The sequence below is a fragment of the Streptomyces sp. NPDC006335 genome, from assembly GCF_040612795.1.
Taxonomy (GTDB): Bacteria; Actinomycetota; Actinomycetes; order Streptomycetales; family Streptomycetaceae; genus Streptomyces.
Genome location: NZ_JBEXQX010000019.1, coordinates 55466 through 113136 on the forward strand (window position 1 = coordinate 55466; position 57671 = coordinate 113136).

Sequence of the window (57671 nt, forward strand, 5' to 3'; positions counted from 1 at the left end):
GGGATGCAGATGTCTACTGACCTGCAGGTTTCCCTCAGCGACTCAACGGACGCCCGCCGCTCGCCTCCGGTCGCTGGCTCTCTCGCCGTCGCGCAGGCCTGCGCTCGTCGCGGTTGGCCGGTGCACCCCTTGGCCGCGGGCCGCAAGACCCCCGCCGCGAACTGCCCCAACTGCCGTGAAGCAGCGCACGCCCCCGCTTCCTGCCCCTGCCTGGGCGAAGGACGCTGGTGCCACAGCTTCCACGCCGCCACTCTGAACCAGGAACGCATCGAGCAATGGTGGGGCCGGCACCCCGAGTTCGGCATCGGTGTCTCCTGTGGGCCGGCCGGCCTGGTCGTCATCGACATCGACGCCCACCCCAGCGAACCGCCCGCCCGCGACCGGATCCTGCCAGGCATCCGCATCGGCGACCAGGTCAACCTGACAGGCCTGGCCAATGGCTACCACACCCTCGCCGTTCTGGCCGCCCTCCGCGGCCAGCCCAGCCCCGCCGAGGACACCTCCACACTGCGCGTCAGCACCCCGTCCGGAGGGCTGCATGTGTGGTACCGGTCCACGGGCAACCGCCGCTGGAAGTCCTCCGCAGGGTCCAGCCCAGGCCGCGCTCTGGCCTGGCAGGTCGACGTCCGCGCGCACGGCAGCTACATCATCGCTCCCGGCACCACCACCCAGCACGGCACCTACACCCCGGTCGGCGATGTCCGCGAGCCGGCCGCCCTGCCCCAGTGGCTGGCTCAAGAGCTCGACCGCACCGGCCACTTGCCCGCCCCGACCATCCCCGCACCCCGCCCGGTCCCACCGCGTGCCCAGCAGGCCGTCCTTGCCGCCGGCGGCGGCCGCGGCCCGGCCGAGCGCACCCTCGCCGCGATCCTGGCCCCCGTCGAGGCCTGCGGTCAGGTCCCCGCGGGCGCCGGCTTCTCGGACACCCTCAACCGGGCCGCCTACACCCTCGGCGGTCTCATCGCGGCCGGCCGTCTCCCCCACCAAGAGGCTGAGCAGGCGCTCAAGGACACCGCAACCGCGGCCCGCCCCGGGCAGGACCTGCGCATCGAGCAGATCATTCGCAGCGGTCTTTCTGCCGGCCTGCAACGGCCCCTTCACGTTACGGGGAGGCGCCCGTGACCTCCCCCAGCAATGAGACGCTCTTCGAGTTCGACCCCGAGGCCGTCGCCGCCCAGATCCGCGCGCAAGGCCTCGCGCTGCCCCTCCCGGCACAGTCCGCAGCCGAACGCCCCGCCGCCGGCGGGGGAGCGACTCCCCACGGCCTCGTACCGGACACACTGACCGACCGCGGCAACGCCAAACTGTTCGTCAAGCTCTACGCCAACGACTACCGCTACGTCCCCAGGATCGGCTGGTTCAGGTGGGACACCACCCGCTGGCAATTCGACGAGGACGACACCGTGCTGTGGGCCGCAGGCGACCTCGCAGAGAACATCGCCGACCACGACCCCCGAGGCCGCTTCACCATGCAACGCCTCGACAAGCACCGCGACCGGGCCATGTCGACCGCCGGCATGAACGCCATGCTCACCCAGGCCCGCTCCGCCCCCGGCATGGTCCTCAAAGCCGACCGCCTGGACGCCGACCCCTACGCCCTGTGCACCCCCCGCGGCATCGTCGACCTGCGCACCGGACTCCTGCGCGCCCCCGACCCCAACAAGGACTTCCACTCCCGCTCCACCACCGTCGGCCCCCAGCAGACCCCCGTCCCACGCTGGCTGCGTTTCCTGCACGACACCTTCGGCGACGACACCGAAGGCCAGGAAATGATCGACTACCTGCACCTGCTGCTCGGCTACTCGATCACCGGCGACGTCGGCGCCCAGATCCTGCCCTTCCTGTGGGGCACCGGCAAGAACGGCAAGTCCGTCCTCCTCGACGTCATGATGAAACTTCTCGGCGACTACGCGGACGCGGCCCCGCCCGGCTTCCTCATGGCCAAGCCGTTCGAGGGCCACCCCACCGACCTCGCTGAACTCCACGGCCGGCGCGTGTACGTGTGCTCGGAGATCAAACCCGGCGACAAGTTCGACGAGGCCCGGGTCAAGCTGCTTACCGGCGGCGACCGCATCAAGGCCCGCCGCATGCGCCAGGACCCCTTCTCCTTCGAACCCACCCACAAACTCTGGCTGCTGGGCAACCACAAACCGGAAGTCGGCACCGGCGGCTTCGCGTTCTGGCGCCGCATGCGCCTGATCCCCTTCGAACGCGTCGTCCCCGACGACCGCAAGATCGACAACCTGGCCGACCTCCTCGTCATGGAAGAAGGCCCCGGCATCCTGGGCTGGCTCATCGACGGCGCCCGCCGCTACCTCAGCAGCGGCCGCGACCTCGCCGGCCCCGAACGCGTCCGCATCGCCACCACCGCCTACGCGGAAACCGAGGACCACACCGGCCGCTTCTACGACGAATGCTGCCGCCTCGCCCCCGATCTGCGCGCCGAACAGACCACGCTCTACGCCGCCTACACCACCTGGTGCCAGAATGAAGGCGCTCAGATCATCTCCTCCCGCGCGTTCGCCGCCCGCACCCGCGAACTGGTCGGACTCGCGTCCCCGAAGGAGATGAAGGTGTCCAACCAGCGCAAGTACTACCCCGGCATCGGACTGCTCACCGACGAGGAAAGGGAAGCCGGCACATGAGTTCCCTGATCGACGCGGACGAGATCAGCCACGAGACCGACATCGTCTGGCTCGAAGACATCGACGACCTCGACTACGTCCGCCAGAGCATCGACCGCCTCCCCACCCGCAAAGGCCGCCCCCCCTACCGGCGCCCCGGCCGCATGGTCGGCTACGCCATCCTCGGCCCCGACGCCAAAGCCTCCCGCGCCTCGGGTACCTTCCGCCGCCGCGTCTTCTGGCTCCAGCCCCACGACCGCGACAGCGAACCCGACGGCCTCTACGCCAACAGTGCCCCCGCCGAAGCCGTCGACCCCCGCACCCTCCAACCCCGCGTCAAGGGCTACAAGACCGAACGCTCCGAAGGCGGCCCACCCTCCGCCGCCATGCAGGAACTCGGCATACAACTCCCGCTGTGAGGCGCCGACTAGACCCACGGTGTCGGGCCGGTACGAGCCAAGGTGATGGGCCTGGCCCTGAAAAAGATCAGTACTGCTGGACTGGCACGGGCCCGGTGTATCGCGCAATCGTTGAGTGTATCGCCGCCCAGTGACAGAGGATCGCGGAGCGCCAGGTCGTTGTATGCGGTTCACAGCGCGTCGCTGACATGGCGATTCCACCCCCGCACCGCCACCGGAGCCGTCCTCACCAACATCCACCCCACCCCCGAAGGCCCTCGTACGCCACCCGCATGGACTTTGTCTACGGCGAGGACGTCACGATCGGCGACTGGCCCGTTTCCACGGAGAACCTGCCGCGGTACAAGGACTGACTCCGTACTCCGCGTGGCTGAGACGATGTCTCGGTGAACTCCTTCTCGTATGACCGCATCGGTGCTGGTCATGACCGGCTGGATCTCTCGGAGCCCAGGCGGGCCGAGCCTGGTGAGTGGCCGAAGTTCGAGGCCGCACTCGCTGTGGTCAACCGCGATGTGATGGCGACCCTGCCCGGTCAGGACGCGCTGATACTAATGGTTGCCCCGTCCTGGCAGCCGCTTTCTCCGAGCGGGATCGACCGGGGTCAGGTCTACGTGGCGATGCCGGACGGCCGTTGGCAGGGGAATGCGGTGAACGCGGTCAACCTGGAGGAAGGCGATCTGCCGGAGCCAGATGATGAGATGACGGCCCTGACGCTGGTCGCGGAAGCGGCGCAGGAGACCGTCATGGAGCTGCTCTGGCAGGTGTGGCCGGTTTGCCGGGAACACAAGATCGGAGTGCACGTTCGTCCCGCAGGGACCGCTGACGACTGCTGCGGGGGCAAGGGCGGACGCGTCGGAGCCAGTGGTGTGGTGGTGCCGGGACGGCACAGGCCACGACGTCTGCCTGGTGGACGAGTTGGCAGCCACCCTGCCGGGAAAGGAGCGTCGCGCACTGCGCCGCAGCGAGCGTAAGCGGGACAGTGGCCGATAGTGGTGCGGACAGCACGTACAGTTGTCGCGTCTTGTCGCCTACGCCCCGCTCCGGCTTTCCGCCCCGTACAGCCAAAGATTGCACCTGGCACCGCCCAGGCAACAGCGGCTTCCCGACTAAAGGTCTACTTGCGCCAGCGCCGCGTAGCGCGATCCCTCCGCATGGACGACTCGGCGCACAGAGGGGGTATCAAGCAGGCGCGCCGACCGTGACGGTCGAGCAGGACGCCGCGGCCGCACGAGATCGCATGCACCTTCGTCATCCGATAGTTCACCATGCCGCCGCTGGTTGCGGGCCGGGGGCTCCTCTCTTCACCGCACGAGGAGCCCCCACACCCTGATCGTCGACTCCCAGTCCGTCAAGGCGCCTCCACCGTCGGCCGCAACAGCCGCGGCTACGACGCAGCGAAGAAAATCAACGGCCGCAAACGACATATCACCGTGGACACGCTCGGCCTGCCCGTGATGATCACGGTGACGCCCGCCGACATCCAAGACCGCGACGCCGCCCGCGACGTGTTCTGGCGCCTTCGCCTCACCCAACCGCAGATCACCCAGGTCTGGGCCGACCGCGGCTACGCCGGCGACCACGTCGACTGGGCCCGCGAACGCCTCTGGCTCACCCTGCGCATCGTCTCCCGGCCCAAGGGCACCAAGGGCTTCGTCGTCCTGCCCCGCCGCTGGAAAGTCGAGCGCACCATCGGCTGGTGCATGAACGCCCGCCGCAACGCACGCGACTACGAACGCCTGCCCCAGCACTCCGAAGCCCACCTGAACCGGGCACTCATCACCATCATGACCAGGCGCCTCACGCGCAACAAGCCTGCTCCCCGTTGGGCGAAGAAGCCTATGCCGACAGCCTGAACCAGTCCTGCCCACCGGCGTCATCAGTCACCGGTGCCTCCCCCACCCATAGAGCCCCTCCTCAGACGATGTGGCGGTTGATGAACGCGTGCCAGACGGCAGGAGCGTGTTCCGGAGTACGGCGGTGTCCGCCCGCGAAGCCATGAAGTTCCTTGTCCGGGCTCGCGAAGGCGTCGAACAGCGGAGCTGCCCCGAACGTGGAAACACTTCGTCGTCCCACTGCAGATGGAAGAAGACTGGTGCGGTGATGGCAGAGGCATCGTTCAAGACGCGATCCGGAGCGTGAAGTCCAGGATTGATGATCGACTGCGTACCGAACTTCCCGAACACGGTGCACTTGAGCACTGGTCCGAGGGCGCGCGCCGCAGCAAGGCCGAAGCGGGTCCCCATGGACAACCCGAAGTAGGCCTGGCGAGTTCGGTCGGCAATACCCGCTTCGGTCAAAGCCTCGCACGTGGCGACCCAGTCGTCAGCCATGCGGTCCAGCACCTGACCGAGACCCTCTGCGGCCATCCGGCCCTGGTACTCCGCCGGCGTGAGAGGTGATGCCACCCGCTCACCGTGGAAGGGGCCATCGATCGCTGCGGCCGCGCAGCCAGCAGACGTGATCAGGTCGGCCATCGACAAGATTCGGTCGCTGTGTCGGTGCCCGCTTCCACCGTGCCCCAGCAACACCAAAGGGACTGGCTCTGACCGACCGCTCGGCGACCATACGGTGCCAGGAACTGTTGAGAGTGGCCGGTTAACCACGAACGAACGTTGCGTGGAGTGGCCAGAGATCTGCTGGCAGCCGGACCAGCCCACATGCTGACTCACGTCGCCATCAAAGCACGAGGAAGTCGAGAGTAACCGGGGGATCAAAAACACTCACTCACGCTGAAGCGCTATGAAGGACGAGGACTGCCTGGACCATCGCGGTGATGCGGCGCCACCCGCCAGAGTGGGCGCCGCCCGGGCCGCTGCCGCACTTTCGATCCTCGCCCGCGCCCTTGGCTAGGCGGTGCCACCACAGCCGCCCAGGGCCCGTTCCGGATTCCTTGGATTGGGCCCCGCCGGCAGGCGCATGGTGCTGCCCGCAACACGACTTGCGAGAATGCTTCCTGCACGCACGTTTCGATCAGGGGTGGGTTCGTTGGTCTGGTGGGCGGAGAGGTTCCTCTGGGACGGGGAGCGTCCTGAGTGGACATGGGTCCCATTAAAGTCCGTTGGGCCCATACGGTTCGGTCAGAGCAAGGAGGAAATCTCTGCCGCTCTGGGCGAGCCGATCACGGCATGGGACGCCAAGAAGTTCGCGCGATGGTATCCCTTCGAAAGGGTTGGCATCGACACCTACTACGACCAAGCGACCCAGACACTGGCTGCAGTAGCTGTCGACGCCTGCCGGGGCCCACAGGTCAGCCTCGACGGCACTCCTCTGGTTGGCCGGCTGCCCTCGGAACTCGAACTGTGGCTCGAAAAAACCGCGTCAACGCTTGAGGATCCGACTCTGCCAGAGTACGTCGATGGCCTGCGCTTCGGGCCGCGCGGGGAACCGTATCTCCTCAGTCTGGGACTGGTCCTGCGCTGCCAGCAGAACGGTGACCACGCCCGCTGCCGCCCAGTGTTCCTTGCGCCTCAGTGGGCCATGCAAGGCCAGGAATGGATCGAGGACTTGATCCCCGACACGGAGTGGCTGACGTATTGAGCGATGCCCAACCTCACACTGATGCGTAGTGAAGCACGAAGACGGCCTTCACCACGTCGGTGATTCAGTTGGTGCTGCAGCGGAGCTTCCGCAGGAGCCTCCAACATTTGAAGGTGGCCATGGCGCGTTCGCCCAGGCTGCGGATCTTGGCGTGATCGCGGTTGTGGCGCCGACACCAGCCGCGCAGGTTCTTGCCCCTGAATGGGACGCGGACAGCATGCCCTGCGCCCTGATACGCCTTGTCCGCCCAGCACTTGATGTGTCGTCGGGGCGAAAGCAGCCGGATTGCCGTGGGCCCGGGCCGCAGTCAGATCGTGCACGGCTCCAGGTAGCGCGTCCGAGACCCAGATCAGACGGCGGGCTGGATCCGCGAGGACCTGCACGTTCATCCCGTGGTGCTTCTTCTTCCCCGAGTAGTACGGCTGGTCGGCAGCGATGCGGTCGATCGGCAGCACGGTGCCGTCGAGGATTACGTACGCCTTCTTCCGCACGGACATCATGGCCTGTTCCAGCGTGGGCGCCAGAGCGGCCAGGAGGTCGACCGCCTCGCGTATGTACCGGTAGGCCGTGGCGATCCCGACGCGGAAGCCTGCGGCAAGACGGGCGTAGGTGTCGCCGCAGCGAAGGTGGGTCAGAACGAGCAGGGCCTGCCGGCCACAGGTCAGGCGACGCCACCGGGAGCCGATTCGACGGCGGTGACCTGCGAGGAGACCGGAGAGGTGCTGCAGGGTGCGGGTGGACAGGTCGATGCCGGATGGGTAGACAAGCACGCGCAAGCTCCTGGCGGACTGGTGATCTTGGTCGTGAACCCGTCTACCTGGGGCTTTCTTCATGCCCCCTGCTGGGATCGCCCGTCCAACCTCCCGTCAGGTTGAAAACTGCTCACTGTTTTCCCTACTCGGTCTGAAGGGCCGTCACCAGGCCCTGGTCGTGTACGCGCTGTCGAGTGGGTTAGCGCTCGGGGCGCATGGCAGGGGCCTGGACCATCTGGCCCGGGCTCCTGCACTCTTGAAGATCTGTTACTTCCATGCGCGCGTCACGACTGGGCCTTCCCTATGCCTTTTGAGGCGCAGAAAGCCGAAGGTGACGCAGGAGATGAACATCCATGACCAGTGCGCGGCGAACGCCGCTGGCGGCCAGGGCCGCACACCTCAGCCGGGGTGAAGGCGTCGACCGTCAGGGGTGCCGCTGGTGGTCATGTAGACCCGGACACGCCACGGCCTCGGGAATCAGCTATGACGGCCCCCATCGATTTCGACCTGAAAAAGGGAAAACCCGGCCCCGGGCCCGCCGTCGGTCTGCTGAGTGGTCGAGGCCTCGGCAGAGGGTGCGCGTGAGCTGGTCGGGGTCGGTGCAGGCAGGGTTGGCCATCGGCCCTCGCCGTAACAGGGAGCGGGCGCCTTCCACCGGGTTCAAGTCCGGGCTGTAGAAGGGAAGCTGGATGACCGCCAGCCAGTCGTGGCTGGCGGTGAACTTTGATCGGCCCTGCTGGGTGTCGGTGCAGCTACCTCTTCTTCATTTTCGTCACTTTCTTCGCGCTCTGTGCGTTGCCCTGACCTGTAGACGCCTTCTTCTTTCCTTGATCGGTCGATGCGCTCGCGGGCTTCGTCTTGACGTTGATTGTGTCCTGCCGAGGGGCGGCACTGCCTGGTGTCAGCGCCGCGTCGGTGACCGATTGCCCGCTCAGGTTTCCCGGTGACGGGCTGACGCTGTGTACAGGGGCGGAGATGGTGTGGCTGATGGACGGCTGTGGCGCAGGGGTGTCGCTGCCGTCTTCTGAGGTGCCGGGGGAAGAGGAGGTCACGGCTGGATTGCTGGTAGCAGGGGCCGCCTTGCTCTCGGCGTTCTGATGCGAGGAACCGTCGGCGACGGCGAGGGCGGCAGCCATGGCTGCGGCTAGTGCGGCAGTTGCCCCGGCCATCAGGACGCAGCTCCGGGGACGAGCAAGTGGGGAACCGGCCCGGGAAGCCGCTTCGGAAACGGGCCCCTCCGGGCCGGGCAGCAGCGTCCTGTGGGTGCTGGTGCTGCCACCTGCGGGGCGCCAGCTTGCAGCGGTGCCCGTGGTACTGGCTGCGGACCGGTGGGACGTCAGGTTCGTGCCGGTGGACAGATCTGCCAGTGTCCGGGCGCAGTCCTGTGCCGTCGGGCGTGCCTGCTCGTCGAGTGCGGTCATGTCGCTCAGCAGGGCGGCGAGTTCCGCGGGGAGGTAGTCCGGGAGGCTGGGCTGGCGGTGAAGCCGTGCTATCGCGGCTTCCAAGGGGCCACCGTCGTATTCGAGTCTGCCGGTGAGGCATTCAAGAAGCACCAGACCCAGGGCGTAGACGTCGGCAGGCCGTCCGACGGGCCGGCCCAGGACCTGTTCGGGCGACAGATAGGCCGCCGTGCCGATGAGGGTGCCGGTGGCGGTGCATGTGGTGGCGTCAAGCAGCCGGGATATACCGAAGTCGGTGAGATGGGGGTGATCGGATGCATCGAGGATGACATTGGATGGCTTGACGTCACGGTGGACGACTCCAGCGGCGTGCGCGTGGACCAGGGCATCGGCGAGGCCGGCGCCGAGCGCGGCGGTGGCTTCGGGAGACAGGTGGCTCCCGGCGATGCGCGCCTTGAGGGTGTGGCCTTCGATCAGTTGCATGACCAGATAGGCGTCACCGTCGTGCCGTCCCGCGTCGTAGGCGGTCACCAGCCCAGGATGCTGCAGGCGGGCCAGGATCATGGCCTCGCTCAGAAAGGCTTCCTCTGTGTCGAAGCCGGTGTTCGGCCGGAACATTTTCACTGCCACCGGCCGACGCAGCCGCAAGTCGAACCCGCGATGGACGTCCGCAGCACCCCCCGAACCGATGTGCGCGTCCAAACGGTATCGGCCCGCCAGTATCCGGGCGGAGTACCGGGAAGCCAGTGCGAAACCCGACTCACGGAACCCCATGCTCTCTCCCACTTCCGGCGTAGGCCCGCTGGTGGCGGGCTCCGCACGCAGGTACCCAAAAGGCACCGGACTACCCGTAGCCCCTCCCTTGCGGCGCCGACTCAGGCTGCTTAGTGGACACCTGGACAGATCACCCCGGCCCCCGCTGGCTCTGCCCGTCACAAGGGTCCGGCCGCCGGAGCACGCGTGGGTGTGCCCGGCATGCGACGAACTCGCCCGCGGGTTCAGCTGGGAGCCGTTCGGCGAGGTAGCGCGGATGCCGAAGACGGTGGTGACATGAGCGGGCTGCCCCGTGTCCTCTCTGTGGGCGGTGCGTTATCCGGTGCAGCGGTGAGGTGCCGCTGACACTGGTGGCAGTAGGGCAGACCGGAGCGCTGATCGCCCGCCACCAGATGCAGTTCACCGCCCGTCACGGCGAGCTGATGGGCGATGACAACGTCTGGCTCGCAGGCTGCGTCGCCGAGATCCGCGCCCTGCCGCAGTCCTCGTCGCCATGGACCAGGTCAGCGTCCACGAGGACGGGTAACTCCGCGCAGTTCGCGGGGCAGGCGCGACCGGCCGCCCCGAACCACGTTCCGTGGCTGACCCGGCGAGAAGCGGCGACTACGCCAAACACGCGGGTGGGCAAAGGAACGGCAAGAGGCTGGTGCGGTCCGGGAGGTGCGAACTGGATCGGCGAGGGTCGGCGATTGCTCCAGCGATGCAGCAGCACACTGCTGACGTGGTCAAGCGGCGGCTCGGGTGAACGCATCGAGCAGCTGACCCTAGTGGCTACAAGGTAAGTACAAGTGCGACAGGCGTCCGCGCACCCTTCGAGCGGTTCTCATTTCGCTGATCGCGCGAAGGGGCCAGCAAAGAGTACTGAGACCCGTCTGGGTTTCTCGGGATCAGTCGGGGCTCGATCAAGCAAGCGTTTTTGCGCAGGTCAGATCTCGTTCCTCCCTCCCGCTTTATGCGTCCTTTAGTTGAAAGTCGTTGATCGTTTAGGTAAATGATCCTTACGATCTTCACCTCGGGCATGATCCACATCATGGATGAAGTCCATCAATTCATAGGGGGGTTAATACATGTCGCAATCCCTACGGAGTCGACACAGACCTCTGGCGCTGGCCGTCGTCCTGTTCTCGGTGCTCGCGTGGCTCGGCCTGGGGAGCCTGACGCATGCGGGCGCTGCCACTTCTTCGAGTGGCGACTTCTTCCCCGTCGCTCCGGCCGCGAAGATCGTGGACACCCGTTCGTCCCTCGGTGTCAGCGCGGCCCTCGGGGCGGCGTCCACCACTTCCTTCCAGGTCCTCGGTCAGGGCGGTGTCCCCGCCTCCGGGGTGTCGGCCGTGTCGTTGGACATCACCGCGGCGAACGCCACCTCGTCCGGCAGCTACCTGGAGATGTGGCCGGACGGAACCACCCGGCCCTACCCCGCGTCTGTCATCAACTTCTCCAGCGGCGCCGACACGAGTAACTCGGCGATTGTCGCCGTCGGTTCGGACGGGAAGGTCGACGTTTACAACTCCAGTGGCACCGTCGACGTGATCGTCAGCGTCAACGGGTACTTCACCTCCGCTGCCGGCACCACCTCGCCCGGTGGATACGTCCCGGTGACTCCGGCGCGGATCGTCGACACTCGTGATGGAACCGGTGCGCCGCAGGCGACGATCGCCCCCGGCGGAACGCTTGACGTTCAGGTCGACGGCGTCGACGGCGTCACGGACGAGGTCTCGGTCTACGCCAACATCACCGTCCCGTCTCCCGGTGCCGCCGGCAGCCTTTACACCTACGCCACCGGCGCCTCGCCGGGCCAGCCAACGGTGAGCTACAAGAGCATCACAACCTCCCAGGGCACGGTCGTCCCCGTGGGCACGGGCGGTCAGATCACGCTGAAGAACGGGTCGTCAACGCAGTCCATCAACGTCGTCATTGACATCTACGGCTACTTCACCGAGGCCCCCTCCGGCGGCGGCAAGTTCACGGCCGTCCAGGACCGCCTCCTGGACACGCGCACCTCTACGGCCGTCGCGGCCCACAGCTCGGTCAGCGTCGCGGTCGGCGGGAATGACGGCATCCCGACCACCTTCGGTGCCGCAGTGCTCAACCTGACCACGACCAGCCAGCAGAACGGCGGCTTCCTGCAGGTCTGGGGCACCGGGCCGACCACCCCGCCGGGCCTGTCGGTCGACAACTTCCAGGCGAACACCACCACCGCAGATCAGATGATCGTCGCACCCGGAACCCAGGGCGCGGTCACCATCTACAACGACAGCGCCGGCACAATCCAGCTCATCGTCGACCTCCAGGGGTGGTTCTCCTCCGGCCAGATCACGGCCACACCGGACCCGACGGACACGGCCCCCGACCCGACGGCCAGCGACCCGGGCCCGAAGCCGAGCGGGGCCGTCGCCGTCTCCGCAGGCCCCACGGTCAGCGACGCCCCGACCCCGACGGTCAGTTCCGCCTCCGGCGCGGCGACCGTGTCGGGCAGGTTCACCAACGGTGCAGGGACGGGGGTGTCGAACCTGACGGTAACCCTGACAGCGTCCGACGCGCTGACCGACGATACCAGTGGTGAGACCACGCTGCCGGTCGCCGGCACCACACCCACCGCCTCGGACGGCAGCTGGTCATACACCCTGCCCGACCCCCTGCCGAGCAACCTGCAGACGCTTGCCGACGCCAACAACGGAGTGCTCAACCTGTCTGCCACCGTCAACGGCTACACCAGCGACGGCAAGTTGATGACGGCGACTGACAACATCAGCGCGGGCGTCGCCGAGGGATCGTCCACGACGCAGGCTTCTCAGGACGTGCAGACCGACAACACCCCGCACACCCAGGCCCTGAAGATCGACACCGACACCACGGCGTTGGACGCACCCGCCGATTCGGCCACGGCCTCAAGCCTCGCCCAGTCGATCACCGACTCCGCCGACCCGGACGCCGACACGGCCGCTCTCCCGACGTACCAGACCGCGACCGGCGACACGAGCGCCTACTCCGCCAACACCGCCGACGGCGTCAACTACAGCAGCGTCCTCCCCCTGGACAACGTGTGCACCTCCTCCGAAACCATCCTGAAGAAGCAGATCCAGTACACCACCGTTGGTGAGGCCCACGCCTACTGGGATGCCAAGGCGAGCTTCGACTACACCAACACCCTGTCCAGCCAGATCGGTATCGCCAGCAGCGTCAACGGCAAGAACTGGTCTATCACCGGCAGCGCGAGCGAGACCAAGAGCACTGGGCACTCCACAGGGTATGCAGGCAAGGGCCCGAACTTCGCCCGGCAGTGGCGCGTGCCCATCAACTACGCCTACGTCCGGACCAAGGTGACCTGCCTGCACAGCCCCACCACGTACGGATACGAGATCCGCCCCCTTGGCTACAAGATCCCCTCTGGTGGCTACGTCGGCGAGTACGGCAAGAACGTCAGCAGTTCCGACGGGTATTACAACTACCGCAGCTCGGCTGCCAACCGCCGGGGCACCGTGCAGCGCGGGACGTACTTTTCCCTTTCGTCAGGGCGTTCCGTGACCTACACCGTGGGGGCCACCGTGTTCGGCATCGGCATCTCCTCGCAGACGATGTACAACGGTACCCACACCCAGAAAATCGAGGCCGGAAATCAGATCGGAGAGCACGATATCTGGGGAGCGAAGGGGACGCTCTATGGCAAGCCAGGCACGTTTTACTCGTTTTAGCCGATCGATGCTGGTGGGTGTGATCACCACCATGCTCGGCTCTTGTGCGAGTCCGGCGAGCTCCTCGCCTGTAGCAGGGCACGCTCTCGCGGCGGCGGGTCCTCCCTCCGTCGGGATCCTGGGTGTTCCCAATGCCAAGATCGGAAGCGTCTGGAGATTCGCCTTCCCGTTGTTCGTCAACAACTCGAAGATGACGGTCCGGATCACCTCGGTACGACTGGACAACGTTACGTCCGGTGCGCGGGTCGAGGGATACCCGCTCTACTCCATGAAGGACACGAAAACTTATATCTTGGACAACCTGGAGGGAGATAAGGGATCCAAGGACATGACAAAAATACCAGACCACTCCGGTAAACCCATCGTGATACGCAGCCACCAGGACAGTGGTGACTACTACTTCATGGTCAAAATCAAGATTATCGGGCGCATCAAGAAGCACCTCAGCGGTTGCCGCGTGAACTACACACAAGGCAACCGCAAGTACAGCCAAAAGGTGCACTGTGAATACGCACTCGACATGAAGTAACCACCACAGGAGCTGTGGCGCGGCTGCCTCCGGGTGGGAGGCAGCCGCGCCACGGGTCCACGTGTGCGCTGGCAGACAAGCCTCATCGTCAAGGGCGTTTGCAACACAAGGCGCCCGGCAGCACGACTGTGGCCCTGACCGAAATTTGGGTCAGGGCCACATGCATACGCCTCCAAGCGCAGTGTCGTTGGTCGTGTCCCGCCAGGTGGTGCTCGTCGCGCACACCTATCCCGGCATCAACGCCCTACATGCACCCTGGGCTGGAACCGGCGATCGTCTTCCGCGGGAGCACCCCCGAGTAGGACGACAACGCGTACCGCGAGGAACTGCTCGACAGCGAGACCGTGGTGTCCCACCCCGCTGCTGAGGTACCACCGGGGCCGGCCCCTGCGCATGGCCACCGTGGACTCCACCAGCCAGGCTGCCTGTGACGTGGCCGACGGTCGGTACAACGGCCCCCATCACGAGTAGTCGCCACCCTCTTTGAGATCGGCGATGCCTGGCTGGTCTGGCAAGGCATCCCAAGGCATCCACGAGCAGCGGGGCTGGACCTGGATCGTGCCGGAGTCATGACTCGGCCTGCTGGGAGTCGATGATCACGCGGCGTCGCCCTCGGGGCCTCGAGGTGGCCGCGGTTCAGCCTCTGCACATCTCTGGCCTTGAGGTGCCAGGCGCCGTGGCAACATTGCAGAGCCCCGCACGACCGGTACGCCTGACCATAGTGGTTCGTCCCCTCATCTCCGTTTCAATGACTCAGTAGCGGTAATTCTCCATAAAGAGGGAAATATGGTGCGCACGTGAGTTGTGTTTCTCCAGCGGGCCGGCCTGGAGCAGGGGCTCGAAGACGAAGACAACATCGCAGCTTCCGACCAGATCGAGTGGATCGGCGGAGGCCCGAACGTCTGGGAGCGCTGAGCTCCCGGACCAGTCCATCGCGTGCTTGAGCTGCTTGTTCTCTGCGTGCAGCCGGACGAACTCCATTAGCGGGTGCTGGCGAAGCGCACGTTTGGTCCCCAGCCCGCCCTCACCGGCTCCATGCACCACTGGCACAGCGGGCCGCCGCCGGTGCCGTAGCGGTGGGTCTTGCGCTGGCAGCTGGTGCAGGGGCCGACCTTGTCACCGGAGCAGACCAGCGCCGACGGGTCCGGTTCCGTGATCGGGGGCGGGGGAGTGGTCATGGGGGCGGCCGTGGCCGGCTCGTGCGGCCGTGTTCGGCTTCTGCCTCGCGGCGTTCCAGCAGGGCGATCTTCGCGTCGATGCGGTTCAGCCACAGGGCATGCCACACCCGTATTCTGTGGAATCAGGTTTGTCAATCTTCTGCCGCGCGAGGAGGGGACGGCCCCTGCGGCGGGGCTTGAGTCGGCATTCACTCAGCTCACAGTGACGTCGGCTTGTCCACCGAGTACACCGTGACTGGATTCCCGAAGAGCTCGTCCTCACGCAGAGGGGCCAGCCGAGCCGTTCCGCCACGCACGCCGAGGCGGTGTTCCCGCGACGAATCAAGGAGATGGAGTAGGACTCGTCCAAGGTGCGAACGCCCAGTATTTACGCGTCAGGTTCTCGGGGGCAGAGCGCGGATGGAGGGTGTGGCGACCATGGTGAGGGTGGCGAGGAGGATGAGCGCGGCGGCCGCGTAGAGGGTGGCGTGGAGGCCGAGGAGGAGTACGGCGGGTCCGGCGGCGAACTGGGCGAGCGGGAGGCGAGGTAGGAGCCGAGGTCGGCGTAGGCGTAGACGCGGGCCAGGCGGTCCTCGGGGATCTGCTCGTTGAGGGTCGAGTACCAGGCGACGCCGGCCTGTTCAACGCCCACGCCCGCCACGAAGTTGGCCACGACCAGCAGCCAGCGAGGTGCCAGGGCTGTTGACCGCGCCCACCCCGACGGCGGCCAGAACGACGATCCACAACGCGAGGAAGAGCCGTCGTCGCCGGAAGGCGAGTCGGCCCAGCCGGTACAGAGAGGTTGCCACGGTGTACTCCCAGCGAGAGACGGCCGGCGGACCTTACCGTGGTACCAGTGACACTCATCCTCAAGGCCCACGGCGCAGCCTGAAGGCGAGGGCGGCCCGGTGGCGGAGCGGTCCTGTAGTTCGGGCGCTACCGGCCCAGAGCCGTCCCTCGGCACTGTCCTGACCCGCTGGCGAGGGTTGTCAGTCGACGGAGGCCATGAAGTTCAGCATCCTGCGGTTGATCTCCTCGGCGTGGTCGATCTGCGGCCCGTGGCCCGTGTCCGAGATGATCTCGGCTCGGGCGCCGGGGACCAGGCGCGGCACCCGCTGCGCCTGCCTTCGCGGGTGCACGAGGAGGCTTCGCCGGCCGAGTATCAGATACAGCGGGGTCCGGACGGTGGACAGTTCCTCCTCCGACAGGGGAAGCGGCGCCGGGCGGCGTATGCGGTAGGCGCGAACGGCCGTTCTGCTCATCGCGCGCAGTGCCGGCACGACGAGGGCCGGTTGTTCCAGCCAGGCCGCCAGCCGCGGGCGCAGCGCCTTGGGCGCGAAGGTCGCGAAGAGGCTGGCGAAGATCCAGACGAAGAAGCGAAGACCCACTTTCTCCAGGCCCCCCGGGTCGAGCAGGGTGACCGAGGCGAGGCGGCCGGGCTTGCGGTGCGCCTGGTTCAGGGCGAGCCACCCGCCGTAGGAGGAGCCGACGAGGTGGACACGGTCGAGCCCGAGCCCCGCGAGTGTCTCGTCCAGCCACTGCGCCGCGTGTTCGGGCTGGTGGATGGGCTCGCGCTGCACACTGCGCCCGGGATCACCGGGGGTGTCGAGGGCGTAGACCGGACGCTCGGCGCTGAGGGCGGGGGTGTTCGGGTACCACATGGCGGAGCAGGAGCCCGCCCCGTGCACCAGGACGACGGGGATGCGGGATCGGGCGGCCTCGTTCACGGGGCCGTAGCGGTAGACGTGCGTGGTGCCGAACGACGTCTCCACGTCCTCTTCCGACAGCGCGGGCGCCCCCAGTGCGTAGACCTCGTCGCAGGCCGTGAAGTAGCGCTCTCTCCAGGCGTCACTCACGTAACGGCCGACATCGGCCCGGGTGCGGGCAGCGGTCTCGGTCATGGTCACCTCCGGCGTCCCAGTTTCGTGATACGAACGTATCACGATGTTGGTACAGCTGTATCATCAAAAGGGGCCCGCCGAGGCCACAGCAGGAACGACGAGCGGAGAACCGTCCGATGCCCAAGCGCGTGGACCACGCAGAACGGCGCACCGAGATCGCCGAGGCGCTCATCCGGATCGCCGACCGACGGGGGCTGCACGCCGTGGGGATGCGTGATGTGGCAGCGGAGGCCGGCGTATCACTGCGCCTGGTGCAGTACTACTTCCAGACCAAGGAGAAGTTGCTGCTCTTCGGGCTCGAGCGGCTGGCGGAGAGATTCGGGCAGCGGGTCTCCGCCCGAGTACGGGCCGCCGGGGACAGCCCTGGTCCGCGCGCGATGGTCGAGGCCCTTCTGATGGCGGCGCTGCCGACGGACGACGAGAGCCGTACCTTCCACCACCTCTACACGTCCTACGCGGTTCTGGCCATGACCGACGGGGCGCTCGCGGACCAGCCCTTCATCAAGAATCCCGATGCCGCCGAAGACGCCCTGACCGGACTCCTCCGGCAGGCACAGGAAGCGGCCCTGCTCGAGCCCGGTGTGGACGCACGGTCCGAGGCGGCCGGCCTGCTCGCCATGTCCGCGGGACTCGGCACCGGCATCCTCGTCGGCCAGCGCAGCCCCCAGTCCGCGACCACCGTGCTGAACCACCACCTGAACCGGGTCTTCCGCAGCGGTGACGAGGTCTCGACATGAGTGACCGGAGCCCGGCAGCCGTGGAGTTGCGGACCGACCGGCTGCTGCTGAGCCGCCCGACCCCAGCCGATGTCGACGCGATCCTCGCCGTCCACCGCGACCCCGAGACCTGCGCCCACAACCCGTCCGACGCACTCGCCCGGTTCGGGGAGGCGGAGGCGCTCTACCGCCGCTGGGACGCCCAGTGGCAGCAGCACGGATACGGGTACTGGGTCGTCCGGCGCCACGGCTCCGCCGAGCAGCTCGGATTCTGCGGAATCAAGCCCATGGAACTGCACGGAGCCCCGGTCCTGAACCTCTTCTACCGCTTCGCCACCTCAGCTTGGGGACAAGGCTTCGCCGGTGAAGCCGCGGCCGTGGTGGTCACCTGGGCATCCCGCCACCTGCCCGACCTCCCGCTGATCGCCCGCGTGCGACCGGCCAACCTCGCTTCTCAGCGCGTGGCGATCCGCGCCGGTCTCAACCGGGCCCAGCATCTCGACACCGAGGGGTACGACGGCTTCGACTGGATCTACATTGCCCAACGGGCGAACACGGCCCCAAACGTGCGCGATCACAGGCCAGGACCCCGAGAATGAAACGAAGTCTCCCGAATTGATGGGCGGCCGCATACCCTGTCGAGCCGACCTCATCGCTAACTGGCCAAAGCACTCTCCACACCCGCACCCGAGCTGACTGACGACCAGCGCAGGCTCGTCGAGCCAGGCGGATCGATCCGTTCCAGCGAGGTCGAGGACGCCTGCCGCGAGCAACACATGACTCTTGCCCGCACCGGGCTCCGGTTGTTCCACCACTGAGGTCACCGAGGTCCCCGCATCAGCCAGCGGGGACCCCAAACCCGGCTAACCATGTCAACCAGAGCACTCTGTGAGAGCTCGGTTCCCGCAGGTGCGACCGTTTCACCGGTCTTCCGCGGTGTCCCTTCGCACCTCGATGATCGGCAGCAACTGTCGAGGAGTGGGGCCGGAGGGCGTGGGGATGTCCGCGAGACGATCCAGGAGCCGGTCCAGTGCGGCTTGGCCGTCGTTTACGGCGGCTTGCTCTTCGTCGGTCAACGGGATCGAGGCCCGCATGCGCTGGAGGTTGTCCTTCGCCTCCAGGAGTTGGGCCTTGCTGGAGTCTTTTGGGATGTAGAAGTCGCAGCGAGCGCAGGCCATGCGGTGCGGGCATTGTTCGAAGAAGGTGTACGTGCAGTAGCCGTGGCCCAGGTCGTAGTGCTGCCACGGTTGACCGGTTGTGGCCGTTCCGGAAGTGACGGCGTCGCGGTCGACAAGGACTTCGATGGTGCGTACGTTGCGCGCGAAGTACCCGGCGTCCTTGTAGGCCTTCGTCAACGTGTTAGGGCTGATCTTCGCGTAGTGCTGCGTGGACTCTGGCGAACGGTGCCCGAGCCAGGCCTGCAGCTCGAACAGGGTCATGGGCTCCTTGGCGTTGTACAGCTGGCTGGCGATGGTGGAGCGGGCCCGGTGGCTGGTGATGCTGCCGCGGACATCGGCTGCCGGGACGCTGGCCTTGTGGCAGAGCATGGGGATGATGGTGCTGTTGATGTACCCGCTTGAGACGGCGCGGGCCCGGTAGGAGAACAGGAAGTCGACCTGCTCTCTTGTGCGCTTGTCGACTCGCTTCGGCTGGAGGGGGCGGATCACCTCCCAGGCGTTGATGGCCTGCCCGAGCAGCGGATCAACCGGTTTGGTGAACGCCGTTCCGGTCTTGTGATCGGGTACATCCAGCAGGCAGACGGCGTCCTGGGCCAGGATCTGCGCGGAGTTGCCGGCGACGGGGGCGCCGTCGTGCTGCCAGCGGATGCATCCGAGGCGCAGGCGCGCGATCTCGTTGCTGCGCTGACCGGAGAACAGCCAGGTCAGTGTGATTGCTCGGACCAGTTCCACGGGGTAGATGAGGCCCGCTTTGCCCTGGGGGATGTCGGCGGCCTCAAGGTTGAGTCCTGCCCAGAGAAGCTTCGCCCAGATGTCGTCGGCGATCACGCGTGGGTTGGGGCCGATCATGGCGTTGATGCTGCGCGGCAGGGCAAGAGCGCGGAGAGGATCGAACTTGCGGGGCAGCCACTCCCAGTCGTGGATGTCCCGGAAGAAGACCCTCACGGCGCGCACGAGGCCGGCCTTCGATTCGGCTTGCAGCGGCTGCCCCAGGCGCTCTTGGAGGCTGCTGGTGCGCACGGCATAGTCGCCGATCTTCATGCGGTCGACGGCCGCGATCCAGGCCGCGCATGTCTGCCGGCTCCATGCGGCAGGATCAGCGGCTGGTCCGCGGCAATCCATCGTCCGGCCTTCAGTAGCGCGGCCCGGCTGTTGAAGCGGGACCGGTGCGTCATGGTCGTCGTAGCCGTCCACCGTTCCACCCACTCGGCCCATACCGGGGGGACCCCGGCGTGGCCGACCACCGCAGGCGTGGAGCGCAGAGTGGGCGGGTCGCAGAAGCCGAGGGCGGCAACGGCCCGTTGGACTGCGTACAGGACCTTCATGCCCTCGCCGGTCAGGAGATTCTCCTGCCGGACACGATCGAAGAGCGGGGTGGTGAGGTCGCTGGTGTGAGGGCTGCGGTTGAGGAGGAAGAGCTGGCTCATCACCGAGGGCGTGCCTTTGTCGTGCTCCTGGCCGTATCGGTAGCCCCAGCCGGTCAGCACGGTACGAACGTGTTTGATCTCCTCTTCGACCAGGCGGCGCCCGAAGATGCGGCAGGCGAGTGCGGGCCGGTCGAAGTGCCCCAGCTGGTTGAAGCCTGCGTAGCCTCCCAGGTGGTAGGCGTGTCCGCAGAGGAACGGCCGTACGGCTCCTTCGGCCCAGACGGGCACTTGCTTCTGAAAGGCCTTGTGGTTGCGGCCGAGGAGGTTCAGCCAGTCCTGTTCGGTCCAGTCCCAGTAGGTGCGGCCGGAGTCTGCACACCGCAGGAGCAGTACGGCGGTCGCGTCGTTCATGGCCCGCCGAAGGTGCATGGTGGGTGGTGTGTTGAAGCTGGCGTTGACGTCGTGCAGGGGACGCAGGAGACGCCCGATCGCAGTCCACTGCGGAGCGTCCGCGTTGTGATAGCGCAGTCTGCGCAGGTCCCGCAGGCCCAGCTCGCGGATGGCGCGCTGCTCTGCCTTGGACAGCACCGGCGAACGGTCGTAGCGGCGCAGGTCGATTTCGGAGCGCCAGGGCCCGACGGTGTTCTCGGGCAGGGGAGCGGTCGTCATGACGGAGTTCCTCCCGCCGGGCCCTGCGCCGTGTCCGCGTCGGCGAGCATCCGGACTCGCCAGGCGTGAATGTGCTCCATCCCGCTCTTCAACTTCTCGGCGAGGTCACGGCCCGAGAGGTGTATGTACTGCAGGGTCGTGTCGGTGTGGCGGTGCCCGGCGAACGACGCGATGGCATGCAACTCCCAGCCCATCCGCGCCAGATCGGTCAGGCACAGATGGCGGGTGGTGTGGGTGGAAAACCGCTCGACACCGGCCGCCAGCGCGAGACGGCGCACCACCTTCGACCACGTCCACAGGCTCAGCGGTTGAGCGTGGTTGCGTCGGGACTCCGACAGGAACAGCGGCCCTCGCGCCCTGCTGATCGTTGCGCGATGCGCGAGGTAGTCGGCCAGCAGCACACCCGTGGGCGCGGAATACGGCACCACGCGTTCCAGCCGGTTCTTCGTCGTCTCCGCACGCACCCGCACCGTCCGGTGCGCCGGATCCAGGTCATCGGTCCGCAGCGAGCACAGCTCCTCACGGCGCAGCGCCGCGTCGTAGGCGAGCGCCAGCATCACCCGGTTGCGCACCGGTTCGCACCGCGCGACGCCCAGGAGGTCCAGCCACTGCTGCTCGTCCGGGATCCACGGCAGCTTGGAGAACCGGGGCACCAGGCCCCGCTGCTGACTGGTTCTACGTCGGCCAGGTGTGTAGCGTCCGCGGCCCACGGGGTTCGACTCGCGCAGGCCTTCCTCCACCAGGAAGTCGTAGAACAGGCGTACCGGCACCAGACGCTGCTGGATCGTCGCGTTCGCCAGCCCTGTCCCCGACTCGATCGAGACGACGTTCGCGCCGCGCCGGTGAGGCCGGGAAGACAGCTCGCGTACGAACACCGCGACGTGCGTCCTGCCCACGGTCAGCGGATCCACGTCCTCCCGCTCGCACAGCGCCAGATATTCCGCCAGCCCACGGGCGTACGCGTCCAAGGTCCGCGGCGCGCGCCCGAGGTCCTCCCACGCCTGCAGCCAAGTGGCCGCGTGATCGTTTCGTGCCAGCACAGGCCACTTGGTCATGAGCGCAGATGTACTGCTCAAGCCGTTCTCCAGGTTCGTGGATGAAGCCGGGCAACATGATCAACCGGGCAGATTCCACGTAACTTCTAGGGTGCGCAGTCGGTCCAGGTCGGACGGCAGATCATCGAACACATTTTTGATTTTAGGCTCAGGATCAAGGTCGCGCCCTCGCGTGTTCGATTTTATGTTCGATAACGTGGTGGGGGAGGTGAGCACGATGAGGACGCGGGCGACGGCGGGCGGGCAGGGCGTGGTGATGCATGTGCGCCGTGCGGACCGGCTGCCGGAGGAGACCTTCCGGCAGGTCCTGGAGGAACTGTCCGGGCTGTCGCCGGTGGTGCAGGCATTGCCCCCGACCGCGGCCCTGGTGGACCTGCGCGGGGCGCTGCCGTACTACGGCGTCGATGCCCGCCGGCTGGGAGAGGTGCTGCGGGTACGGACGGTCTCCCGTCTGGGCACCGATGTCCGCGTCGGCATCGGGCCCTCCATCACGATCGCCGCGACCGCCTCCGAACAAGTCCCCCTGCCGGGCGGCGTCCTGGCGATCGCCCCCGAGGACGTCACCGGCTGGCTCGGACCGCTGCCGGTCGAGGCCCTGCACGGGATCGGCCCGCGGCAGGCGGCGGCGCTGCGGGACTACGGTGTGCACTGCGTGGGCCTGCTCGCCGCTATCCCGCCCGCGACCGTGCAGCGCCTGCTGGGCGGGAAGGCCGGCCGCCTGGCCGCCGACCGGGCCCGCGGCATCGACCCCCGCCCCGTCGTGCCCCGCGCCCTGCCCGCCACGGCGAGCGTGCACCACCGCTTCGATGAGCACACCCTGGACGGCGCCGCCGTGCGCGCTGCCCTGCTCGATCTTGTCGTCCGGCTCGGCACTCGACTGCGCGGCCGCAGCCAGGCCGCCCGCGCCCTGACACTGACGCTGAAGTTCGCCGGCGGCAGCAGCTGGGAGAAGACCCGCCGCCTGACCGCCCCGTCAGCCCACGAGGACGACCTGCGCCAGCTCGCCTACCAGCTGATGGACGCCGCCGGCCTGCAGCGCGGCCGCCTGACCGGAATCGCCCTGAAGGGCGAAGACCTCATCGACGCCGACCAGGTCGCGTGGCAGCTCTCCCTCGATGACACCCGCGAGAACCGCCTCGCTACAGAGAACGCCGTCGACCGCGTGCGCGACAAGTTCGGCCCCCGCCTGATCGGCCCGGCCGCCGTCTTCCGCCGCGCCTCATAACCCCCACCCCCGACCTGCTCCCGCTGGAGGTAGACCCGTGCTGCTCGACCCGCCAGGACCGCGCGGCAAGCCCCAGGGGATGCCGCACTGGCCCTACGTGAAGGCCGTCGACGACGCCCTCACCGCACGCGGCATCCCGCCGGGCACCGTACGAGCCAGCCACCACGGCCCCGAGCGCGGCCTGACCACCCACATGACGCTCGCCTGGGACGTCAGCCGCACCGGCGGCCGCGGCGGGATCCGGCTGGACTGGGAGGAACGCCAGGGCTGGTACTACGCCCTGACCGACCTGCATCCCTATGACGTCCTGCTCTATACCGTGATCACGGTGCTGCGCACCCCGATGGCGGCCCCCGAGACGGTGGCCGATGTTGCCGAGGAACTGATCCGCCACCGGCGGCTGCCCGACAAGGAGTTCTGGGCGGAGTGGGATGGCGCTCGGGAGGTACGGGCTGCCGCCATCGACTTCCGACGCGCCCGCCTCGGGCTGGGGCCCGCCGGACATCCCGGCCGCGACCGAGGCTCCGCTACAAGGGAGGGTGTGCAGCTGACCATCGACACCGAGGCCGACACCTATGAGCAGGCGGTTGCGGCGCTGCGGGCCGCGTACGGGCGCGGTCCGCAGGCCTGACTCTGGCGGCCCCAGCGGCCTCGCGGGACAGGACTGGATCAGTAGTTGCCGTTGGAGAGGATGTCGCCGTGCTTGTCGTAGACGGTAACCAGGCCGTTCTCCGATTCGTAGCACGACGCGAATGCGGCGGCGATCAGCGTGCCGTCGGACGCGTGCGCACCCGCGATGCCCCCGGTGTAGTCAGTGAAGACGTCGGCTGTGTCGAGGATGTTGTTGCGCTTGTCCGCGCCGGTGATCTTCGTAACGTGTTTGACGGCTTCCTTCTCTGTCGGGGTGCCCTTCTTGGCGACGCACTCCTTGAACACGTCGGCCTGGCTCCTGGCGGGCTGGTCCTTCTTCTGCCCTTCCCCGGTTGGCGAGTCCTTCGGTTTGGCCGAGGAGGTGTCGTCGGAGGTGACTACGTCTTTCTTGCTGCCGGAGTCGTCCGAGTTGGTTGCGACGACAGCGATGATGACGATGAGAACAGACAACAGCAAGACGCCGAGGCATCCGAAGCCGAGGACCTTGCGCCCCGTGTGCTTCCTCGGAGGCTGCGGCCCACCGCCGCCGGGCTGGTCGGGTCCTCCCCAGGTGGGCTGCTGCTGTGGATCTTGCGGATAGCTCATCATGCCCCCCTTCACCCAGACTGCACAAATAGGGCAAATTCAGTATATAAGGAGAGTGTAAAAGTGGATGTAGATGATCTGCACGAAAGAGTCACGGGGCGGGGACGCTGCGGCTCCATGGAACGCCGCCCCGGTCGTTCTTCGCGCCCCGCATGAAGCGGCTCTCCTCGCGCATGTGATTCAGGCGCACGAGAGCGATTGCTTCTGCCAGCACCTTGCCCGCCTTCCGTTTGACAGCGGCGAGCAAGGTGGTGAGTGACCGTCAGCGTGCGCGCACAGACGGTCCGGCGGAGCACCCGCGTCGACAGACCGGCCCCGGGCCGCGAGTCGTGATCAATGTGACTGCTTGAGTCCGCCCCGAGGTGCCCGCCAGCGTGGGAGAGGGGCAGGTCACGTCACGCGCCTGGCCGGGACATAGAGCATCGCCGGTGCTTCTCGGGGTGCCATCGTTGGGCCGAGTAGGAGCCCGCGGTGGCGCACCCTCATCTCGGCTGCGGAGAAAGTGCGTTGACGTTCCTCGGACGGTAGTCAATCATCGCTGCTCATGCTTCAAAGTGAGATTTGGGATGACCAGGCCGCTCAGAGCTATGACACCCCCGGGACCGGCATGTTCGCATCGGAGGTGCTGGGGCCGACGGTGGACCGCCTGGCGGAGCTCACCGAGGGCGGGCGGGCGCTGGAGTTCGCCATCGGGACCGGGCGGGTGGCACTGCTGCTCGCGGAGCGCGGAGTCCCGGTCAGTGGCATCGAGCTGTCGAAGCCGATGCTCGATCAGCTCCGCACCAAAGCGGACGATACGGTTATTTCGGTCGTCGTCGGCGACATGGCCACTGCGCGAGTCCCGGGCGAGTTCCAGCTTGTCTACCTCGTCTACAACGGCATCTCAGTCCTGCTCACGCAGGCCGAGCAGGTTGCCTGTTTTCGAAACGCCGCACGCCACCTCGCGCCGGGCGGGCGGTTCGTCATCGAGCTGTGGGTCCCCGAGCTTCGCAAGTTGCCGCCAAGTCAGCAGGGCGTGGTCTTTGGGTCGGCGCCGGGCTATATCGGGCTCGACACCTACGATGTCCTGCGCCAGCAGGTCGTCTCGCACCACTTTGGGTTCGACGCCGAGGGTGGCGCTGAGGCCCGGCTGTTTCGCAGCCCGCACCGATACGTCTGGCCGGCTGAACTCGACCTGATGGCCGAGCTGGCCGGAATGACGCTGGAGTCCAGGCATGCCGACTGGTCGGGAGAGGAATTCACCGCAGAGTCGCGCTCCCATGTCTCCGTCTACAGGACTGCCGGCCCGCTCTGACCGGGCAAGTCTCCGATGCCAGCGGCTCGTGGCTGTCAGGCCACCCGTGTGTCGAGCTGTACTCACTGGGTAGTGCGGGTGAGGTCTTTGATCCAGATCATTGAAGCGCGTAGGTGCAGGCCGGCGAGGTAGCTGCCGGGGGTCTTGTCATACCGGGTGGCGATGCCCCGCCAGGCCTTGAGCTTGTTGATCAGGCGCTCGACGGTGTTCCTCCCTTTGTAGAGGTCGGCATCGTGACCGAGGGGTCGGCCGCCTCTGGAGCCCTGCTTCTTACGGTTGGCGGCTTGGTCCCTCTTCTCCGGGATGACCGCCTTGATGCCGCGTTGCCGCAGGTGGGCCCGGTTTCCGCGCGACGAGTAGGCCTTGTCCCCGGCGACCGTGTCCGGCCGGGTGAGGGGGCGGCCGAGGGGCCCGCGGACCCTTATCTTCCCCAGCACGGGGATGAACTGCGGGCTGTCCGCGGCCTGCCCCGCGGTCAGGACGAACGCCAGCGGGCGACACCTGCGGTCGGCAGCGAGGTGGACCTTGCGGGTCTGCCCACCCCTGGAGCGACCCAGGAGGGCGGCCTTCAGTTGGAGCTTCCGCCGACGCCGGATCCGCCGTCGCTCCTTCTGCGCGGGATCACTCTCGACTGCCTGCCCGTTTTGTTCTTCGAGGCCGCCCCCTTTGGCTTGGCCTTCTCCTCCTGGGTGGCAACCTGCTCCAGCGCGGCGAGGACGTCCTCGTCCAGGTGCATCCCGGCAGCGTCGTGGTGAGCCCGCGCGGTGATGGAGTCGATGCTGACCAGCGACAGGTCCACCTCGCCCCGCTTCGCGGCTTCGGCGATCAGCCCCTCCAACAGGGCCTCGAACACTCCCGCGTCCCGCCACTGGCGGAAGCGGTTGGAGACGGTCGACCAGACACCGAACTCCTGCGGCATCTCTCGCCACTGCCCGCCTGTCTTGAACCGCCAGATCACGCCCTCGAACTGCTGCCGCAGCCGCTCGGGATACGGACCGTACTCACCGATCGGCAGGTACGGCCCAATGAACTCCCACTCTGCATCAGTCAGTTGCACTCGCGTCACGCAAGACGATCTACCGGATCACGCCTCGCAGCGAGGGCGTTTCCCGCAGATTGATCATGACTCGATATGCGCCCTAGGTGGAGCCGGACGTAGCGACAAAGATGATCGCTGCGAGCACCGCGCGGTCGTCACGACGGCGCCGCCCACCCGTTCGCATTGCGCCGGTACTCGGCGCAATGTCGCGCTCGCCATAGATAGGGCACGGCATGCCGTGCTGTTGGGACTCTCCCCTTGCTACCCGTGCAACGGCTGCCAGCGGAAGGCTGGCTTGGCGGAGGTCTTCAGATCAGTCGAGTGGATGAATGACACTGGTCCTTGGCGTACTCGTAGCCCTTGCCGATCTCCGACTGGGCGACCTCACGGTCCTCCAGCTCGCACACCTTCTTCACCCGCACCCGGCCCATGTCCTCCAGGTGGTACTGATGGAAGGCGATGCTGTGGTTCTCGATCGCGCTGACCACGTGAATAGGTACGTTGACCAGGCCGAACGAGATGGCACCGTTCCACACAGTTCGGGGCATGAGGGACCTCCGCGTGAGCCCCGAGCAGCACCAGCCTACGAGCACCACCACTGACCCGCATGCGCGCACGAGCCCTCCACCGCACGCTGGTGCCATGACCACCACGAAGCCCGTCATCATCTATCCGCCGGCAGAGGACGGCGGGCGACGCGTACGCGTCGACGACCGGTTCGTAGGGCTCGCGTACGGTCTGCTGGACGTCGTCGAGTTCCTGCGCCTCGCGGGCCTGGACGACGTGGACGATGTGTGGGTGCAGCAGTCCGCGCTGATCGAGTGGCGCGGCGACGGCGCGCAGGACTTGCCCCCGAAGCCGAACGAATTAGGGCCTGTTGGGAAAGTGGGTAGTGAGACTCCTGGCTACGGAGCTGGGTGAGCTTTCGTTGTCGGGTGCGCTCCTGCTGCCCTGAGGATCTCGGCAGTGTCGGGGTGGGGGCCATTGTCCGCCCAGTCCAGCGGGGACCAGCCTGCGCCATGGTCTTCGCGGAGGGTGGGATCGGCGCCATGCGCCAACAGTTCCCGGACCGTTGCGGTGTGTCCCCAGCAAGCAGCTGCGCACAGCGGTGTGCCCTCCGAGCCGGGGCCGCTGCTTTCAGTGTCAGGGGAAGCGCCGGCCTCCATGAGCAAGCGGGCCACCTCGGCCTCTCCCTGCACCGAAGCAAGGTACAGAGGAGTGGTGCCGTCAGTGTTCCTTCTCTCCGGACTTGCTCCACTGCGCAGCAGGGTCTTCGCGCTCCTGGCATCACCTGACAGGATTGCCTCGAAAAGGCGGTGGGAGAGCTTCTTCTGCTGCCGCTGCTTCATAGCCGGTGAGGCTAGCGATCATGGGTACGCGAGAACCACTCGTATCCAATCGTTGATCATTGCGACCAGCACAGTGGCCTCGTAGCGAACGGCGAGCTTGTGGTATCGCGTGGCCGCGGCCCGATGGCGCTTGAGGCGATTGATGCCGCACTCGACGGCATGCCGCTCGCGGTAGGGCACCTTCCCCGTTCTCCACGGCCCCCGGCACCTCTTTGTCGCGGGAGTGACCGACAACGGGAACTACCTTTTCTGGATCACCGAACCCGAGTCCGAGCCGGATGCGTGGCGCATCGCTATCAACGAAGCCCGCGGCCACGACTGGTACATCTTCGACGGCACCCTCACCGACCTCCTCACTGCACTGCTCAGCGGCGAACTCCACGTTCCCCTCTTTCCGGCAGATGTCCTGCACCGGGGCGCCACCTTCACGCCCTCCCGCCAAGACAACACAGTCCAGCCTGCGCCCCCCGCTGGCTGGTCGGTCGACACCAACACCATCCGTGAATGGGCCCGCGCCAACGGCTACGAGGTCCCCCCGACGAGGACTCCTGTGAGTACCATCGACGACCTCACCCGGCTCGGCCCGCCACCCGCGGCCCCACCCGCAGTGGACTGGACAGCCGCAGAGGGTGGTCTCGGCCGCACGCTTCCCCGGGACTACAAAGAGCTCGCCGCCGCGTACGGGCCGGGCAGTTTCTGCAACTTCCTGCACGTCTACCACCCGTCCGGCAGCCTCGCCGGGCCCCTGGCCTCAAGCGTCCAGGAACAACTCCAGCGCGACTGCGACCAGGGCACCTTCCCCGTTCCCCACGACCCCCGACACCTCCTCGTCGCGGGAGTCACCGACAACGGCAACTACCTCTTCTGGATCACCGAACCCGAATCCGATCCAGACCACTGGCGCATCGCCATCAACGGCACCCTCACCGACCTCCTCACCGCCTTCCTCAGCGGCGAACTCCACATCCCCAGGAGTTCCGCAGCAGATGGACGACGCAGGTCTGTACGGTCGTTCGCGGCCAGACCGCCTCCACCGCCTCGGGCAGGCCCTTGAGCCCGTCGCAGACCAGCACTGCCCTGACAGGCATCCCCCACTGCTCGAAGGCCGGCCTCGACGGGGGACACGAGGCGGGCCTTCGAGCAGTGGGGGATGGGACGCTTTCCGTCATCGGGCTTTCGCCCGGCTGCGGGCCAGTTCTCATACTGCTTGAGAATTCGGGCGTTCGCCTCAGGCGACAGCAGCGGCGCGGGTAGGCGCAGGGGGCTGGGGCGGGTTCAAGCACGGGTCCCTTGCAGCGATTCGTTCGCGCGGGGCGCTGTGACGTCGGTGTGCAGGAGACAGACATCGATGGTGTGCCCGTCCTGGACTGGTGCCACCGACCATCCCAGCCAGCTAGGGAAGACCAGTACGTTGCCGGGGCGGGGGAGCAGGTGATGGTGGCGCCCCCAGGGCAGGCCGGGAAGGAAAACCTTGTTGGCGCCCACCCGTGGATCGTGAAGGCTGATCTGTCCCGACTCAGGGTGTCGGGGGGTGCCTGAGGCGTTGAGGACGACGATGGCGTGCACGTTGCCGGGGCTGTAGCGCAGGCCGGCGTGGTAGCCGGGCTTCCATTGTTCGGTGATCCAGTGCCATGAGGGCTCTGGAGCGTTGTCCTGGGTGGGCACGAGGAGGGGGGCGGCTGTGGTGAGCGCCTGCGCGAGTTGCTGGGCACGCTGGTTGCGCGAAGTGGCGTGTGCACTGGTGATGTCGATCAGATGGGGGATGTCGTCGGTGGACAGGGATCCGGTGAAAACGGGGGTCTGCCAGAGATCGTGAATGGCGAAGGTCATGTGCCTCACCGCTCGAAGCCGATGTTGAAGGCGACGCAGATGCGTTCGCTGCCGCCGATGTAGGGGGTGACCCAGTGCTGGAGCCAGCTGGGAAAGGCGATGAGGGTGCCGCTGTGGGGGGTGAAGGATGTCAGGGGGGAGTAGCGGGGCTGAGCTGATGAGGCTGCGGGGCGTGGGTCGACGAGCTCGAGGTTGCCGGTGCCGGGTTCCATGGTTTCGGTGTGCACGTAGTAGACCCCGGACCACGCGGCGTCGTGATGGGCATGGATCTTGTGGTGGCCCCATTCGTGGTAGATGACAGCCCAGGCTTCAGCGATCATCTGGGCTGGCGCGCCGGTGGTGGTGAGGCCGGCTCCCGTGTGGCTGTTCATGGCTTCGCCGACGTCCAGGATCCAGCCGCGCAGCGGATCGATGAGGGGATCGTTCCAGCGCAGGACGTCCGATGTCGTTTTGGTCGCGTCGATGATGCCGACCTTGGTTCCGGCCGATGAGCGTTCCCGCTCGAGGAAGAGCTGGCGCAGGGCCTCGTTGTAGCCGTCGGGGGCGTCTACCTCGTGTACCAGGAAAGGAGTTGCCCAGAGGTTGGCGTGTTCTCCGGTGATCTTCATGCGGCTACGGCCTCCTGGAGCAGTCGGTCGGCGAGAGCCTGACCGTCTTCGGTCAGACAGGTCCGTGCCGCGTCGAGCAGGGGCAGGCATCCTTCGAGGTAAGTGTCCAGGTCCTCTAGGCGTCGCTGGCGCTGCTCGTCCGGCACGGGAAGGCCAGACCACAGCCGCCGGACGTTGAGGACGACGTGGACGGCTCCCAGGATTTCGTCGGGGTCCCGGCCCCCGGTGCCGGAGGGCAGGGTGAGGGTGTGTCCGCAGTCGTGGTGCTGCAGGGCGCGGAGTTCTTCCACGAGGTACAGCCAGTTGTGGGAGATCTCGTGCAGCACTTGCTCGGCGAGTTCGCAGGGTGAGGCGAAGGCATCGTCGCCGAGCAGGATGTGCTGAGGCCAGGCGTAGCAGCTGGCGCCGATGGCACCGTTGGCATCATCGAGACGGAGGAAGCGCACCGGCAGCTGCAGCAGTGGCTTCCATTCGGGAATGGTTTCGCTGATGGCTGCGAGAGCCTCGTCGATGCGGGCCCGGTGGTCTGCCGGCAAGGGGCTGCCCGGGATGGGCAATTCGAGTTCCCGTCGGCGGATGCTGAGCGCGGTCTGGGGCCGCAGAACGTCCTGGAGCTGTTCGGTGTTCGGCGCGCTGTCGGTCTGAGAGATCAGATTCCAGCGGACACAGGCCACCGCGGTGAGCAGGCGGCGCTCGGAGAAGGCGAGGTCGAGGAAGGGGAATCCGCAGAACTCTCGCTGGATGAAGGAGTCTACTGAAGCCAAGGTTCCTCCTTGAGGAACGCCGTCAGGTCACGGCTTTTGACGCGGTAGCGGCGAGGAGCTGGCAGGGCGGCGCGCAGTCGGTCGGCGGACTCGTCTTTACGCAGGCGCCGTGCCAGGTCGATCAGGTGCGCGAGTGAGCGGTGCCCGAACCAGGTCGCTGACAGCTGGTTCATGATCTGCGCCGCCTGCCGCCGGGTCACCAGTTGTTGGCTGCCCCAGATCGTCAGGAGTTCACGCAGGTCGACGAGTGCTTCGGTGACGGGCCTGTAACTGGGGGCGGGCCCGTGCAGCACAGCGACTTCGTCGTCTGGGGCCATGGTGTCCCGCAGGTGGGAGAAGACCTGGCCATATCCGAGCATGCCGAAGGAGTGCAGTTCGGCTGCGCGTAGAGCGCCCATGGAGCCCAGACCCCAGACGCGGCATCCGCGGTCCAGGGCGTAGAGGAGTTCCTTGTGTCCGACCGACAGCACATCGCCGAAACGTCCGTCGACCAGGGCAATGTTCAGACGTTCGTCAGGGTGCTCGTCCAGCAGGACCTGGATGGAACCGCGTTCGGCCGGTGGATGCCGGATCACCTGGCGGGCTGCGGCGAGCTCTGCTTCCATGCCGTGTCCAGTGGAGCCGACCATGAGATGCAGGTGCGTGGGAAGGCGGATGCTCATCGGGCACCTTCCAGGGTCCGGGAGATGCGGCGCAGCGAGCCGAGCCGGTTGCCGAGGCGGTGGCTGGCGTTGTTGAACAATTCGGCGTGCGGCACGGTCACGCGTACCACGCAGAAGGGCCGGGCCAGTTCCTCGTAGTGGTAGGCGGCGATGGAGGGGAAACCGGCGGCGCGGCAACGGCGCACGAGGGCTTCGAGGAGCACTTCGGGCTCGGCCGGCTCTTGGGTGGGAACGCTGGAAAAGGCGACCGTTCGGGCGCCGTCGGCGTAGCGTCCGACCAGTTCCTTGCGGTACCCGTCCAGGACTTCCGCCGGTGCGTCGCGAAAGAGGGCGTAGCTGTCCTCCAGGCTCTCCCGCGCCCCTTGGATGTAAGCGAGGCGGCTTTGCGCGGCTTCGGTAATCGCACGGCTGGCGGCGATGGCAGCGACGGGGTGAGCACCGTATCCGCCGTTGCAGAACAGAGGGGTGGGGAAATCGGGGTCTTCGATCAGACAAGTGAAGTAGGAGATGCCTGCCGCAGAGGGGACCCAGCGCAGCCAGGTCCGTAGGCCCGCACGATTGATCATCTCGATGAGAGAGCCAAGCTCTGGTGGCAGGGTCTCCGGCAACACCAGGAAGGACTCGTCCTGCACTGTCTGAAAGGAAGTGATGTCCCGTTCGAGGACTTCGCACAGGGCGTGCAGGAGAGCTTCCGGGTATGTGCTCCCCGAAGCAAGGCCCGTGGTGGTAGAGCCGAAGTAGCCGGTCAGCAGGTCCTCTGGGCAGGGAATGAAGACTAGCTCCGCAGGTACCGGCACCGGGCAGTCACGGACCAGGTCATGGGCGATCACCCAGGGCAGGAGGCGGTCCACGTCGAGAGGGGCGTTGATGTGCGGGCAGAAACTGCCGAGCGTGGGGCCGCCCTGACGTACCACGGAGCGTGCGGTCATCCATGAGATCTCGGCGCTGTGGGCCGTTCTCTCAGCGACGCCCTGCTCGATGCTCTCCATGAGGGCGCCGATGTACGCCTCGACGGGCCGTCGTCCCTTTCCCGCAGTCACCCGGAGAATGCCCCCGCGGGGGCGGGTCGCGCAGCTGACCGGAATGCCGATGCGATCGAGCCGGGTCACGTCGGCGACCCGGGTAACGCCCAGACGCTGGGCCACCTCCCAGGCCTTCGACGCCACGTCAGCCGAAGACCGTGCCCGGACGCTGCCGCTGAGGACGTGCACAACTACACCTCCTGGCCGATGAGTACGGCGCTCTGTGCCGGAACGGACGTCCAGGACGGCATGCGCACGCCGGGATGCAGGGGGATCCGTCGGAACATGCTGCTTGCGCGCAGCGCGGCCGGCTCAAGATCACGAAGCAGGAAGGCGGTCCCTGACCGGCGGCCTGTCTGGAGACAGGGGTAGGGGTATACGGCCTCAGGATCACCCACATAGATGTCCCGCTGATCGGGCAGAGCCTCGGCCACCAGTTCCGGCCCGCACCGTACGCCGTCGTAGGCGTCGAAGGAGAAGCGGGGGTGGCCGATGTCGAAGTCGTCGATGGCCACCACCGCGTGCTCCAGGACCGAGAGCTCCTGCTGGAGAGGCCACACGTCGTACCAGTGCGCGTCCAGGTAGACGAAGGGCCGACGCATGCCCGCGATCATGTCGGGCAGCAGGTCAGCGGAATTCCCTGTCAACACGGCAGCATTCGTGTGGGGGGCAAGGCGCGCTCGGGCGAAGGAAGCGTAGTTGCCTGAAACGTCGCAGGTGCGCAGCGGGAGATGCGGATACCGAGCCGCCATATAGGAGGCGGTGTCGCCGAGAAAGGAGCCGGTTTCCACGATGCCGTCACAGCCGTAAGAGCGGATCAGATAGTCGACCTGCAAGGCCGTGGTGATGTCGAAGCCGAACGGGCCGCCTCCGTCGCTCAGGCGGAAGGCGCCGGCCCGCTCAGTTGTGTAAAAGGTGGCGAGAATCCCGTCGGGATCTGTGAATGAGCCTTGCAAGCGGGTCTTTTTACCATTCCGGGACATGAAGCTCCCTGCCGTCATTCGAGATATCGGCACGCCAGGCTGCGCTCGGTGGAACGTTACCCAGCACTCGGTGACGGCAGAAGCCGCGAGGGTCGTTTGACCTGAACAAGATGCCAAATGCATCTAGATTGCACCCCGATTGCGCAAAGATTATGCAATGCGAATGGTGCAATAGCTATCAATTGGGACAAATAACATCCTTGTGGCAGTCGCTAAATAGCCAACCATCCGATGCGCCGTGTCCATGACCTGTGGCAATGGGTCAGGGTGGATGGCGGCCGCATCGCGGTTGGGGCTATTCGCAGCCCCTAACACGCCATCAGCTTGTAGACGGAGGACCACATGTCCCATTCGCAACCGAAGCTGACTCGTTTCACCACCTCGGAGGAACGAGAGAACATCGTTGGCATCGACCTCGACCCCGCCGACGTCGACCACTACATGGACGCCGTCCGCAAGGGCCTCGTCGAGGCCGCATCCGCCGCTGACGAGGCGGTTCAGGACAACTTCGGCCTGCGCGCCGAGGTGAGCATCCGCCTGAGCCGGCCCGTCGCGGACGGAGACGACGTGAAGGAAGTCGTCGGCCGGCATACCACCGAGGGCCGCTTGCGCGCCCGCAAGGTCTACATCGACCCGGAGAAGGCACCCAAGGTCGACTGACCGCACCCGGCGGGGCCCGAGCCACCTTGGGCCCCGCCCCTGCATATCGGACCACCCCCACGGAATCGGATGAAATGCGCCACCAGGCACTTCCGCGCTGGAACCTCGAGACCCTGCTCCCTGGCAACAGCCCACGCCACACCGAACTGAGCCGGTTGGTCAGCGGGATCGCCACCCTGGAGGCCCATTACAACCAGCACGGCATCAGCACCGGAGCAGCACTGCCGACCTCACCGGAGCAGATCACCCTCTTCGACACCACGATGGCGATGACCAGCGAGATCGTCGAACAACACCGCATTCTGTCCTTCTACTGGGCGGGCCGGTGCTGGGCTGACGGCACCGACCGGGAAAGCCGTACCCAGGCCGCAGCGCTCCGGGAAGCCACCAGTACCCTGCCCCCACTCCTCGCCCGCTTGCGCCAGTGGGCCACCCGCTTTGACCGGGCACGCCTCACCGCCGCCAGCTCCATCGCGGCATCCCACACCTACTGGCTGGAACGGGCGCAGAGCCTTGCACAACACCAGCTCTCCGAGGCCCAGGAATCCCTGCTCGCTGAGCTGGCCCCCACCTCCGCAGACTCCTGGCGTGCCTTACACGGGAACCTGATCAGTACCCTCACCGCCAGTGAGGGGGGAGGCGCAGAAGTACCCATCTCGGTTCTGCGCAGCCAGCTTGGCGACCACGATCCTGACCGCAGACGCGGTGCCCACGACGCTCTCCAGCAGGCATGGAGGTCGATTGCCGTCCCGGCCGCAGCATGCCTCAACGCAATCCGCGGCGGCACCCTTGTCCTCGCACGACACCGGGGCTGGGCAGACCCGCTGGACATCTCGCTGGATGCCAACGGCATCGATGCGAAGACTCTCGACCTCGTTCACGAGGCCGTCCATGCTTGCATCCTCTCCCTGCGCCGCTTCGCCGCAGCGAAGGCAGGAATACTCGGCTGCCAAGTGCTTCGCTACTGGGATATTCAGGCGCCTCTTCCCAGCGAACCCCGGATCTCCTGGGAAGAAGCGCTGGACCTCATTTCCCGGGCTGTGGCTCCCGTTTCTGGAGAATTCTCAGACCTGGTCAGAAGGGCAGATCGGGAATCTTGGATCGACGCCGAGCCGAGACCACACAAGCGGCAGACCGCGCTCACCATGCCAACGGGCCGAGGAACATCAAGAATTCTCGTGAATTTCAGTGGAACCATGGACGACGTGCTCAGCCTTGCACACGAGCTAGGCCATGCCTACCACTACCACCTGCTCAGGGATGCTGGCCCCTTGCAGCGCATCCCCTCGCTGGCAGTCGCCGAAACAGCAAGTCTCATGACGGAACATCTGCTCCTTGATGCCGCTGAATCCACCCCGCATGCCGTCTCCCTCATGAACGCCGAACTCATCGGGCACTTCCAAGTGATCGTTGATACTCACAGCCGCTATGTATTCGAGTCGGAATACATCAAGCAACGTACTCACGCTCCCCTCGCACCCGAGGAAATCAGCGCGCTCCTGCACCAGGCGCAACTGTCCACCTACGGTGACAGCGTCGTCGCGGAGACCCTCGACCGCTACGGGTGGATCTCGAAGCCGCACTACTACGCGGACACCCCGTACACGAACTGGCCGTACTACTTCGGCCTCCTGTTCGGTCTTGGTCTCACCTCGGTCGCCCACCGCACCGGAAACTGGTCTGCGGTCACGCGTCTACTGGCAGGGTCCACCCGCAACGCTCCGGACCGCCTCGCCGCTGAGTGCGGAATTGATCTCCGGTCCCAGGATTTCTGGATGGCTGCGGCCAACCAACTGCAGGAACGAGTCGCCCGGTTCGCAACGACCGCAAGCCTGGAGCAACAGGATCAGGAGATCAACCCCGGTGCCCCCCACGACCACTGAGGAATCGCTCCAGGCCGAGCCATCCGTCCGCCTGCGGACCGAACGAGACTTCCTCCGCCTCGCCACGGCCCGTTTCGTCTCCGTCATCGGCAACGGACTGGTCCGGGTCGCCCTGGCCTTCGGCATGCTCAGCCTGCCCCACGCTACTCCCGGCCGCCTGTCCCTGGTTCTGACGTGTCAAGCGTTGCCGCAGGTCGCCTTCATCCTGGTCGGCGGAGTCATCGCCGATCGGGTGCGACGCTCACGACTGATCCTGGCCTCCGAGTACACAGCCGGCTGCGCGTACGCGCTCATGGCCCTGCTGATCGTCACCCGGCATGCGCCGCTTCTCCTGCTCTGCCTGCTAGCCGTCATATCAGGTACAGCCTCAGCCCTTCTCTACCCCGCGCTGGAGGGACTTCTCCCTCTCCTCGTCCCGAGATCAGCCTTGCAAAGGGCCAACGGAGCTCTGAAGACGGGCACCAACATCGCCAATCTCCTGGGCCTCGGAGCCGCAGGAAGCATAGTGGCCCTCGCGGGCGCTGGCTGGGCCCTGGCAGTCAATGCCCTGTCCTTCCTGATCAGCGGATTACTCATGCAGCGCATAGACCTACCCCGGCGCCCGGCCCCCAGCAATTCCAGCTGGGCCGACTTCCGCTGCGGATGGCGTGAGTTCCGCTCTCGCCCATGGCTGTGGGCTCTCACCTGTCAATATGCGCTGGTCATGGCGGCAGTCAACGCCACGGCAGGAGTATTGGGCCCATTGGTCTTCCACACACACGACCACGGGGCCCGGGGGGCTCGGGACTGGTCTTTGCTTGTCGCCTCCCAAGCCGTAGGCAGCATCGCAGGAACGATTCTGGCCTCCCGTAGCCGATTCAAGCGGCCCATGCTCGTAGCCAATCTCGCCGCCCTACCCGCGTCACTCCCCATGGTGCTGCTCGCCGCCGCGGCACCCGATCCGTTCACCGCAGCGGCGATGTTCCTCCACGGCCTCTCCTTCAGTCTGTATGGCGTCGTGTGGGCCACCACGCTGCAACGACACGTGCCGGAAGCCACACTGTCGCGCGTGAGTTCCTTCGACTGGTTGGGCTCACTCTCTCTGGCAACGGCGGGGCTTCTGGCCGCCGGCCCTTATGCCGAACTCACCACTCCGCCGACCGCGCTGGTGTCCTGCGCGATCCTCGTGGTGGTCGCGACATCACTCTGTACAGCGGTACCGCAGGTACGGCGTTTCGCTGATCGGGCTAGGTAACGTCAGGGGCCGTCGATACAGGTCGCCCCTGCTGACACTGACGTCCAACTTGCGTGCGGTCGGCCACCTGCGTAGGAGATCTCGGCAAGTGCACTTCTGCTGCAAGCGGGACATCCGGCCGGGCCAACCCCTGTGGGGCAGCTGACCGGGGACGTCAACCTCCTGTGGGACGGCGCGGCTGAACAGGCTCAGGCGCTGCACAATGCGCTGACCGCCATGGGCTGCGCAAACCAGCGACCTCGAACGTTCCCAGGCGCCCTACCAAACGGCCAGCGTCAGTGCGGCTGCCCTCCCACATCCCTGCTTCGCCAGGCTGCGGCCTTTCCGTTGCATCTTGCTCATCCACCATTCCCTGCAGTCTCGAGTTGACGGACCGGCAGGTCAGGGTAGGCCTGAAGCCGTGTGGATAGGGTGTCCCGGTGATCGGGACGGAACGACTCTGCTGCGGCCTCATCGATGCGCGGATGTCGACGTGTTCGTCGAGCCGGATGCCGACGAGCGGGTGACCTATCTCGTCGGTGCCTGCTCGTACCAACAGGCGTGGGAATGGCTGGCCGCGGTAGAACAGCAGTGGGCCGAACTGCACTGCCTGGACGAAGACCTCCGTGGCTACAGGAAAGCCGACCCGCACAGCGCCCGGGACACGGCTCAGATCCTCCATCCGGGCAAACGCGTGCAGACGTGTCGGACACTGCGATTTCCCCATCTGACGGCAAGCGTCGCGGAATGACACTCCCAGATCTGTACCAGCGCCTGTTGAAGGACGTCCTGGATAGCGGCCGCTCCTACCGCCTGGTCCTCGCAGGAGGCTATGCGATCCAGGCCCACGGCCTGGTCAGCCGCGTCAGCAAGGACTTGGACCTCGCCACCGAGGCGCATGCGGACATGAACGAGATCACCAGCAGCATTGCAGCTGGCCTCCGCGGCAAGGGATGGACCGTCCGCACCGCCGAGATCGCCCCGCGTATGGCTCATTTGCGCATCACGGACACCAAGACCGGTGAGGACTGTGACCTGGACATCCTCAAAGAGATCTTTCACCAGCCTCCGGTGCACACAGCGGCCGGGCCGACCCTCTCCCGGGACGACGCCGTAGGACTCAAAGTGCGTGCCCTGCACGATCGCGGCCTCCCGCGCGATGCCATCGACGTCTTCGGCGCCCGCGACCTGTACACGGTCGCGGAACTAGAGCACCTGGGTGCCCGGCACAAAGAGGAATTCGACCGGGAAGAACTACGGCACCACCTTGAGGGCCTCGAGTTCACCTCTGATGAGGGGCACACAGCCGACGGCGTCCAGGAAGACGACCTTGCCGAGCTGCAAAACTGGGTCCGGTGCTGGCTCGACGACCTCGGGCAACGCCTGGCCGAGCCATACACCGAAGACCCAGACAGCGACTGAGCGACTAGAGATCTCCCTGTCGCCATTGCTCGTGCTCGGCAGTCAGGAGATCCTCATCCACGGTGCGCTGCCGGACCGTCTCTACCCAGGAGGCCGCCAGCGCTCCCAGCGTTGGCAGGTTGCCCTCTGTCACCCCGCCGTCGACGGCGAACAGTGCCATCAACTCAGCGGCAGCAGGATCCGCACGATCACAGGCCGCGCACAGGACAGCTTCCTTCAGACCTCGGACGTCTTGGCCGCGCCCGTTCTTCCACGTGCAGGGGAAGCGGACCACCATCTCCGTCGGGGCGGAGCAGCGGGGGCAGGGCGGTGTCTGATCAATATTGAGGAGGAACTCGTCCTCATGCTGAGGTTCAGCCGCTTTTACGTCGCTCACGACACGCCCTGCCACGCTTCTTGTCCGAAGCTGCCCTTGATGTCCGAGGCCACTGTTGCTGCGTTCACTGAGGAGGCGAGCTGGTAGATCGTGGTCTTTCTCGGGCCGCGGACGGTCAGGCGTACCGGGTTCTCCCCGGGATGAGCGCCGATGATGCGGGCCAGTTCCTTCACGGTTCGCTCGTTAATGCGGTGATAGGGCAGTGCCAGCTGTACCGGGGCGGCGCCAGAACGTTCGGCTGAAGACACGTCGAGGACCTGCAGCTCCTGGCCGAAGATGGAGATGGTGCCGTCGCGATCGTTGATGCGGCCTTGCACTGATACGACGCTGTCTTCCACCAGGGCGCCCACGACAAGCTGGTAGACGGCGGGGAAGAACAGCACTTCAATGGTGCCGTCACGGTCGGCGAGTTCCACGATCGCCCAGGGACTGCCCTGCTTGGTCATCTTTGGCTGGACGCTGGTGACAAGTCCGGCCAAGCGGACCGTTCCTTCGGTTCGGCCGGATGACACCAGGTCGACGATGGTGGTGTCGCGGTTCGCGGCGAGGATGTGGTCGGTGCCGTCCAGGGGGTGGGCCGAGACGTACATGCCCAGCATCTCCCGCTCGGTGGACAGGAGCTGCTTGCGCGGCCACTCCTCCTCGCCGATCTCGACCTGGATGCCGAGACCACCCTCTCCGCTGTCGTCTCCTCCCAGGCCGGCGAACAGGTCGTCCTGGCCGTAGGCGGCTGCCTTCTTCAGCGGCACGACGGCGTCGATGGCCATTTCATGTGCTGCCGAGAGCCCACGACGGGTGTGTCCCAGGGAGTCGAAGGCACCGGCCTTGATGAGCGATTCGATGGCCCGCTTGTTTAGTGCTGGCAGGTCGACCTTGTCGAGGAAGTCGGCGAAGGAGGTGAACTTTCCCTTGGACTTGCGGGCCGCGATGATCGCCTCGATGACGTTCTCGCCGACGTTGCGCACTGACAGCAGACCGAAGCGCACGGCGTCGCCGACGGCCGCGAACTCTGCTACTGACTCGTTCACATCGGGTGCCAGCACCGTGATGCCGAGCTTGCGGGCGTCGGCGAGATAGACGCCGGCCTTGTCTTTGTCGTCGCCGACGGAGGTCAGCAGGGCGGCCATGTACTCAGCCGGGTAGTTGGCTTTGAGGTAGGCGGTCCAGTAGGAGACCAGGCCGTAGCCGGCGGTGTGGGACTTGTTGAAGGCGTATCCGGAGAACGGGAGCATGACGTCCCAGATCGCCTTGATGGCCTCTTCCGAGTATCCGTTGGCCTGCATGCCATCGTGGAACTTCTGCCACTCGGCTGCCAGCACTTCGGGCTTCTTCTTGCCCATGGCGCGGCGCAGCATGTCGGCGCCGCCAAGGGTGTATCCGGCCAGCTCACGGGCGATGGCCATGATCTGCTCTTGGAAGATCAGCAGATGGTGGGTGGAGCCGAGAATCGGATCCAGGACTTCTTTGAGCTCGGGGTGGATCGGGGCGGGTTCCTGCTTGCCGTTTTGGCGCAGTGCGTAGTTGGTGTGCGCGTTGGCGGCCATCGGACCGGGCCGGTACAGGGCGAGTGCGGCCGCGATGTCTTCGAATCGGGTCGGTTCCATCAGCTTGAGCAGGGCGCGCATGCCGCCGCCGTCGAGCTGGAAGACACCGAAGGTGTCGCCCCGTCCGAGCAGTTCGAAGGTCTTCTTGTCGTCGAGGGGGATGACCTGGACGCTGTTGTCGCCGTTGCCCGGGTCGACCGTGGCAAGTTTGATCCCGCGGTTTTCGCGGATGTTCTGCAGCGCGTGGTCGATGACTCCCAGGTTGCGCAGACCCAGGAAGTCCATCTTGACCAGCCCCATGTTTTCGCAACTGGGGTAGTCGAAGCCGGTGATCTTGACGCCGTCCTTGGCGCGCATGTGCAGCGGGATGCGCTCGGTCAGCTTCGTCTTGGACAGGATGACCGCGGCCGCGTGCACGCCGGTGCCGCGGGTCAGGCCCTCGACACCCTTGGCGGTGTCGATGACCTTCTTCACGTCCGGCTCGTTCTCGTACATCGCCCGGATCTCGCCGGCCTCGTTGTAGCGAGGGTGCTGCGGGTCGAAGATGCCGTCCAGCGGGATCGACTTGCCCATGATGTCCGGCGGGAGCGCCTTGGTGATCCGCTCACCATGGGAGAAGGGGTAGCCGAGGATCCGTGAGGAGTCCTTGATCGCGTTCTTGGCTTTGATCTTGCCGAACGTGTTGACCATGGCGGTGTACTCGTCGCCGTACTTCTCAGTGACGTAGCGCACCATGGTGTCGCGCTGACGGTCGTCGAAGTCGAGGTCGACATCCGGCGGGTTGATGCGCTCAGGGTTGAGGAACCGCTCGAAGAGCAGGCCGTGCTCCAGGGGGCACAGCTCGGTGATACGGGTTGCGTACGCGACGATGGACCCGGTGGCCGAGCCACGGCCGGGACCGACCGGGACCCCGTTGTCGCGGGCGTACTTGCAGATGTCCGCGACCACGAGGAAGTACGAGGAGAAGCCCATAGGGCCGATGACCGACATCTCGGTCTCGAAGCGCTCCATGACCTCGGCCGGGATCGGGTCGCCGTACCGCATGGCCAGGCCCTTGAGGCATTCCTTGCGCAGCCAAGACTCCTGGGTCTCGCCCTCCGGGACGTCGGGGAACTGCGGCATCTCGTCGACGTTTTCGAAGACGCTGTCGTAGGACTCGATGCGCTCGGCGATCAGCAGCGTGTTGTCGCAGGCTTCGGGAATCTCCGAGAACAGCTCGCGCATCTCAGCCGCGGTCTTGAGGTAGTAGCCGCTGCCCTGGAAGCGGAACCGCTTCTCGTCGGCTTTGTTCTTTCCGACGCCGATGCACAGCAGGTTGTCGTGTGCGTCGGCCTGGTCCTCGTGGATGTAGTGAGCGTCGTTGGTGGCCAGGAGCGGGATGTTCAGGTCCTTGGCCAGCCGCATCAGACCGTCGCGGACTTCTCGCTCGATGGCCAGCCCATGGTCCATCAGCTCCAGGAAGTAGTTCTCCTTGCCGAAGATGTCCTGGTAGGCAGCGGCGACCTCACGGGCCTCGTCGTACTGGTTCAGCCGCAGGCGGGTCTGGATCGCACCGGAAGGGCAGCCCGTGGTGGCGATGATGCCCTCGGCGTGCTCGCTGATCAGCTCCATGTCCATGCGCGGCTTGCCCGCGGGGAACTGGCCCGTGTAGGAAGCCTCGGTAGACAGGTAGAAGAGATTCCTCAGGCCCTGAACGTTCTGCGCCCACATGGTCATGTGCGTGAAGCGGCCGCCGCCGGAGACGTCCTTTGAGCCCTCGCCGTCGTCCGACATGGCGCGTTGCCCGCCGGGACCCCAGAATTCCTGCTTCCGGTTGCGGCGTGAGGAGGGGGCGACGTACGCCTCGATCCCGATGATCGGCTTCACGCTGCCGAAGCTCTTGGACACCTGATGGAACTCGTACGCTCCGAACATGTTGCCGTGGTCCGACATCGCCACGGCAGGCATGCCCTGACGGTCGACCTCGGCGAACATCGGCTTGAGCTTCTGTGCGCCGTCAAGCATCGAGTATTCGGTGTGATTGTGCAGGTGAACAAAGCTGTCGGCCATCCGGGCGGGCACCTCCGAAGGCGGTCGTGGAAAGCCTTCACCCTATCCCTCTGACGAAGATCAGATCCTTCGCCCCCTCGTTGTGAAACTGCCGCCCAGGGTGCCTACAGCACGCTACCTCGGGTCATCACATAGTGAGATCGATTGGCTACGCGGTGTCTTTCCTGGGAGCTACTGTCGCTGTAGCTAGAAGGCGGCGGGCAGTCTGGAGCTCCCGGGGAGCGGCATCGCGCCGCGCTGGGCACACAGCCCGCAAGAACGGGCCTGCACTGGCCGACACCGAGCTGATCGCCGCGCTGGCCCAGATCCGCGTGCCGCCCGCAGCCGTACGGTGGATGCCCTCGCACATGGCCAGGTCCGCCTCGGCGTGTCAAAACCTCTTTGTCACGCCGCAACCGGCGCTGCCGGCGGCACCAGATCAAGCACCCTCTCCCGGAGCACCGAGGGACAGCGGGCTCGGCTGGTTCGCCAGGAGGTTCAGCGGCTGGTGGCGCGGATTTTGTCCTCTGGCTCGGTCGTCAAGGGGGGAACGGCCTGAAGGTTGCGGACGCTGGGGAGGAATAGAAGGAGCACGTTCGTCAGGAGAATGCCGAGGGCGCAGATCCACATCACGGTGGGTGCACCTAGCTTGTCGGCGACGCTGCCGGCGAGGACGTAGCCGAGAGGGACGAGCGCATTCTCGCCGAGCATGGTCAGCGAGGTGATGCGGCCGATGAGGTGCTCTGGGACCTGTTGCTGCTTGGCGGTTTCGAAGAAGACGACGGCCAGTTCCAGGCTCAGGCCGCTGACCAGCATCGAGATGAGTAGCTGGGGTAGTTGCGGTGACGTGGCCAGAATGACTAGGGGCAGGGGCCAGATCAGCTGCACTGCTACGCAGGCCAGCATGAGGTGCCTGGGATGCCAGTGCAGGGCGACGATGGAGCCGGCGACCATGCCGGCAGAGAACGCCGAAACAGCCCAGCCCCAGTAGGAGGCACCGCCAGACGTCGTGGAGAGGATGAGCGGGCCGAGGAGCTGGTAGCCCGCGAGCCAGAAGGGGACGGCAAGGGTTCCGGCGAGTGCGTACCCCCACATCCAGGGGCGGGTTGAGAAGTCTTGCCATCCCGCGCGCCAGCTATGGCGGACAGACGTGTGGGGGAGGTTTTGGATCTTTGGGCGGAGGCCTACGAGGATCAGAGAGCAGGTGGCGAAGGCCAGGGCCCCCGCTATCAGTACCTGCCCGAAGCCGAATGTGGCGCCGAGCAGGGAGCCGAGTCCGGGCACGGCGATGCGGGCCAGGTTGAGGACCAGGCGCAGGGAGGCGTTCGCTTTCTGCAGTCTGGCAGTAGGGACGAGTTCGACGATCAGCCCTTGGAAGGCCGGCTGGACCGCAGCGGTGGCGGCGCCGTTGAGTGCGGCGGCGGCCGCGAACATCCAGAGTGCCGTGTGCTCGGGCGCTGCGGTCAGGAGCGTCCCCAGGAGTGCCTGGACGCAGGCAAGAATGATGTTGGCCCCGATGGCGAGAGTTCGGCGGGGGATGCGGTCGGCGAGTACTCCGCCGTAGGGGCCCAGCACCGTCTGCGCGGTCACGGAGCAGCCCAGGACCAGGCCGGCCGAGAGGCCGCTGCCTCCGGCCTGAAGGACGGCGAAGGCCATCACCACGTTGACCAGGTTGGTGCCCGCGGTGGACAGGCCCCGGCCGGTGACGTAGCGCATGTAGGGCCCCCGCCAAGGGCGGTGGCGGGCCGCGGGGCGGTTGCCGTAGCGCATGCAGCAGCAGACTCTCGTGTGAGGGGATGGAGAACTAGGCAGACGGTGCGTAGTCGGGCCGGGGTATGACGTGACGGGTGGTGTTGTTCAAGCCAGGACAGATGACCTTGACGACGGCGAAGTCCGGGTTGGTACTGAGGTCGACTGCGAGGGGTTCGTGACCCGTTGTCTCTGCCACAGACCGGCAGATCCAGCGCAGTTCGGTGTCGATGTCGTCGAAGGTGTCACAGGAGTTGTCCACTGCGTCGTGATAGGGCATGGCGCGGGGGTCGGCGACGGGTTCGCGGGTCGATGCCCTCAGGACGTGGGAGTACGTCGCGGTCAGGTCGTCCCGGGCGCCGTTGATGATTGTCAGGCGGCTCTGTACTGCTTCGGTCAGTGCCCGGGAGAGGGCGACGCTGGGGGAGGAATGCGCACCTGACCCTGCCGTGAGCAGAGCGAAGTCCTCGCTCCACACGAATGCGGCGAAGCAGGGGACCTTCCACCGGTTGGGAACCACGGCTACGTCAAGGAAGACCCCTTTGCCCAGGATCTGTTCGATCAGGGGGGTGCACATCGGGTCGGAGACGGTCTCCACCCGAATGGCGCGGCGCGGGTCGTCCGGCGCGCTCGTGAGTTGGCTGAGAGCATCGCGTTCGATGACCTCATACACGGCGTGCAGGGCAGCCTCCGCGAAGGAGTTGCCGGACGCCAGGCCATTAGTGGAGACCAGCAGGCCCCGCGGGTGCCAGGCCTCGCCGGCGACGCTGGTGAGCTGGACGCACTCCCGGGGGAGGGGAACCGGACGCCCCGAAACGAGACCTCTGGCGCTCACCCAGTCCAGAGGGCTGTTGTCGGTGAGGAGGCTGCCTGCGTGCTGGGCAAGGTCCGCCAGTCTGTACGGCAGGTCCAGGCCGTGCGCCGGGACGGCGCTATGGATGGAGGTGGGGCAGGCGAACTCGGCGTGCCACATCTCCACGGACTCCATCACGGCGGAGATCTTTGCGAGGAGAAGGGTGTGCCCCTTGCCCTGAGAAACGGAGAGGGTGCGCGAGAGCGGCCGGTAAGCCACGGCAACGGGGATGCCGATGATGTCCAGCCCGGTCACGTCCGCGACGCGACTGATACCGAACTCGGCTAGCCGCGGGGCGATGACATCCCAGGTTTCCTCGGGGGTGCGGACCCTGTGCGTTCCCGTCGTGAACACCTTGCGCTCGGCAGGCGCGGCCGTTGCGTCGGGTGATGTCATGTCACGCTCCCTTTCGCAAACGGTCGTTGTGATCTTTGAGGAAGAACGGCCGGAGTGCTTCTACGGCTTCGTCAGCGGAGGCGAATCCTCGGTCCCGGGCTGCGGCGTCACGTTCCCATCGGTCAGCCCTCGCTCCCAGGTTCCACAGGAGATTGAGGTGCCGCTCAAGGACACTTACCTTCAGGTGATCGATGTGCTTGCTGAAAGATGTGAGAGCTACCTGCTCGTTGACGTCCAAGCTTGATGAGACGAGTTCACTTATGTTCATTCCTTGGGGGAGAAGCCAGCGATTCAGCTGTTCGTCCCCGAAGTCGGCCGCCGGTCGTGACGAGCGAACGAACACGGCCAGCATGCGCTGGCGCGCGGACAATTCCCGCCTTTCCCGCCCGGTCAACCAGTAATCGGTCCCGCCCGCCGGCACCGAACCCGCGTCCAGGTGCTGCTCCTTGGCAGCTGTCACGAGTGCCTGGTCCTCGAGATCCTTCAGGGATGCATCGGGCGGCAGCCCCGTCATCACGGACAGAACGTAGCGGCGCCAGCGCTGGGTCTGGTCGTGGCCGAAGAGCCGCTGGTAGTCGAACTGGGAGGCCCAGCTGACGAGGCGGTCGTTCACGCGCACGCCGGTGAACTCCAGGCACCACTTGCGCAGGTAGGTGGTTCTCCAGCCCACAGACCAGCTGTCCGACGGAGAGGAGATCTCGGCCCGACGGCCTGGCTCCGCAAGAGCTTGGGCGTAGCGCAGCGCTGCGCAGGCGTCCTGGTACTTGAGGTTGAGAGACTGCCTCGCTCCGTCCTCGAAGTGCAGGATACGGCGGACTGCTTCCTCAAGCTCCTCGTCGCCCCGGCAGGCTTGCTCCACGGCCCTCCAGGAGCGCCGTGGGTAATGAAGCGACCGAGCAACTTTCAAAAGCCGGGCTTCTTCTGACGGCGACACCACCGAGGCCTGCCGAGCCCTTTCCAACACATATCGCATGTTGACAAGTGCTTCACTGATCACTTGCCATTCAGGCCCTTCAGTATGGAGCACTGCCACTTCGTCGTCGGCTTCGATACGACCATCTCGGAAGTCTTCGAATATCTGCCCTACTCCCACCATTCCGAAGCCGTGAAGCTCTGCGGCCCGAAGTGCTCCCATACTTGCGGCGCCTATGACGGTCGATCCGCCTTCGATCGTGTGGAGAATTTCTTTGTGCCGAATCGGTGGATTTCCGTGATATAGGCCGTCGATGAGGACGACAATGTCGGCGGCGGTAAAATTCCTTCGAATAAAGTCGCCATGTTGCGCAGGCGGATGGATCAAGCAGTCGGGCAAGACTTTCCGGACGGCTTCATGCGCAGCCGTCGGTCCTATGAATGCATGAACTTGCACAGGACTCCCTACTCCTCGTCACGACTTCGGGCTCATCGGGATGAGCCCAGGTGAATGGCCTGAGCGTAGACCCAAGTCCATCCTCAGCCAAGGACGGAAGATAGCTCTTAAAAGGGACAAAAATCTCTTTTGCCTTACTAGTGGTGTGTTACACCCGGATTGGTGGCCAATCACGGCGCGCGCGCTTTCGAGAAATGTAAACGGACTATTTCTGGACACGGATCCAGCCAGTCTCCTGCGACGAGCTTGGCCTTCTTTGACCTGCACCCTTATGTGGCCCAAGGGAGGGTGTACCGGCCTGCACGAATGGGTTCCTGGCGCATTGATGATGGCTTGAATGTTATTGACAGCCTTTCAAATCCGCTTGTAGCTTCGAGGAAGTCAGCCGCCAACAGAAAGCTGCTGGCGGCAGGTGGCGTCAAGGGATATACACATATCCATTACGTCGTCTCCATCAATACATGCGAGGAGATTGCTATGCGCACCGAGCACGAGATCGAGGCCTCCGAGGACCTGTTCGATGAGGCTGTGCCCACCCTCATCGCCCACGAGAACGCCTCTTACACCGACGAGTGAGCGGGGCCTCTCCTGACGCTGTGAACCGGTAATCCAGCGGATCGCAGCATTCCAGTTGTGGGGGTGGTCGTTCGGCGCTCAGCGCCGAACGACCACCCCCACGGCACACAGCCACCAGCCTGGGTGCGGTCTCGACAGCCGCCCGCAGCCACATGTCTCAGAACGACGAAGAGAGGGCCGTACGGTGGGTCAGCCCCTGGCAGAGACAGACTTCAACACCACGGACGCGTCATCGGACGAGCCGATCCTCGGAGCCACGCACTACCCAGCGGGCACAGAGGTGGCAGCCAAACTCGTCAAGACGATCGGCTCCCACTGGGGAAAACGCCCCCTCCATGCCGAGGGTGTCGTCGACACCTCCGCCCTGCTGACCGCTGAGGACCTCGACCGTCTCATCGACTCGCGCACCCTGCGCGTCTCACAACTGTGGGTGTGCAACCAAGGCCGAAACCTGCCCCCGTCGACATACATGAGCGTCGGCGAACAGCCGCGTAGCCGAAGCGTCAGCAGCACAGCGGACGTTCGCCGGATCATGACTCTCGCCAGCGAAGGCAGCCCTGACCCGGTCAAGGTGGCACAACACGTTGCCAACGGGGCCTCACTGACGATCAACCAGGTCGATCAGTACATCCCCAACCTGCGCGCCATGTGTGAGCAGTTCGAGACCGAGACCCACATCCGAGCCGGCGTCATCCTCTTCGTGTCGCCCCCCAGCGCTCAAGCCTTCTCCCTGCACGCTGACCCGCACGACATCATCGTCATGCAGACGCACGGCACCAAGCAGTGGGAGATCCACCCCACCGTCTGGGAGCGGGAGAACGACCCCACCGCTGACATCCGCCGGCTGGTGATGAAACCCGGTGACATGCTCTACGTCCCCGAGGGCACACCGCACGTGGTCCGCACCAACGAGGACGGACTGTCGATCCATCAGACGATCCAGTTCAATGTGCCCCGCTACGACAAGCTGGCCACCAAGGTCTTGACGCAGGCGTTCGAACAGTACTGCCAAGAGCAGCGTTTCTCCGGCGCGGCGCCCATCCTGCGCGGGGGTGGATCAAGGATCGCCGAGGACCTTGCACCCCGTATTGCCGGCTTCGCCGAGGCTCTCAAGAACATCGACCTGGGAGCCCTCGTCGACCAGCATCTCAAGTCGGTCGTCCCGAAACAGCGCACCCTGGCCACCGGGCGCCTCGTGGCCATTGCAGCAGCAGACAAGGTCACAGGCGACACCCTCCTGCGCCGCACGGTGCCGTTCAACATCACGGTCCAGGACGGAGCCGTCCACACTGTGTTCGGCAGGCGGCAGCTCAGCAGCCCCCTGACCACTGAGAAGGCCCTCACGGCTATCGCAGAGGCCGACGACTCCTTCACCAGCGACGCCCTCAGCGATGAACTCGACGCCGCCTCACGTCTCCTGTTGTGCCAGCGCCTGGTGCGAGAAGGTGCTCTGGCCCTGGCCTGACACCAGCCGCTCCGCCGTGTCCCGGACATCAGCCCAGACACGGCCGAGCGGCTCCCGGGCCCGACACACTCGAAAAAGCCACTGCCTGGAGCCCGTTCATGCATGAACCGCTGCGTCACCTTCCCCCGCAAAACGGGGACGCCATCGGACATCTCCTGGCACGAGCCTGGAACCTCCAAGGAAGCCCAGGTCAAGTCTTCGAGATCATCGAGCGCTCGGACGGCTTCGTAGGTGTGTGTGACGCCGCCGAGTACTTCGCACCGTACGCGCAGTGGCCCGAACGCGAGCAAGAGCTCCTTGAGGCCTGCCGCGGGAGAGTGCTCGACGTAGGCTGCGGCGCTGGCCGCCACCTCGTACACCTTCAGGAGCGAGGGCACACCGTGCTCGGTCTCGACAGCTCACTCGGCGCCGTCGAAATCTGCGAAAAGCGAGGTACCCCCGCTCAACTCGGCACTGCGCAGGACATACCGTGCGCCGACAAGACCTTTGACACCATCCTCGCCCTGGGCGCCAACCTAGGTCTGCTCGGCGGCCGAGAAGAAGCACAGGCCACGTTGCAGGAATGGGCACGGGTTGCCGCCCCCGGCGCGCAGGTCCTGGCCACCGGACGCGACCCTTACGCCTCCCAAGGACAGATCCACAGCGACTACCACCAGGCCAACCGAGCAGCCGGCCGAATGGCTGGCCAACTCCGCATCCGTATCCGCTCCGGCGCCCTGGCCTCGCCCTACTTCGACTACCTCTATGCCTCTCTGGCCGAGCTCACGCAACTGCTCGCTCCCTCGCCCTGGGCCCTGAAGCACACGATCGAGGACACACACGGCGGTTACGGGGTCATCCTCACCCTCAAGGACTGACGCCTCCCGACGTCCCGCACAGCATGATGGAGAAATCATGAAGGACGGCTACTACCTCTCGGTGTACGTCAATCCCACTGGCCTGCAACGCGTCCTCAACGTGACTTACCGTCACGACGCGAACATCTCCTTGTGGCGGAAACAGAAAGACGAGGTCACGCTGATCGCGCTCTGGGAGGTCGAGCGCATCAGCGGCCAGAAGCAGCACCGCACGCCCTTCCTCGACGAAGCCCATCTCAGAAGCTTCCTCGAGGAGCGCCTCGCCGAGTACGGCCTCACCCTGGACGACATGACGGAGGTCTGGGGAACTCCCGACGTCCACACCAGCACCGACTACCACTTGGGCGACGACTATCCCCAGCTGTCGTACCACGCCCTCTCGCACCTCTACAGCGCCCTCCTCCTCGATACCGAGAAGTACTTCAGCGGTACCACGCTGGGCTTCGCGGTGGACCGGGGCCCCGATTTCGTTATCGAGCGTGTCATCAAAGACAAGTGGTTCGTCGGCGGTCTGGTCCGTGACGGGGACGTCACTCTCTTTCCGGTGGAGTCGCCGGCTCCCCTCTACGGTGCAGCCAAGGACCGCTTCAAACAGCGTGAGGGCACCCTGATGGCCCTGGCCACCGCTACCAAGGCGCACGGCAAGTGCGACCGGGAAGCCGTCCTCAGCGACTTCGTCTTCGACGACATCACCTCGATGACCACCCCGGCCACGGCCCTGACGGACATCGTCGCCCAAGTCACCGAGACCCTCGTCATCGACCCGGAATTCACCCAGACCGAGTCCCTGGTGAGTGCCGTCATGAAGGAAGTCCAGGCGATCTCCGTCCGCATCATGGAGCGCAACGTCGAGCGCGCTCTAGAACAACACCATGTCGACCCGACAACCACCCGGCTGGCCATGGCAGGGGGCTACGCCCTCAACTGCCCCACAAACAGCCACCTCATGGCCAAATACCGGTTTACGGAGCTGATGGCTCCCCCCTGTGTCGGCGACAGCGGTCAGACCATGGGCATTGCATTGTCGGCCTTCCTCAAGAAGAACGGCGGAAAGAAATTCTCCTTCCGCTTCCCCACCGCCTACCTCGGCCCCGGCGACAACACCTTGGACGAGGTCCTTCACGACCACGAACAGTTCGTCGCCAGTGTGAGCGCCTACGACGATGCAACCGCCGTCGCCGACCTGCACGAAGGTCCAATCGTCTGGTTCAACGGCCGCTCCGAAATCGGCCCCAGGGCCTTGGGGAACAGAAGCCTCCTCGCCGACCCCACCACATACACGTCAAAGGAACGTCTCAACCAGCACAAACAGCGGGAATGGTGGCGCCCCGTCGCCCCCGTGGTCCTCGAAGAACATGCACCCGAGTGGTTCGAGGACGCACGCCCATCGCCCTACATGCTGGAGACCTTCACCATCCGCGGAGACCGGCGTACTCAGATCCCCGCGGTCGCCCACCTGGACTACTCAGCCCGCATACAAACGCTCACACAAGACCAGAACCCCGCGCTTCATCGGCTCATCCGAGCATTTCACAGCGCTACCGGTGTGCCGATGCTCTGCAACACCTCCCTGAACGACAAGGGAGAGCCGATCATCGAAAAAATTGTTGAGGCAGTGAATTTCTGCCTCCGTAAAAGTATAAAAATCGCCTACATCAACGGCATGCGCGTAGAGTTCACCAATTTTGAGGTATACCCGGAGCGCGAGCCCCACCCACGAGCGCATGAACAGTTCACCGCAGTCCCAAAGGAGGCTGACACAAGGATCCGCGCAACCCTCAACCCGCATCAACTCCCCGATGTATACCTCTACCGATACCTGCACAACAATCTCATGATGGACGCGATCGATATCAAGACACCTGAAGGCGCCCAGGCCGTCATCGAGGCGGTGGATTCCCAGTTCGCAGCCGATCCCACTCTGCGCGCCTACTCGGAGAACCGCATGCAGGAGCGCAAGGAGAAATTCTCCTCAATCGGGGCGAAATATGTGTTCTGATACAGCGGTCGGACCTCGTGATCTGACTCAAATCGACGCAGTGAATATCGGCGGCCAGCCGTCATCCCGGATGCGGAAGCGTGGCTGGTCAAGTCCACGGTCTTCACGGACGCTTGCAGCCGCATGCTGTACTGCAGCCCGGCCGAGTCCGCGAACTGTGCGGACATCACTCATGCCCGCAAATTAGGGCTTGTCAGGCCCCTGGCCGATGGCTTCGCGGTGAAGATCCTCGCGGATGCCAGCTACCAGGGCCTGGGTGCCCAGACCGGCGGACGCGTGGTGACCCCGCAACACCGCAAGTTCGAGAAGAACGCCCCGGACTGGTACAAGGAGATCCATGAACAGCGGCGCAAGGCCCACTCCTCATGCCGGATCCGCGTCGAGCGCGGTATCGCTCACCTGAGGGGATTGCGCAGGCGCAGCCCGCCTCCTCCAAGACTGCCCGCTTCAACGCGGCGGGTATTCCGGTCTTCCTTGAGCCATGCCGGCAGGCTGCGCGCATCACGAGTAGTGGCCCCGGCTGTCCACGACAGCCGGGGCCACTACCTGACCTCGCCGATGCCAACGGAGCAACTGCGCTTCGGCCGCTGCTCCCGCCCAGGAGCCAGATCGAAGTCTGACAGCGCCTCGAGTCAGCGAAGCAGAGCCGATCGCTACCGCCACCCAGGAGATAAGGCTCAATGCCACTGATGTACGCCACCGCAGAATGGTGGCTAGTCTGAGGTCATGGCTGTTACCACGATGACCCTGCGGATCCCCGATGAGCTGGCTCCTTCGATCAAAGCGGCTGCCTCAGAGGCGGGCTTGAGCGTGAACCAGTACGTGGTGCGCGCTGCTCGCCGTGCCGCCACTCTCGACGCCGCACACCAGCTTGCCGCGCTGGGTCTCGGCGACGACCTGGCGGGCGAGGGAGACACTCTGTGAGACGAGGAGAGATCTGGGCCCTCGGGGACGGGCGAACGGTCCTGATCGTCTCCCTGACAGGCTTGGAAGAGGCCTATGGTGCGGTGGTCGCGATCGTGTTGCATCCCTCCGGCCGCTATCCCGACACGGCCATGTCGGTCGTGATCGGAGACCCGATCCCGTACACCGCAGTCGCCGTCAACCTCCAGCAGCTGCGGCTGACCCGCTTCGACGGCGCGAAACTCCTTGGTGAGGTCGACCCCGCCGCGATGGCCCGCGTCGACCAGGCGCTGCGCGCCGCCCTGGACCTGTAAGCCCCGGCCGGGAGGACCGGCCTGGGCTACGTTGCGTCGCCTCGCGGCATCACCTCGTGCCGCGGGTGCGGGGAGCAGGGTCAGTGGTGGTGGCCACCGCCGTGGTGGCGACCGCCGTGGTGGCGACCCCAGGAGGCGTCGTCGATGAAGCGGTCGTGGTCGTTGCGCAGGGTGGCGGTGTCGGAGTCGTTGTCCCACACGTAGTTGCGGCGGTCCAGGTAGAGGTCGCTGTCGGTGTCGCGGCTCTCGCCGGTGTGGACGCGGACCGTGGCACGGCCTTCCAGGCGGTAGTGGTCGAAGGTGTAGGTGTGGCCGGGTGAGTTCCTGCGCGCAGCCGCCCAGCACGCAGAGCCGGGTGCCGGGGTGTTGCGCTGCGTCCAGGGCGCGGTTCACGTCATAGCCAGGGTGACCCTTGCCCGGACGTCAAGGGCTGTTGAGACGATGGTGAAGCGGTAGCGCTTACCGCATAGCCTGCGGGAGGCGCAGGGGCGTCATTCTGTTGCCCCAACGGTGCTGTAGAGGTCGGCCGCTGCGCCGCGATCAGCGTTACTATTCGAAGAGCATCGAAAGCCTTGCGTCATCCCTCAAGAGCGGCCAAGACTGCGTGGCAACACGAGTTCTCCGACGTATCCACCGGTCCTCACTCACAGAGAGATTGATGCATGCGAAAGCCCAGGTACCTGCTCGTAGCGAGCATGGTCGCAGCCACGCTCTTCACGTCCGCAGGGGTAGCCGCTGCTGCCGCACCGGTCCAACCGGCGGCGGGCTCCCAGGCATCCACGCTTGGAGGGCCGCCGGGGTGGGGGTACATCGCTACCTTCCAATCCCCTTACGACTGCAGTAACTATGGAGTATGGGGCGAGAATGCAGGGCACTGGTCCGCATTCGTCTGCGTAGCCGCTGACGGTGCTCCCGGACGTTGGGAACTCTGGGTCCCCTAGTACTCCCGCCTTCGCAAGCTTGTGGCCGTACCCGTCCGGAAACCGGTACGGCCACTGCGTGATCATCGCTTGGTACGTGGACAAACGAAGATCGTAGAAGCGATCCCTCTTTGGTCAGCGCCATGCCCAGATCCTGACGGCGGCGAGGTGGAGTCCGGCCTGATAGGCGATGGCGAGTACGTCGATTCGCAACCAGTTGTCACCGGGCGATAGGCACGACGAGTCCCATGCCAGTCATCTCCACCGAAAAACACCCCAATCTGCGGCCTCAAGCGCCTCACTGTGAAGCAACGGCCATTTACTGCCCACAGCCCACCTGGGTCCTGGATTCTTGACACGTCGGCCAAGATTTTTTGGTGTGGGATCCAGTGAGCCATTTCCAACTTGCCTCTGAAGTAGGGCGGTTGGGCTGACAACGTGGTGAAGCCCCTGGTAGATGGGTTGGCGGTGGTCAGTGCGGCGTGCAGGGCCAGGCGGCGCTGGTCGCGGGGGGCGATGAGGAGGCTGAGGCGCTCGGCGGGGTTGGGCGCCGGCAGCAGGCAGTGCATGTCCTGCCCAGCGGCTGGTGGCCAGGCGGTCTCAGCCGGGCCGGCAGCGTAGGGGTCGACGAAGGTCTGCGGCGTGTGGTGTTCCAGGGTGATGCTCACGTCGGTCTCCTTCAACAGCGGGTGGATGTGCAGGGGGAGAGCCCCCGCATGGCCGTGTGCGGTTGCGGTTGCCGGGTGATGTCACGCCGACGGCGTCATCGGTGGCTCATCGTCTTTTTCGACCAGCACAACTGCAGGCAGGCCGCGCGCGGCCACCCGCTCGCAGTCACCGGCAGCGGCGCGGAGTCCGAGCGCTGTTACGCACTTTCGAGTGACGGTCCCGCAGTGGCTGGGGGGCGTGTCCTGGCGGTCGCGAGGGACGGCCAAGCCCCGTACGGGATGTCTGCATGACGGAGTGTCAACTTTGCGCATACACCGCACGAATGGACCTTACGGGCGAGAGTCACGGCAAAGTGGGCGAACAGTAACGGAGTGCACTTTTTGCGTTCGCAGCCTGCACGGCACGGCCATGGTGTGGGTGGACACCTACACCCCAGCCCACCGAGAAGCCTCCCGCCGCCGCATCAGCGACCAGCTCCACGAACTGCGCTGGATGCAGACGCTCACCACCCCCGTCGGTTCCGCACCACGCCGCCCGCGCCCGCCCCTGCTGCTGCACCAGCGGGCCGCACTCGAACTTCGCGCGCTGTGCCAGGGCATCATCCACGACAACGACGCCGCCCGCCGCATCGCCCGTTTCGACACAGCCCGCGACCCCGGCGGCGCCCTCGCCTTCGTCTGCCTGCTGGTCCTTGCCGACCGCGAAGAAGGCGCCCAGTTCTGGCTCCAGTTCGCCGCCGGTGGCGGCCAGGCCACCGGCGCCATCTGCCTCTACCTCTTACACCTGACCCGCGGCGAATGGCGCGACGCCACATTCTGGGCCCGCCAGATCGAACCCTTCGAACACGAACCCTGCCAGTACGCCCCCGTCCCACACGAAGTCGTCGACACCACCACCGGCCCGGGCGGCGCCCTGACCGTCTTCCTCGATCTGCCCGACAACGCGGCCGCCGTCCCCGAAGACGCCGTCAAGGAAGCCGTCGACGACCTGGCAGTCGACCGCATCGACGGCCTAGGCGCCATCCCGCAGCCCAACGCCGATCTCGCCCACCAACTCGAAGACCTCGTCACCACCCACTGAGCTAATTCTTGCCTGACAGGGCTGCGGGGTCGGGTCTGCGGCACGAGTAGTGCTCTGGTAGCCCTTCGGGTCCTTGGAGGCTCGCGGGCTGACCGCAGCCGAAGCGGCAGAGCGGGATCGGTTGATTTGAGGCGTCGAGCGGAATCCTGGCAGCCTTGATTTCCGGAGGGCGGGACTCGAGGACGATCGAGCGGCTGCCCCGTTTCTGCTTCGCCTCAGCCCGAACCTCCGAGGCCGGATGGTCATCGGTGCGCCTGTCGCGCCGGCCCCCTTTGGCGTACGGATGGCTGGCGTTCTTTGGCGTCCGGGGCGGGCCCGTTCGCCCCGGACGCCCTCGCCGGGGCGCTGCTTCGGCCGGTCCAGGAGCGGGGTATCTGAGACCCGCTCGGGCTGCTCCAGGAGCGGGCGCAGCCGGAGGAAGGCCTGGCTGAGTTCGCGAGCCCTGGAACACCTGGGGATTGCCCCAGATCGAGCGCTAGCTACGGCCCTACCGCCTGCGCTATGTCGTCCGCCCCTGGCACGATGTGGCTCGCCGCGAGCATTCACCCGGCCCCTCGTCGGTGTCGTGCCGCACCGGCCATTCGGGTTTGCAGGCCAGCTACGCGAGCGCGGCACGAGTGTGTGGATGGTCTTGCCAGTGCTCCACAGCGCGTGGACGAGGTGCAGCAGTTCGCCCGGACCGGGCGGGATCGCCGATGGGAGCGCCGGTTGGTGCTGACGAAGCTGCACCGGGGGCCGGGGAAGCAGGGGCTGGTCCGTAACTGTGAACTGGCTGTCTGAAAAAGCGAATTGGTCCACAATGTGATCGTGGCCACCGCACTGCAGTCAGAGTTCGACGACGGTACGCCCGTCAGATTCCTGCTTTCTCCCATCCCACCCAGTGGTGCCGCGGGACGGGACGAGGATCTCCCTGCGGGGATGGGGACGTCGACGCCCGTGGCCGCTGGACGGCGGGGCGTCGCCGACTTCGCGGCCGGTGCCCTGCGTAGTGCCCTGGCACCGCTCGGTGCGCTGCTTCAGGAGGTGCACAGCACCGTCAACGCCGTGCCGGAGCCGCCCAGCGAGATGAGTGTGACGTTCGGAGTCCAGGTGGGGCACGACCTGAAGTTCGGGATCGTGAGCGGCAACGGGCAGGCGCATCTCACGGTGACCGCGACCTGGCACCCGCCACGGGCCGACGGAGGCACGGCGGCCCCGGGCGCGGAGTGACCAATGGGCTGGTTCCTCCTGGCCGAGACGGTCCCCGACGACGCCCCCTCCCACCATGTAGTGACCGTACGGCGGACGAACGACGGCCTGACCGCAGGAGCGGGCCTGGTCGTGGGCGTGGACACCGTGCTCACGTGCGCCCACGTCGTCAACGATGCGCTGGGCCGGCCCCTGTTCGACCCCCGTGATCCGGAGCGGCGGCCGATTCTTGTCCAGCTGCACGGGAAGCTCGGCTCCCGTCAGTACTTCGCGCGCGTCGAGCACTGGATCCCACCGCGTTCCGAATATGGCGGGAGAGTACTGGAGGGAGACACGACCTGGCTCGGCGACCTAGCGGTGCTGCGGCTCCAGGCGGCAACCGGTGAATTGCCCGCACCGCCGCGCAGGACCACGATGTCGCAGCA

Annotated in this window: 48 protein-coding genes and 6 pseudogenes (1 of these 54 cut by a window edge); 28 read left to right on the forward strand and 26 right to left on the reverse strand. The window is 66.0% G+C overall.

Going from position 1 to position 57671, the window contains the following annotated elements:
- The first annotated feature begins 9 nt into the window (after window positions 1-9).
- The 6 genes and pseudogenes from ABZ098_RS36670 to ABZ098_RS36695 form a co-directional block, all read left to right on the forward strand.
- Window positions 10-1122: a bifunctional DNA primase/polymerase gene (locus tag ABZ098_RS36670; RefSeq protein ID WP_356598085.1), complete on the forward strand. Its 1113-nt coding sequence runs from the start codon at window positions 10-12 to the stop codon at window positions 1120-1122.
- Complete coding sequence (locus ABZ098_RS36675) at window positions 1119-2645, forward strand: phage/plasmid primase, P4 family (protein WP_356598086.1); 1527 nt, start codon at window positions 1119-1121, stop codon at window positions 2643-2645. Before ABZ098_RS36670 ends, ABZ098_RS36675 begins: the two co-directional genes overlap by 4 nt.
- Window positions 2642-3043, forward strand: coding sequence for a DUF6009 family protein (locus ABZ098_RS36680; RefSeq protein WP_356598087.1), 402 nt, complete (start codon window positions 2642-2644; stop codon window positions 3041-3043). The genes ABZ098_RS36675 and ABZ098_RS36680 overlap by 4 nt, the downstream gene beginning before the upstream one ends.
- A gap of 195 nt (window positions 3044-3238) precedes the next feature.
- Window positions 3239-3396, forward strand: a pseudogene (locus ABZ098_RS36685) (Uma2 family endonuclease); the annotation flags it as partial.
- A gap of 33 nt (window positions 3397-3429) precedes the next feature.
- Window positions 3430-4014, forward strand: coding sequence for a hypothetical protein (locus ABZ098_RS36690; protein ID WP_356598088.1), 585 nt, complete (start codon window positions 3430-3432; stop codon window positions 4012-4014).
- 358 nt (window positions 4015-4372) lie between these two features.
- Window positions 4373-4893, forward strand: a pseudogene (locus ABZ098_RS36695) (transposase); the annotation flags it as partial.
- Between the two features lie 30 nt (window positions 4894-4923).
- On the opposite strand, the gene ABZ098_RS36700 reads toward ABZ098_RS36695, so the two are convergent.
- Window positions 4924-5517, reverse strand: coding sequence for a hypothetical protein (locus tag ABZ098_RS36700; RefSeq protein ID WP_356598089.1), 594 nt, complete (start codon window positions 5515-5517; stop codon window positions 4924-4926).
- 502 nt (window positions 5518-6019) lie between these two features.
- On the opposite strand from ABZ098_RS36700, the gene ABZ098_RS36705 reads away from it, so the two are divergent.
- Complete coding sequence (locus ABZ098_RS36705; RefSeq protein ID WP_356598090.1) at window positions 6020-6580, forward strand: hypothetical protein; 561 nt, start codon at window positions 6020-6022, stop codon at window positions 6578-6580.
- Window positions 6581-6644: 64 nt separating this feature from the next.
- Here ABZ098_RS36705 and ABZ098_RS36710 read toward each other — a convergent pair.
- Together ABZ098_RS36710 and ABZ098_RS36715 are read right to left on the reverse strand one after the other, a co-directional pair.
- Window positions 6645-7413: pseudogene (locus tag ABZ098_RS36710) on the reverse strand (transposase family protein).
- 671 nt (window positions 7414-8084) lie between these two features.
- Window positions 8085-9506: a protein kinase gene (locus ABZ098_RS36715; RefSeq protein ID WP_356598091.1), complete on the reverse strand. Its 1422-nt coding sequence runs from the start codon at window positions 9504-9506 to the stop codon at window positions 8085-8087.
- 1067 nt (window positions 9507-10573) lie between these two features.
- On the opposite strand from ABZ098_RS36715, the gene ABZ098_RS36720 reads away from it, so the two are divergent.
- A complete protein-coding gene (locus ABZ098_RS36720) occupies window positions 10574-13198 on the forward strand; it encodes a hypothetical protein (protein WP_356598092.1) in 2625 nt (874 codons plus the stop codon).
- The gene (locus ABZ098_RS36725) at window positions 13167-13727 is read left to right on the forward strand and encodes a hypothetical protein (RefSeq protein WP_356598093.1); all 561 of its coding nucleotides are present in this window, start codon (window positions 13167-13169) and stop codon (window positions 13725-13727) included. The genes ABZ098_RS36720 and ABZ098_RS36725 overlap by 32 nt, the downstream gene beginning before the upstream one ends.
- A gap of 980 nt (window positions 13728-14707) precedes the next feature.
- On the opposite strand, the gene ABZ098_RS36730 is transcribed toward ABZ098_RS36725, so the two are convergent.
- The 3 genes from ABZ098_RS36730 to ABZ098_RS36740 all read right to left on the reverse strand — a co-directional run bounded on the left by ABZ098_RS36730 (window position 14708) and on the right by ABZ098_RS36740 (window position 16785).
- Complete coding sequence (locus ABZ098_RS36730) at window positions 14708-14905, reverse strand: hypothetical protein (protein WP_356598094.1); 198 nt, start codon at window positions 14903-14905, stop codon at window positions 14708-14710.
- A gap of 620 nt (window positions 14906-15525) precedes the next feature.
- Entirely contained in the window at window positions 15526-15693 is a 168-nt protein-coding gene (locus ABZ098_RS36735) for a hypothetical protein (RefSeq protein ID WP_356598095.1), read from the reverse strand.
- A 180-nt stretch (window positions 15694-15873) separates the two neighbouring features.
- Window positions 15874-16785 (reverse strand): alpha/beta fold hydrolase, encoded by a 912-nt coding sequence (locus ABZ098_RS36740; protein WP_356598096.1) that lies wholly within the window; start codon window positions 16783-16785, stop codon window positions 15874-15876.
- A gap of 116 nt (window positions 16786-16901) precedes the next feature.
- Here ABZ098_RS36740 and ABZ098_RS36745 point away from each other — a divergent pair, with 116 nt between their 5' ends.
- Both ABZ098_RS36745 and ABZ098_RS36750 read left to right on the forward strand, forming a co-directional pair.
- Entirely contained in the window at window positions 16902-17522 is a 621-nt protein-coding gene (locus tag ABZ098_RS36745) for a TetR/AcrR family transcriptional regulator (RefSeq protein ID WP_356598097.1), read from the forward strand.
- Window positions 17519-18100, forward strand: a complete 582-nt coding sequence (locus ABZ098_RS36750) for a GNAT family N-acetyltransferase (protein ID WP_356598098.1) — start codon at window positions 17519-17521, stop codon at window positions 18098-18100. Before ABZ098_RS36745 ends, ABZ098_RS36750 begins: the two co-directional genes overlap by 4 nt.
- Window positions 18101-18421: 321 nt before the next feature.
- Here ABZ098_RS36750 and ABZ098_RS36755 read toward each other — a convergent pair whose 3' ends face one another.
- Genes ABZ098_RS36755 through ABZ098_RS36765 form a run of 3 tightly spaced genes read right to left on the reverse strand, consistent with a single transcriptional unit; the run spans window position 18422 to window position 21770 of the window.
- A complete protein-coding gene (locus ABZ098_RS36755) occupies window positions 18422-19720 on the reverse strand; it encodes a tyrosine-type recombinase/integrase (RefSeq protein ID WP_356598099.1) in 1299 nt (432 codons plus the stop codon).
- The gene (locus ABZ098_RS36760; RefSeq protein ID WP_356598100.1) at window positions 19717-20715 is read right to left on the reverse strand and encodes a hypothetical protein; all 999 of its coding nucleotides are present in this window, start codon (window positions 20713-20715) and stop codon (window positions 19717-19719) included. The genes ABZ098_RS36755 and ABZ098_RS36760 overlap by 4 nt, the downstream gene beginning before the upstream one ends.
- Complete coding sequence (locus tag ABZ098_RS36765) at window positions 20712-21770, reverse strand: site-specific integrase (RefSeq protein WP_356598101.1); 1059 nt, start codon at window positions 21768-21770, stop codon at window positions 20712-20714. Before ABZ098_RS36765 ends, ABZ098_RS36760 begins: the two co-directional genes overlap by 4 nt.
- Window positions 21771-21987: 217 nt before the next feature.
- On the opposite strand from ABZ098_RS36765, the gene ABZ098_RS36770 reads away from it, so the two are divergent.
- Window positions 21988-22995, forward strand: a complete 1008-nt coding sequence (locus tag ABZ098_RS36770) for a hypothetical protein (RefSeq protein ID WP_356598102.1) — start codon at window positions 21988-21990, stop codon at window positions 22993-22995.
- 37 nt (window positions 22996-23032) lie between these two features.
- Complete coding sequence (locus ABZ098_RS36775; RefSeq protein WP_356598103.1) at window positions 23033-23626, forward strand: DUF6292 family protein; 594 nt, start codon at window positions 23033-23035, stop codon at window positions 23624-23626.
- Window positions 23627-23664: 38 nt separating this feature from the next.
- Here the strand turns inward: ABZ098_RS36775 and ABZ098_RS36780 are convergent, their stop codons facing one another.
- Window positions 23665-24234, reverse strand: coding sequence for a hypothetical protein (locus tag ABZ098_RS36780; protein WP_356598104.1), 570 nt, complete (start codon window positions 24232-24234; stop codon window positions 23665-23667).
- A gap of 541 nt (window positions 24235-24775) precedes the next feature.
- Here ABZ098_RS36780 and ABZ098_RS36785 point away from each other — a divergent pair.
- On the forward strand, window positions 24776-25525 hold the full coding sequence (locus tag ABZ098_RS36785) for a class I SAM-dependent methyltransferase (protein WP_356598105.1): 750 nt from the start codon (window positions 24776-24778) through the stop codon (window positions 25523-25525).
- Window positions 25526-25587: 62 nt separating this feature from the next.
- Here the strand turns inward: ABZ098_RS36785 and ABZ098_RS36790 are convergent.
- A pseudogene (locus ABZ098_RS36790) lies at window positions 25588-26591 on the reverse strand (IS5 family transposase).
- A gap of 281 nt (window positions 26592-26872) precedes the next feature.
- Window positions 26873-27112, reverse strand: a complete 240-nt coding sequence (locus ABZ098_RS36795; RefSeq protein ID WP_356598106.1) for a Ku protein — start codon at window positions 27110-27112, stop codon at window positions 26873-26875.
- A gap of 94 nt (window positions 27113-27206) precedes the next feature.
- On the opposite strand from ABZ098_RS36795, the gene ABZ098_RS36800 reads away from it, so the two are divergent.
- Window positions 27207-27485 (forward strand): hypothetical protein, encoded by a 279-nt coding sequence (locus tag ABZ098_RS36800; RefSeq protein WP_356598107.1) that lies wholly within the window; start codon window positions 27207-27209, stop codon window positions 27483-27485.
- On the opposite strand, the gene ABZ098_RS36805 is transcribed toward ABZ098_RS36800, so the two are convergent.
- The 8 genes and pseudogenes from ABZ098_RS36805 to ABZ098_RS36840 form a co-directional block, all read right to left on the reverse strand.
- Window positions 27470-27913, reverse strand: coding sequence for an ankyrin repeat domain-containing protein (locus ABZ098_RS36805; protein ID WP_356598108.1), 444 nt, complete (start codon window positions 27911-27913; stop codon window positions 27470-27472). The genes ABZ098_RS36800 and ABZ098_RS36805 overlap by 16 nt on opposite strands.
- 971 nt (window positions 27914-28884) lie before the next feature.
- Window positions 28885-28986 (reverse strand): annotated as a pseudogene (locus ABZ098_RS36810) (transposase); the annotation flags it as partial.
- A 202-nt stretch (window positions 28987-29188) separates the two neighbouring features.
- Window positions 29189-29743: a hypothetical protein gene (locus tag ABZ098_RS36815; protein WP_356598109.1), complete on the reverse strand. Its 555-nt coding sequence runs from the start codon at window positions 29741-29743 to the stop codon at window positions 29189-29191.
- A gap of 5 nt (window positions 29744-29748) precedes the next feature.
- Window positions 29749-30351 carry a TIGR02466 family protein gene (locus tag ABZ098_RS36820; RefSeq protein WP_356598110.1) on the reverse strand — a complete coding sequence of 201 codons (603 nt, stop codon included), beginning with the start codon at window positions 30349-30351 and terminating at the stop codon, window positions 29749-29751.
- Window positions 30348-31115, reverse strand: coding sequence for an HEXXH motif-containing putative peptide modification protein (locus ABZ098_RS36825; RefSeq protein WP_356598111.1), 768 nt, complete (start codon window positions 31113-31115; stop codon window positions 30348-30350). The genes ABZ098_RS36820 and ABZ098_RS36825 overlap by 4 nt, the downstream gene beginning before the upstream one ends.
- On the reverse strand, window positions 31103-31777 hold the full coding sequence (locus ABZ098_RS36830; RefSeq protein ID WP_356598112.1) for a TfuA-like protein: 675 nt from the start codon (window positions 31775-31777) through the stop codon (window positions 31103-31105). Before ABZ098_RS36830 ends, ABZ098_RS36825 begins: the two co-directional genes overlap by 13 nt.
- Window positions 31774-32988, reverse strand: a complete 1215-nt coding sequence (locus ABZ098_RS36835; RefSeq protein ID WP_356598113.1) for a YcaO-like family protein — start codon at window positions 32986-32988, stop codon at window positions 31774-31776. The genes ABZ098_RS36830 and ABZ098_RS36835 overlap by 4 nt, the downstream gene beginning before the upstream one ends.
- A gap of 2 nt (window positions 32989-32990) precedes the next feature.
- Complete coding sequence (locus tag ABZ098_RS36840) at window positions 32991-33800, reverse strand: hypothetical protein (RefSeq protein ID WP_356598114.1); 810 nt, start codon at window positions 33798-33800, stop codon at window positions 32991-32993.
- A gap of 324 nt (window positions 33801-34124) precedes the next feature.
- Between ABZ098_RS36840 and ABZ098_RS36845 the strand changes: the two genes are divergently transcribed.
- The 5 genes from ABZ098_RS36845 (at window position 34125) to ABZ098_RS36865 (ending at window position 38960) form a co-directional block, all read left to right on the forward strand.
- Entirely contained in the window at window positions 34125-34442 is a 318-nt protein-coding gene (locus ABZ098_RS36845) for a hypothetical protein (protein ID WP_356598115.1), read from the forward strand.
- Window positions 34443-34516: 74 nt separating this feature from the next.
- Entirely contained in the window at window positions 34517-36325 is a 1809-nt protein-coding gene (locus tag ABZ098_RS36850) for a M3 family metallopeptidase (protein WP_356598116.1), read from the forward strand.
- Complete coding sequence (locus ABZ098_RS36855; RefSeq protein WP_356598117.1) at window positions 36306-37559, forward strand: MFS transporter; 1254 nt, start codon at window positions 36306-36308, stop codon at window positions 37557-37559. The genes ABZ098_RS36850 and ABZ098_RS36855 overlap by 20 nt, the downstream gene beginning before the upstream one ends.
- 472 nt (window positions 37560-38031) lie before the next feature.
- Complete coding sequence (locus tag ABZ098_RS36860; RefSeq protein WP_356598118.1) at window positions 38032-38289, forward strand: hypothetical protein; 258 nt, start codon at window positions 38032-38034, stop codon at window positions 38287-38289.
- Window positions 38286-38960 carry a nucleotidyl transferase AbiEii/AbiGii toxin family protein gene (locus tag ABZ098_RS36865; protein ID WP_356598119.1) on the forward strand — a complete coding sequence of 225 codons (675 nt, stop codon included), beginning with the start codon at window positions 38286-38288 and terminating at the stop codon, window positions 38958-38960. The genes ABZ098_RS36860 and ABZ098_RS36865 overlap by 4 nt, the downstream gene beginning before the upstream one ends.
- A gap of 4 nt (window positions 38961-38964) precedes the next feature.
- On the opposite strand, the gene ABZ098_RS36870 is transcribed toward ABZ098_RS36865, so the two are convergent.
- From ABZ098_RS36870 to ABZ098_RS36890, 5 genes are all read right to left on the reverse strand, one after another.
- On the reverse strand, window positions 38965-39336 hold the full coding sequence (locus ABZ098_RS36870; protein ID WP_356598120.1) for a DUF6300 family protein: 372 nt from the start codon (window positions 39334-39336) through the stop codon (window positions 38965-38967).
- A complete protein-coding gene (dnaE, locus tag ABZ098_RS36875; protein WP_356598121.1) occupies window positions 39333-42929 on the reverse strand; it encodes a DNA polymerase III subunit alpha in 3597 nt (1198 codons plus the stop codon). The genes ABZ098_RS36870 and dnaE overlap by 4 nt, the downstream gene beginning before the upstream one ends.
- 477 nt (window positions 42930-43406) lie before the next feature.
- Window positions 43407-44624: an MFS transporter gene (locus ABZ098_RS36880; protein WP_356598122.1), complete on the reverse strand. Its 1218-nt coding sequence runs from the start codon at window positions 44622-44624 to the stop codon at window positions 43407-43409.
- 88 nt (window positions 44625-44712) lie between these two features.
- Window positions 44713-45906: a YcaO-like family protein gene (locus ABZ098_RS36885; protein ID WP_356598123.1), complete on the reverse strand. Its 1194-nt coding sequence runs from the start codon at window positions 45904-45906 to the stop codon at window positions 44713-44715.
- Between the two features lies 1 nt (window position 45907).
- Complete coding sequence (locus ABZ098_RS36890) at window positions 45908-47275, reverse strand: TfuA-like protein (protein ID WP_356598124.1); 1368 nt, start codon at window positions 47273-47275, stop codon at window positions 45908-45910.
- Window positions 47276-48035: 760 nt separating this feature from the next.
- On the opposite strand from ABZ098_RS36890, the gene ABZ098_RS36895 reads away from it, so the two are divergent.
- The 5 genes from ABZ098_RS36895 to ABZ098_RS36915 all read left to right on the forward strand — a co-directional run bounded on the left by ABZ098_RS36895 (window position 48036) and on the right by ABZ098_RS36915 (window position 53389).
- Window positions 48036-49316: a cupin domain-containing protein gene (locus ABZ098_RS36895; RefSeq protein ID WP_356598125.1), complete on the forward strand. Its 1281-nt coding sequence runs from the start codon at window positions 48036-48038 to the stop codon at window positions 49314-49316.
- A gap of 98 nt (window positions 49317-49414) precedes the next feature.
- Window positions 49415-50173 (forward strand): methyltransferase domain-containing protein, encoded by a 759-nt coding sequence (locus ABZ098_RS36900; RefSeq protein WP_356598126.1) that lies wholly within the window; start codon window positions 49415-49417, stop codon window positions 50171-50173.
- Between the two features lie 37 nt (window positions 50174-50210).
- Window positions 50211-52172, forward strand: a complete 1962-nt coding sequence (locus ABZ098_RS36905) for a carbamoyltransferase C-terminal domain-containing protein (protein ID WP_356598127.1) — start codon at window positions 50211-50213, stop codon at window positions 52170-52172.
- Window positions 52173-52898: 726 nt separating this feature from the next.
- A complete protein-coding gene (locus ABZ098_RS36910; protein ID WP_356598128.1) occupies window positions 52899-53096 on the forward strand; it encodes a toxin-antitoxin system HicB family antitoxin in 198 nt (65 codons plus the stop codon).
- On the forward strand, window positions 53093-53389 hold the full coding sequence (locus ABZ098_RS36915; RefSeq protein ID WP_356598129.1) for a hypothetical protein: 297 nt from the start codon (window positions 53093-53095) through the stop codon (window positions 53387-53389). The genes ABZ098_RS36910 and ABZ098_RS36915 overlap by 4 nt, the downstream gene beginning before the upstream one ends.
- A gap of 80 nt (window positions 53390-53469) precedes the next feature.
- Here the strand turns inward: ABZ098_RS36915 and ABZ098_RS36920 are convergent.
- Window positions 53470-53697: pseudogene (locus ABZ098_RS36920) on the reverse strand (lamin tail domain-containing protein); the annotation flags it as partial.
- 1689 nt (window positions 53698-55386) lie between these two features.
- Here ABZ098_RS36920 and ABZ098_RS36925 point away from each other — a divergent pair.
- The 3 genes from ABZ098_RS36925 to ABZ098_RS36935 all read left to right on the forward strand — a co-directional run.
- Window positions 55387-56058, forward strand: a complete 672-nt coding sequence (locus tag ABZ098_RS36925) for a hypothetical protein (RefSeq protein WP_356598130.1) — start codon at window positions 55387-55389, stop codon at window positions 56056-56058.
- Between the two features lie 936 nt (window positions 56059-56994).
- The gene (locus ABZ098_RS36930; protein ID WP_356598131.1) at window positions 56995-57267 is read left to right on the forward strand and encodes a CU044_2847 family protein; all 273 of its coding nucleotides are present in this window, start codon (window positions 56995-56997) and stop codon (window positions 57265-57267) included.
- Between the two features lie 3 nt (window positions 57268-57270).
- Window positions 57271-57671: the beginning of a trypsin-like peptidase domain-containing protein gene (locus ABZ098_RS36935; protein ID WP_356598132.1), read on the forward strand. It continues 1753 nt past the right edge of the window; 401 of the gene's 2154 nt are visible here — the first part of the coding sequence; the start codon lies at window positions 57271-57273; its stop codon lies off the right edge, out of view.

Bases quoted from the DNA above. Each gene is read 5' to 3' on its own strand.
- ABZ098_RS36670 (WP_356598085.1), top strand. From the start codon at position 10: ATGTCTACTGACCTGCAGGTTTCCCTCAGCGACTCAACGGACGCCCGC.
- ABZ098_RS36680 (WP_356598087.1), top strand. From the start codon at position 2,642: ATGAGTTCCCTGATCGACGCGGACGAGATCAGCCACGAGACCGACATC.
- ABZ098_RS36700 (WP_356598089.1), bottom strand. From the start codon at position 5,517: ATGGCCGACCTGATCACGTCTGCTGGCTGCGCGGCCGCAGCGATCGAT.
- ABZ098_RS36715 (WP_356598091.1), bottom strand. From the start codon at position 9,506: ATGGGGTTCCGTGAGTCGGGTTTCGCACTGGCTTCCCGGTACTCCGCC.
- ABZ098_RS36720 (WP_356598092.1), top strand. From the start codon at position 10,574: ATGTCGCAATCCCTACGGAGTCGACACAGACCTCTGGCGCTGGCCGTC.
- ABZ098_RS36725 (WP_356598093.1), top strand. From the start codon at position 13,167: ATGGCAAGCCAGGCACGTTTTACTCGTTTTAGCCGATCGATGCTGGTG.
- ABZ098_RS36730 (WP_356598094.1), bottom strand. From the start codon at position 14,905: ATGACCACTCCCCCGCCCCCGATCACGGAACCGGACCCGTCGGCGCTG.
- ABZ098_RS36740 (WP_356598096.1), bottom strand. From the start codon at position 16,785: ATGACCGAGACCGCTGCCCGCACCCGGGCCGATGTCGGCCGTTACGTG.
- ABZ098_RS36745 (WP_356598097.1), top strand. From the start codon at position 16,902: ATGCCCAAGCGCGTGGACCACGCAGAACGGCGCACCGAGATCGCCGAG.
- ABZ098_RS36750 (WP_356598098.1), top strand. From the start codon at position 17,519: ATGAGTGACCGGAGCCCGGCAGCCGTGGAGTTGCGGACCGACCGGCTG.
- ABZ098_RS36755 (WP_356598099.1), bottom strand. From the start codon at position 19,720: ATGAAGATCGGCGACTATGCCGTGCGCACCAGCAGCCTCCAAGAGCGC.
- ABZ098_RS36760 (WP_356598100.1), bottom strand. From the start codon at position 20,715: ATGACGACCGCTCCCCTGCCCGAGAACACCGTCGGGCCCTGGCGCTCC.
- ABZ098_RS36765 (WP_356598101.1), bottom strand. From the start codon at position 21,770: ATGACCAAGTGGCCTGTGCTGGCACGAAACGATCACGCGGCCACTTGG.
- ABZ098_RS36770 (WP_356598102.1), top strand. From the start codon at position 21,988: ATGAGGACGCGGGCGACGGCGGGCGGGCAGGGCGTGGTGATGCATGTG.
- ABZ098_RS36780 (WP_356598104.1), bottom strand. From the start codon at position 24,234: ATGATGAGCTATCCGCAAGATCCACAGCAGCAGCCCACCTGGGGAGGA.
- ABZ098_RS36785 (WP_356598105.1), top strand. From the start codon at position 24,776: ATGCTTCAAAGTGAGATTTGGGATGACCAGGCCGCTCAGAGCTATGAC.
- ABZ098_RS36795 (WP_356598106.1), bottom strand. From the start codon at position 27,112: ATGCCCCGAACTGTGTGGAACGGTGCCATCTCGTTCGGCCTGGTCAAC.
- ABZ098_RS36800 (WP_356598107.1), top strand. From the start codon at position 27,207: ATGACCACCACGAAGCCCGTCATCATCTATCCGCCGGCAGAGGACGGC.
- ABZ098_RS36805 (WP_356598108.1), bottom strand. From the start codon at position 27,913: ATGAAGCAGCGGCAGCAGAAGAAGCTCTCCCACCGCCTTTTCGAGGCA.
- ABZ098_RS36815 (WP_356598109.1), bottom strand. From the start codon at position 29,743: ATGACCTTCGCCATTCACGATCTCTGGCAGACCCCCGTTTTCACCGGA.
- ABZ098_RS36820 (WP_356598110.1), bottom strand. From the start codon at position 30,351: ATGAAGATCACCGGAGAACACGCCAACCTCTGGGCAACTCCTTTCCTG.
- ABZ098_RS36830 (WP_356598112.1), bottom strand. From the start codon at position 31,777: ATGAGCATCCGCCTTCCCACGCACCTGCATCTCATGGTCGGCTCCACT.
- ABZ098_RS36840 (WP_356598114.1), bottom strand. From the start codon at position 33,800: ATGACGGCAGGGAGCTTCATGTCCCGGAATGGTAAAAAGACCCGCTTG.
- ABZ098_RS36845 (WP_356598115.1), top strand. From the start codon at position 34,125: ATGTCCCATTCGCAACCGAAGCTGACTCGTTTCACCACCTCGGAGGAA.
- ABZ098_RS36850 (WP_356598116.1), top strand. From the start codon at position 34,517: ATGCGCCACCAGGCACTTCCGCGCTGGAACCTCGAGACCCTGCTCCCT.
- ABZ098_RS36865 (WP_356598119.1), top strand. From the start codon at position 38,286: ATGACACTCCCAGATCTGTACCAGCGCCTGTTGAAGGACGTCCTGGAT.
- dnaE (WP_356598121.1), bottom strand. From the start codon at position 42,929: ATGGCCGACAGCTTTGTTCACCTGCACAATCACACCGAATACTCGATG.
- ABZ098_RS36880 (WP_356598122.1), bottom strand. From the start codon at position 44,624: ATGCGCTACGTCACCGGCCGGGGCCTGTCCACCGCGGGCACCAACCTG.
- ABZ098_RS36885 (WP_356598123.1), bottom strand. From the start codon at position 45,906: ATGACATCACCCGACGCAACGGCCGCGCCTGCCGAGCGCAAGGTGTTC.
- ABZ098_RS36900 (WP_356598126.1), top strand. From the start codon at position 49,415: ATGCATGAACCGCTGCGTCACCTTCCCCCGCAAAACGGGGACGCCATC.
- ABZ098_RS36905 (WP_356598127.1), top strand. From the start codon at position 50,211: ATGAAGGACGGCTACTACCTCTCGGTGTACGTCAATCCCACTGGCCTG.
- ABZ098_RS36910 (WP_356598128.1), top strand. From the start codon at position 52,899: ATGGCTGTTACCACGATGACCCTGCGGATCCCCGATGAGCTGGCTCCT.
- ABZ098_RS36925 (WP_356598130.1), top strand. From the start codon at position 55,387: ATGGTGTGGGTGGACACCTACACCCCAGCCCACCGAGAAGCCTCCCGC.